The sequence below is a fragment of the Sulfurimonas denitrificans DSM 1251 genome (assembly GCF_000012965.1).
Classification (GTDB): Bacteria; Campylobacterota; Campylobacteria; order Campylobacterales; family Sulfurimonadaceae; genus Sulfurimonas; species Sulfurimonas denitrificans.
In genome coordinates this window covers 2,073,739-2,131,409 of the sequence record NC_007575.1, presented here as the reverse complement: position 1 = coordinate 2,131,409, position 57,671 = coordinate 2,073,739, and the positions used below count along the sequence as shown (strand labels likewise).

General features: G+C 35.3%; 55 protein-coding genes (2 of these 55 only partly in view). 32 read left to right on the top strand and 23 right to left on the bottom strand.

What is annotated here, in order from left to right:
* The 6 genes from prfA to SUDEN_RS10585 all read right to left on the bottom strand — a co-directional run.
* A protein-coding gene (prfA, locus tag SUDEN_RS10610) for a peptide chain release factor 1 (protein WP_011373659.1) crosses the window boundary here: on the bottom strand, positions 1 to 367 show its 5' end (the start). Its footprint begins 701 nt before the window's first position; 367 of the gene's 1,068 nt are visible here — the first part of the coding sequence; the start codon lies at positions 365 to 367; its stop codon lies beyond the left edge, outside the window.
* Between the two features lie 14 nt (positions 368 to 381).
* Positions 382 to 642 carry a 30S ribosomal protein S20 gene (gene rpsT / locus SUDEN_RS10605; RefSeq protein ID WP_011373658.1) on the bottom strand — a complete coding sequence of 87 codons (261 nt, stop codon included), beginning with the start codon at positions 640 to 642 and terminating at the stop codon, positions 382 to 384.
* 127 nt (positions 643 to 769) lie between these two features.
* Complete coding sequence (locus SUDEN_RS10600) at positions 770 to 1,981, bottom strand: ABC transporter permease (RefSeq protein ID WP_011373657.1); 1,212 nt, start codon at positions 1,979 to 1,981, stop codon at positions 770 to 772.
* Complete coding sequence (locus tag SUDEN_RS10595; RefSeq protein ID WP_011373656.1) at positions 1,981 to 2,691, bottom strand: ABC transporter ATP-binding protein; 711 nt, start codon at positions 2,689 to 2,691, stop codon at positions 1,981 to 1,983. Before SUDEN_RS10595 ends, SUDEN_RS10600 begins: the two co-directional genes overlap by 1 nt.
* Complete coding sequence (locus SUDEN_RS10590; protein ID WP_011373655.1) at positions 2,691 to 3,887, bottom strand: efflux RND transporter periplasmic adaptor subunit; 1,197 nt, start codon at positions 3,885 to 3,887, stop codon at positions 2,691 to 2,693. Before SUDEN_RS10590 ends, SUDEN_RS10595 begins: the two co-directional genes overlap by 1 nt.
* The gene (locus tag SUDEN_RS10585) at positions 3,884 to 5,119 is read right to left on the bottom strand and encodes a TolC family protein (protein WP_011373654.1); all 1,236 of its coding nucleotides are present in this window, start codon (positions 5,117 to 5,119) and stop codon (positions 3,884 to 3,886) included. The genes SUDEN_RS10590 and SUDEN_RS10585 overlap by 4 nt, the downstream gene beginning before the upstream one ends.
* 148 nt (positions 5,120 to 5,267) lie before the next feature.
* Here SUDEN_RS10585 and glmM point away from each other — a divergent pair, with 148 nt between their 5' ends.
* The 7 genes from glmM (at position 5,268) to SUDEN_RS10550 (ending at position 12,338) form a co-directional block, all read left to right on the top strand.
* Complete coding sequence (gene glmM / locus SUDEN_RS10580; protein ID WP_011373653.1) at positions 5,268 to 6,608, top strand: phosphoglucosamine mutase; 1,341 nt, start codon at positions 5,268 to 5,270, stop codon at positions 6,606 to 6,608.
* Positions 6,601 to 7,062: a signal peptidase II gene (gene lspA / locus SUDEN_RS10575; protein ID WP_011373652.1), complete on the top strand. Its 462-nt coding sequence runs from the start codon at positions 6,601 to 6,603 to the stop codon at positions 7,060 to 7,062. Before glmM ends, lspA begins: the two co-directional genes overlap by 8 nt.
* A gap of 171 nt (positions 7,063 to 7,233) precedes the next feature.
* Positions 7,234 to 8,535, top strand: coding sequence for a trigger factor (tig, locus tag SUDEN_RS10570; RefSeq protein ID WP_011373651.1), 1,302 nt, complete (start codon positions 7,234 to 7,236; stop codon positions 8,533 to 8,535).
* A gap of 4 nt (positions 8,536 to 8,539) precedes the next feature.
* The gene (gene clpP / locus SUDEN_RS10565) at positions 8,540 to 9,130 is read left to right on the top strand and encodes an ATP-dependent Clp endopeptidase proteolytic subunit ClpP (protein ID WP_011373650.1); all 591 of its coding nucleotides are present in this window, start codon (positions 8,540 to 8,542) and stop codon (positions 9,128 to 9,130) included.
* A gap of 19 nt (positions 9,131 to 9,149) precedes the next feature.
* Positions 9,150 to 10,199, top strand: a complete 1,050-nt coding sequence (locus SUDEN_RS10560; RefSeq protein ID WP_011373649.1) for a GGDEF domain-containing protein — start codon at positions 9,150 to 9,152, stop codon at positions 10,197 to 10,199.
* 15 nt (positions 10,200 to 10,214) lie between these two features.
* Positions 10,215 to 10,751: a peptide deformylase gene (gene def, locus SUDEN_RS10555; RefSeq protein ID WP_011373648.1), complete on the top strand. Its 537-nt coding sequence runs from the start codon at positions 10,215 to 10,217 to the stop codon at positions 10,749 to 10,751.
* A 75-nt stretch (positions 10,752 to 10,826) separates the two neighbouring features.
* Positions 10,827 to 12,338: a YifB family Mg chelatase-like AAA ATPase gene (locus tag SUDEN_RS10550; protein ID WP_011373647.1), complete on the top strand. Its 1,512-nt coding sequence runs from the start codon at positions 10,827 to 10,829 to the stop codon at positions 12,336 to 12,338.
* 41 nt (positions 12,339 to 12,379) lie between these two features.
* Here SUDEN_RS10550 and SUDEN_RS10545 read toward each other — a convergent pair whose 3' ends face one another.
* Together SUDEN_RS10545 and metH are read right to left on the bottom strand one after the other, a co-directional pair.
* On the bottom strand, positions 12,380 to 12,958 hold the full coding sequence (locus SUDEN_RS10545; protein WP_011373646.1) for a YceI family protein: 579 nt from the start codon (positions 12,956 to 12,958) through the stop codon (positions 12,380 to 12,382).
* A gap of 103 nt (positions 12,959 to 13,061) precedes the next feature.
* Positions 13,062 to 16,553, bottom strand: coding sequence for a methionine synthase (metH, locus tag SUDEN_RS10540; RefSeq protein WP_011373645.1), 3,492 nt, complete (start codon positions 16,551 to 16,553; stop codon positions 13,062 to 13,064).
* A 199-nt stretch (positions 16,554 to 16,752) separates the two neighbouring features.
* Between metH and ccoG the strand changes: the two genes are divergently transcribed.
* The 8 genes from ccoG (at position 16,753) to aroC (ending at position 26,621) form a co-directional block, all read left to right on the top strand.
* Complete coding sequence (ccoG, locus tag SUDEN_RS10535; protein WP_011373644.1) at positions 16,753 to 18,186, top strand: cytochrome c oxidase accessory protein CcoG; 1,434 nt, start codon at positions 16,753 to 16,755, stop codon at positions 18,184 to 18,186.
* A gap of 56 nt (positions 18,187 to 18,242) precedes the next feature.
* Positions 18,243 to 21,728 carry a DUF748 domain-containing protein gene (locus SUDEN_RS10530; RefSeq protein WP_011373643.1) on the top strand — a complete coding sequence of 1,162 codons (3,486 nt, stop codon included), beginning with the start codon at positions 18,243 to 18,245 and terminating at the stop codon, positions 21,726 to 21,728.
* Positions 21,729 to 21,831: 103 nt separating this feature from the next.
* The gene (locus SUDEN_RS10525; RefSeq protein ID WP_011373642.1) at positions 21,832 to 22,878 is read left to right on the top strand and encodes a YeiH family protein; all 1,047 of its coding nucleotides are present in this window, start codon (positions 21,832 to 21,834) and stop codon (positions 22,876 to 22,878) included.
* Between the two features lie 70 nt (positions 22,879 to 22,948).
* Positions 22,949 to 23,416 (top strand): hypothetical protein, encoded by a 468-nt coding sequence (locus tag SUDEN_RS10520; protein ID WP_011373641.1) that lies wholly within the window; start codon positions 22,949 to 22,951, stop codon positions 23,414 to 23,416.
* Positions 23,416 to 24,462, top strand: a complete 1,047-nt coding sequence (locus SUDEN_RS10515) for a tetratricopeptide repeat protein (RefSeq protein ID WP_011373640.1) — start codon at positions 23,416 to 23,418, stop codon at positions 24,460 to 24,462. The genes SUDEN_RS10520 and SUDEN_RS10515 overlap by 1 nt, the downstream gene beginning before the upstream one ends.
* Positions 24,437 to 24,868 carry a ribonuclease HI gene (gene rnhA, locus SUDEN_RS10510; RefSeq protein ID WP_011373639.1) on the top strand — a complete coding sequence of 144 codons (432 nt, stop codon included), beginning with the start codon at positions 24,437 to 24,439 and terminating at the stop codon, positions 24,866 to 24,868. Before SUDEN_RS10515 ends, rnhA begins: the two co-directional genes overlap by 26 nt.
* Positions 24,865 to 25,545 (top strand): ribonuclease III, encoded by a 681-nt coding sequence (gene rnc, locus SUDEN_RS10505; protein ID WP_011373638.1) that lies wholly within the window; start codon positions 24,865 to 24,867, stop codon positions 25,543 to 25,545. The genes rnhA and rnc overlap by 4 nt, the downstream gene beginning before the upstream one ends.
* A complete protein-coding gene (aroC, locus tag SUDEN_RS10500) occupies positions 25,545 to 26,621 on the top strand; it encodes a chorismate synthase (protein ID WP_011373637.1) in 1,077 nt (358 codons plus the stop codon). The genes rnc and aroC overlap by 1 nt, the downstream gene beginning before the upstream one ends.
* 54 nt (positions 26,622 to 26,675) lie before the next feature.
* Here aroC and SUDEN_RS10495 read toward each other — a convergent pair whose 3' ends face one another.
* The 6 genes from SUDEN_RS10495 to SUDEN_RS10470 all read right to left on the bottom strand — a co-directional run bounded on the left by SUDEN_RS10495 (position 26,676) and on the right by SUDEN_RS10470 (position 31,424).
* Positions 26,676 to 27,647, bottom strand: a complete 972-nt coding sequence (locus tag SUDEN_RS10495; protein WP_011373636.1) for a DUF6781 family protein — start codon at positions 27,645 to 27,647, stop codon at positions 26,676 to 26,678.
* A gap of 12 nt (positions 27,648 to 27,659) precedes the next feature.
* Positions 27,660 to 27,929 carry an HP0495 family protein gene (locus SUDEN_RS10490; protein WP_011373635.1) on the bottom strand — a complete coding sequence of 90 codons (270 nt, stop codon included), beginning with the start codon at positions 27,927 to 27,929 and terminating at the stop codon, positions 27,660 to 27,662.
* Positions 27,910 to 28,380, bottom strand: a complete 471-nt coding sequence (gene moaC / locus SUDEN_RS10485; RefSeq protein WP_011373634.1) for a cyclic pyranopterin monophosphate synthase MoaC — start codon at positions 28,378 to 28,380, stop codon at positions 27,910 to 27,912. Before moaC ends, SUDEN_RS10490 begins: the two co-directional genes overlap by 20 nt.
* A 71-nt stretch (positions 28,381 to 28,451) precedes the next feature.
* Positions 28,452 to 29,033, bottom strand: a complete 582-nt coding sequence (mobA, locus tag SUDEN_RS10480) for a molybdenum cofactor guanylyltransferase MobA (RefSeq protein ID WP_011373633.1) — start codon at positions 29,031 to 29,033, stop codon at positions 28,452 to 28,454.
* Complete coding sequence (locus SUDEN_RS10475) at positions 29,033 to 30,079, bottom strand: OmpA family protein (protein ID WP_011373632.1); 1,047 nt, start codon at positions 30,077 to 30,079, stop codon at positions 29,033 to 29,035. Before SUDEN_RS10475 ends, mobA begins: the two co-directional genes overlap by 1 nt.
* Positions 30,080 to 30,164: 85 nt before the next feature.
* Positions 30,165 to 31,424 (bottom strand): 3-isopropylmalate dehydratase large subunit, encoded by a 1,260-nt coding sequence (locus SUDEN_RS10470; RefSeq protein WP_011373631.1) that lies wholly within the window; start codon positions 31,422 to 31,424, stop codon positions 30,165 to 30,167.
* A 149-nt stretch (positions 31,425 to 31,573) separates the two neighbouring features.
* On the opposite strand from SUDEN_RS10470, the gene SUDEN_RS10465 reads away from it, so the two are divergent.
* From SUDEN_RS10465 to SUDEN_RS10435, 7 genes are all read left to right on the top strand, one after another.
* Positions 31,574 to 32,416, top strand: coding sequence for a helix-turn-helix domain-containing protein (locus tag SUDEN_RS10465; RefSeq protein WP_011373630.1), 843 nt, complete (start codon positions 31,574 to 31,576; stop codon positions 32,414 to 32,416).
* 18 nt (positions 32,417 to 32,434) lie between these two features.
* Positions 32,435 to 33,184, top strand: a complete 750-nt coding sequence (locus SUDEN_RS10460; protein WP_011373629.1) for a GGDEF domain-containing protein — start codon at positions 32,435 to 32,437, stop codon at positions 33,182 to 33,184.
* Between the two features lie 81 nt (positions 33,185 to 33,265).
* Complete coding sequence (locus SUDEN_RS10455) at positions 33,266 to 33,565, top strand: hypothetical protein (protein WP_011373628.1); 300 nt, start codon at positions 33,266 to 33,268, stop codon at positions 33,563 to 33,565.
* A gap of 39 nt (positions 33,566 to 33,604) precedes the next feature.
* The gene (locus SUDEN_RS10450) at positions 33,605 to 34,786 is read left to right on the top strand and encodes a TolC family protein (RefSeq protein ID WP_011373627.1); all 1,182 of its coding nucleotides are present in this window, start codon (positions 33,605 to 33,607) and stop codon (positions 34,784 to 34,786) included.
* On the top strand, positions 34,783 to 35,841 hold the full coding sequence (locus SUDEN_RS10445; RefSeq protein WP_011373626.1) for an efflux RND transporter periplasmic adaptor subunit: 1,059 nt from the start codon (positions 34,783 to 34,785) through the stop codon (positions 35,839 to 35,841). The genes SUDEN_RS10450 and SUDEN_RS10445 overlap by 4 nt, the downstream gene beginning before the upstream one ends.
* On the top strand, positions 35,834 to 38,899 hold the full coding sequence (locus tag SUDEN_RS10440) for an efflux RND transporter permease subunit (protein WP_011373625.1): 3,066 nt from the start codon (positions 35,834 to 35,836) through the stop codon (positions 38,897 to 38,899). Before SUDEN_RS10445 ends, SUDEN_RS10440 begins: the two co-directional genes overlap by 8 nt.
* 102 nt (positions 38,900 to 39,001) lie before the next feature.
* Positions 39,002 to 39,688: a pseudouridine synthase gene (locus tag SUDEN_RS10435; RefSeq protein ID WP_011373624.1), complete on the top strand. Its 687-nt coding sequence runs from the start codon at positions 39,002 to 39,004 to the stop codon at positions 39,686 to 39,688.
* Here the strand turns inward: SUDEN_RS10435 and SUDEN_RS10430 are convergent.
* Positions 39,685 to 40,188, bottom strand: coding sequence for a hypothetical protein (locus tag SUDEN_RS10430; RefSeq protein ID WP_011373623.1), 504 nt, complete (start codon positions 40,186 to 40,188; stop codon positions 39,685 to 39,687). The genes SUDEN_RS10435 and SUDEN_RS10430 overlap by 4 nt on opposite strands.
* A 161-nt stretch (positions 40,189 to 40,349) precedes the next feature.
* Between SUDEN_RS10430 and SUDEN_RS10425 the strand changes: the two genes are divergently transcribed.
* A complete protein-coding gene (locus tag SUDEN_RS10425; RefSeq protein WP_011373622.1) occupies positions 40,350 to 41,564 on the top strand; it encodes a NifS family cysteine desulfurase in 1,215 nt (404 codons plus the stop codon).
* A 146-nt stretch (positions 41,565 to 41,710) separates the two neighbouring features.
* On the top strand, positions 41,711 to 42,685 hold the full coding sequence (locus SUDEN_RS10420) for an iron-sulfur cluster assembly scaffold protein NifU (RefSeq protein WP_011373621.1): 975 nt from the start codon (positions 41,711 to 41,713) through the stop codon (positions 42,683 to 42,685).
* Positions 42,686 to 42,707: 22 nt separating this feature from the next.
* On the opposite strand, the gene SUDEN_RS10415 is transcribed toward SUDEN_RS10420, so the two are convergent.
* From SUDEN_RS10415 to SUDEN_RS11145, 4 genes are all read right to left on the bottom strand, one after another.
* Positions 42,708 to 43,520 carry a UDP-N-acetylmuramate dehydrogenase gene (locus SUDEN_RS10415; protein WP_011373620.1) on the bottom strand — a complete coding sequence of 271 codons (813 nt, stop codon included), beginning with the start codon at positions 43,518 to 43,520 and terminating at the stop codon, positions 42,708 to 42,710.
* Entirely contained in the window at positions 43,520 to 43,786 is a 267-nt protein-coding gene (fliQ, locus tag SUDEN_RS10410; RefSeq protein ID WP_011373619.1) for a flagellar biosynthesis protein FliQ, read from the bottom strand. Before fliQ ends, SUDEN_RS10415 begins: the two co-directional genes overlap by 1 nt.
* On the bottom strand, positions 43,786 to 44,649 hold the full coding sequence (locus tag SUDEN_RS10405) for a menaquinone biosynthesis family protein (protein WP_011373618.1): 864 nt from the start codon (positions 44,647 to 44,649) through the stop codon (positions 43,786 to 43,788). The genes fliQ and SUDEN_RS10405 overlap by 1 nt, the downstream gene beginning before the upstream one ends.
* A 65-nt stretch (positions 44,650 to 44,714) precedes the next feature.
* Positions 44,715 to 47,027: a bifunctional diguanylate cyclase/phosphodiesterase gene (locus SUDEN_RS11145; RefSeq protein ID WP_011373617.1), complete on the bottom strand. Its 2,313-nt coding sequence runs from the start codon at positions 47,025 to 47,027 to the stop codon at positions 44,715 to 44,717.
* Between the two features lie 201 nt (positions 47,028 to 47,228).
* Here SUDEN_RS11145 and recA point away from each other — a divergent pair, with 201 nt between their 5' ends.
* The 4 genes from recA to SUDEN_RS10380 are packed head-to-tail and all read left to right on the top strand — an operon-like array spanning position 47,229 to position 50,615.
* The gene (recA, locus tag SUDEN_RS10395; RefSeq protein ID WP_011373616.1) at positions 47,229 to 48,266 is read left to right on the top strand and encodes a recombinase RecA; all 1,038 of its coding nucleotides are present in this window, start codon (positions 47,229 to 47,231) and stop codon (positions 48,264 to 48,266) included.
* A gap of 57 nt (positions 48,267 to 48,323) precedes the next feature.
* Positions 48,324 to 49,589, top strand: a complete 1,266-nt coding sequence (eno, locus tag SUDEN_RS10390) for a phosphopyruvate hydratase (protein WP_011373615.1) — start codon at positions 48,324 to 48,326, stop codon at positions 49,587 to 49,589.
* Between the two features lie 8 nt (positions 49,590 to 49,597).
* The gene (locus tag SUDEN_RS10385; protein WP_011373614.1) at positions 49,598 to 49,876 is read left to right on the top strand and encodes a hypothetical protein; all 279 of its coding nucleotides are present in this window, start codon (positions 49,598 to 49,600) and stop codon (positions 49,874 to 49,876) included.
* Between the two features lie 43 nt (positions 49,877 to 49,919).
* On the top strand, positions 49,920 to 50,615 hold the full coding sequence (locus tag SUDEN_RS10380) for an AMIN domain-containing protein (protein ID WP_011373613.1): 696 nt from the start codon (positions 49,920 to 49,922) through the stop codon (positions 50,613 to 50,615).
* 6 nt (positions 50,616 to 50,621) lie between these two features.
* On the opposite strand, the gene SUDEN_RS10375 is transcribed toward SUDEN_RS10380, so the two are convergent.
* The 3 genes from SUDEN_RS10375 to SUDEN_RS10365 all read right to left on the bottom strand — a co-directional run bounded on the left by SUDEN_RS10375 (position 50,622) and on the right by SUDEN_RS10365 (position 53,608).
* Positions 50,622 to 52,415, bottom strand: coding sequence for an Lnb N-terminal periplasmic domain-containing protein (locus SUDEN_RS10375; protein ID WP_158301049.1), 1,794 nt, complete (start codon positions 52,413 to 52,415; stop codon positions 50,622 to 50,624).
* 94 nt (positions 52,416 to 52,509) lie between these two features.
* Positions 52,510 to 52,956: a DUF3015 family protein gene (locus SUDEN_RS10370; RefSeq protein WP_011373611.1), complete on the bottom strand. Its 447-nt coding sequence runs from the start codon at positions 52,954 to 52,956 to the stop codon at positions 52,510 to 52,512.
* 58 nt (positions 52,957 to 53,014) lie between these two features.
* Complete coding sequence (locus SUDEN_RS10365; protein ID WP_011373610.1) at positions 53,015 to 53,608, bottom strand: hypothetical protein; 594 nt, start codon at positions 53,606 to 53,608, stop codon at positions 53,015 to 53,017.
* Between the two features lie 97 nt (positions 53,609 to 53,705).
* Here SUDEN_RS10365 and SUDEN_RS10360 point away from each other — a divergent pair, with 97 nt between their 5' ends.
* The 4 genes from SUDEN_RS10360 to SUDEN_RS10345 all read left to right on the top strand — a co-directional run bounded on the left by SUDEN_RS10360 (position 53,706) and on the right by SUDEN_RS10345 (position 57,648).
* Entirely contained in the window at positions 53,706 to 54,176 is a 471-nt protein-coding gene (locus SUDEN_RS10360; RefSeq protein WP_148153561.1) for a hypothetical protein, read from the top strand.
* Between the two features lie 138 nt (positions 54,177 to 54,314).
* Positions 54,315 to 55,643 (top strand): magnesium transporter, encoded by a 1,329-nt coding sequence (gene mgtE / locus SUDEN_RS10355; RefSeq protein ID WP_011373608.1) that lies wholly within the window; start codon positions 54,315 to 54,317, stop codon positions 55,641 to 55,643.
* A 13-nt stretch (positions 55,644 to 55,656) separates the two neighbouring features.
* Entirely contained in the window at positions 55,657 to 56,874 is a 1,218-nt protein-coding gene (locus SUDEN_RS10350) for a dicarboxylate/amino acid:cation symporter (protein WP_011373607.1), read from the top strand.
* Positions 56,875 to 56,946: 72 nt separating this feature from the next.
* Positions 56,947 to 57,648: a tetratricopeptide repeat protein gene (locus SUDEN_RS10345; RefSeq protein WP_011373606.1), complete on the top strand. Its 702-nt coding sequence runs from the start codon at positions 56,947 to 56,949 to the stop codon at positions 57,646 to 57,648.
* Here the strand turns inward: SUDEN_RS10345 and SUDEN_RS10340 are convergent.
* A protein-coding gene (locus SUDEN_RS10340; protein WP_011373605.1) for a response regulator transcription factor crosses the window boundary here: on the bottom strand, positions 57,645 to 57,671 show its end. 663 nt of this gene lie beyond the right edge of the window; only the last 27 of its 690 coding nucleotides appear in the window; the start codon falls outside the window, past its right edge — the gene reads right to left on this strand; it ends in the stop codon at positions 57,645 to 57,647. The genes SUDEN_RS10345 and SUDEN_RS10340 overlap by 4 nt on opposite strands.

Here is a 57,671-nt window from a genome sequence, read left to right as displayed (position 1 = left end):
TAGCTGCTTCATCTCCACCAGCACCAGCACGAAGCTCAACGATGATATTTCTATCGTCATTTGGGTCTTTTGGAAGAAGAAGAAGTTTTATATCGTTTTCTAAAATAGGGATTTGTATCTCAAGCTCTTTGAGTTCCTCTTTTGCCATCTCTGCCATCTCTGCATCATAAAGCATCTCTTTTGTATCGTTAATCTGAGAAATTACAGATTTGTACTCTTGTGCTTTTTCAACGATTTTTTCAAGGGAGGATCTCTCTTTTGAGAGGGTGGTCATTCTTTTGATATCGGAAGTTATGTCGGGTGAACTTAGCATTTCGCCAAGTTCATTATAACGATTGATAAACGGAGTAAGTTTATCGGCTAACATTTATGCTGTTAACCTTATATAGCGTTTACAGCTCTGTGCAGACGGCTAATTTTTCTTGCAGCAGTCTCTTTTTTCAAGACACCCTTGCTTACAAATTTTTGAATTTGTTTGTTTGCTACGCCCATTGCTGAGGCTGCTTCTTCTTTGTTACCTGCGGTTATTGCAGAACGAACATCTTTTACAATGTTTTTAAGACGAGTTCTATAAAAACGATTACGTTCGCTACGAACGATAGTTTGGCGAATTCTCTTAATTGATGACTTGTGATTTGCCATGCATGAGTCCTTCTCATAAAAATTTAGTGCAGAATATTAGCTTAAAAATAATTAAAATTAAGTTAAAGCCAAGCTAAAATAAAACTATTTCTATATTTTTGTTTAAAAATCTGACTTTTTTATACTTTTATTCATGTCTGAGTGCATCAATTGGGTTTAATCGAGCTGCTTTTTGCGCAGGAAAGTAACCAAAAACAACTCCCACACATGTAGAGAACAAAAAGGCAATAATGATAATGTAGGTATTAACAATGAGAGGAAGATCAAAAAAGATTGTAGCTCCAACACCTACACTAATGCCCAAAACTATCCCAATAACTCCACCAAGTGAGGAGAGAACTACAGCCTCTACTAAAAACTGAAGTAAAACTTCTCTCTCAAGGGCACCGATGGCTAGTCGGATGCCTATTTCACGAGTTCGCTCTGTAACTGAGACAAGCATAATGTTCATAATTCCTATTCCTCCAACCAAGAGGCTAATAGCAGCGACAGCGCCGAGTAAAATAGTAAGCATTTTGGTTGTAGATGAGAGAGTTTGAACCATCTCTCGCATATCATGTACAAAAAAATCATTATCTTGGTTTAAACCGATGCGGCGACGCTCTTGCATAAGCATAATAGTTGAAGCTTTAACATCCTCGATATTTTCTGAGCTATTAGCTGAGAGCATGATTCTTGATATATCCTGATTTCCGCTGATGCGGCGTTGAAACATTCTAATTGGAGCAACAATTATATCATCTTGATCCATTCCAAACATCGCAGCCCCCTTGGACTCCAAAAGACCGATAACTTCACAAGAAAAATTCTCCAGCCGCATAGATGTTCCTATTGGGTCAAGGTCACCATAAAGCTCTTTTTTAACACTCTCTCCTATTACACAAACCGCTTTTCCGCTACGGAGTTCTGTTTCGTTGAAATTTCTGCCAGATGCAAAAACCCAATCTTTGACAATAAAATAGTCGTTATTGCTCCCCTCTATGGTTGTTGAATAGTTTTGATTCCCATAAACAGCGCGTATCATAGTTGAACCAACAGGTGCCGCACCTCTTAGATTTGCAATCTCTTTTTTTATAGCTTCTATATCACTATGGGTAAATTTTTTTGCCATAAGAGAACTGCTTGGTGGTCCTTTGCGCTCTTGCCCAGGGATAACCATAAGCATATTTGTGCCAAGTTTTGATATGTTTTGAGTTATAAATGCAGTTGTTGCATCTCCTAGCATAACCATAGCGATAACTGATGCTATCCCTATTACAATACCTAATGTTGTGAGAATAGATCTCATAGCACTTCTGCGAATCTCTCTAAATGCTAGAAAAAAAGCGTTTTGTATCATCAAGCTTTCTCTACATGTAGTGTATCATCAATCTTTCCATCACGAAAACGGATAATTCTAGAAGCGTAAGATGCCATCTCATTCTCATGCGTTACCATGACAATAGTTAATCCTTTTTCTTTGTTAAATGAGCTAAGCAGCTCCATAATCTCTCTGCTTTTTGCAGTGTCTAAATTCCCAGTAGGCTCATCTGCTAGTAAAATAAAAGGGTCTGTAACTATGGCTCTTGCAATAGCAACTCTTTGTTGTTGTCCGCCTGAGAGTTCTGCTGGTGTGTGATGTGCCACTTGCTCAAGACCAACGCTGCGAAGTGCATTCATTGCCATTTCTGATCTTTGGCGTGCTGGAAAACCTCGATATAAAAGAGGCAGTTCAACATTTTCAATAGCAGTTGTTTTGCCCAAGAGATTGAATCCTTGAAATATAAAACCGATGTAATTGCGGCGAAGGAGGGTTCTTTGGTCAAGAGAGAGCTTTTGGATATCTACACCACCAAATAGATAGTCGCCACTGCTTAGAGTATCTAAGCATCCTATGATATTCATAGCCGTAGATTTTCCTGAACCGCTAGGACCCATTATTGCAACAAATTCACCACGTTTAATCTCAAGATTTACACCACGAAGAGCGTAAGTTGTAGCTTCTGCGCTGCCATAAGATTTTACCACTTTATGAAGAGAGATAACGGCTTCTTTCTCATCTAGTGTCATTACTTTTTAATCCCAATAATTACACTATCACCAACTTTTAAATCTGATGATAAAACAACCGTTGATGAGCCATCACTTTTTCCAACTTTAAGCTCCACTTCATGAGGTTTATTATCTTTTAATATCCATACATGTAGTGTTTGTAAAGCCTCTTTAGCCTTTTTTTGGCTATCGCTTTGTTCAGGAGGCGTAAAACGAAGAGCTGCGTTTGGTACAGTTAAAACATCCTCTAAAATAGAAGTAGTTATCAAAGCAGATACTGTCATTCCAGGGCGAAGGAGTAGGTCTTGGTTGTTTACATCAACCACTGCATCATAAGTTACAACCCCGTTAATTATCTCTGAGTTTAGGCGAAGTTGTGTAATCGTACCTTTAAATTTTTTATCTGAATAAGCAGCAACGCTAAATTCAACACTTTGAGACTCTTTAACATCGCCAATATCAGCCTCATCAACACTTAAAATGATTCTCATTTTTGTCAAATCTTCTGCCATTTTAAATAAAATAGGTGTCTGCATTGTTGCTGCTACAGTTTGCCCTGGCTCAACTTTTCTCTCCAAAACAATGCCATCTATAGGTGAGAGAACAATTGCTTTGCGAAGATTATCCTCATTAGCAGCAAGTTCGGCAGAGGCTTGTTTGGTTTGGGCTATTGTGGCATCATAGGCAGCTTTTGCTCTGTCCATACTGGCTTTAGCCTCATCAACCTCTCTTGCGGATGGGTAATTTCCATTTGTTGCGCTATACATCTTATCTACTCTCTCAAACTCGCCTTGTGCATAGACTACAGTTGCTTTTGCCTCAGCTACATTTGCTCTGTATCTTGAGAGTGCTGCTTTTGAGCTCTCAACGGCAGAGTTTAGACGAGTTGTATCGAGTTTTGCCATAACTTGAGAGACTTTTACATGAGTGTTATAATCAACTAAAACCTCACGAATAGTTCCTGAGACTTCAATACCAACATCAACGCTGTTTGTAGGCTCTAAATTCCCAGTTGCTGAGACAGTTGTTGTTATGTCTTTTAGCTCTACTGGAACGCTTAAATAAGAGAGAGCACTCTTTGAGTTATAAAATTTATAGTAGGCAGCAGTGCCAAAAACAAGAACTAAAACAGTAGCTATCCACATATACTTTTTAGAAGATTTTTTAGCACCTTTTGCTACTGTTAGTTCAATAGCCTCTTTTGTTGGTATCATCTATGTTCCTTGTTTGTGCTAAAGTGAAGTTTTGCTAACTCAAGCTCTATATTTATCTCATTTATTTTTATATTGTATTGCTCTATCTCTTTAGAATTTTTTAGTGTTTGTAAATCATATCCTGTTTTGTAACCCATATCCACACCCGACGCAATAACGGCTATGAGCTCATCATACAGAGAGAGATTTTTTGATGTAATCTCAATATATCTTTTATAGCTCTTTATAAGTTCAATTGATTGTGCATAAGAGGCCCTAAGGGAACGCTCTTTATCTTGAAGCTCAGCTGAGGATTTTAAAAATATCGCTTTTGCCTCCTCTTTAGTTGCATTGGCATTGTATGAAATAGGTATATTCAAGGATAATCCAGCACTATAAAAACCACCATCATATCTCATAAAACTCTCTCTTGCGTCATAGCTCTGGTAGCCTGTGGAGCCACTAATTGTAAGCGAGGGAAGATAACTACTCTTTGTTATATTGTATAGTTCTTTGTAACTCTTGCTCTGTGCGTTGGTAAATTGAAGGTCAAAATTATCTCTAAGATAGTTATCCTCTTGGATTAATTCAAAAGAGTATAGCTGATAACTCTGCGGGTCTATATCGCTTATTTTTGAGACCTCTAACCTATATTTAGCTCTGTTTGCCTCAAGAAGAGCATAGTTTTTTTGCTCAGCACTTTTGTTCATAAGAGCATTATTTAATTCGGTAATATCAACTTTTCCTGCAGTGTAGAGTTGGCGTTTTATAAAGATTTCAATATCATAATTTGCAAGTTTTTTTGTGCTTTGCTCTAGCTCATAGTTGCTTTTTTTATAACCCAAAAGAGATAGAAAAAAATCTTCATTAAGAGAGGATATCTCTTTATATAGACCAAGCTCATCAGCTCTTTTTTTTGCATCTGCATAATTTATAGCGTAAGTTATTCCGCCCGAGCGGAAAATATCCTGAGAGATAGATGCCTGAATCTTCTTTGAATCTGAGTACATGTCACTGGCACTTTTGTCGTATCCATAAGAGGCATTAAGATTTAGTGGTGCAATCCAGTTATATTTTAGCTTCTCATGCTCTGATTCATAACGCTTCTGCTCTTGAAGCAGAAGCTCTTGTTTCTCTTTGGATAGAAGTTCAACGCTCTTACTATAAAGAGCCGTATTGGAGAGTAAAATTAGAATCAAATAAAAGTTGCCTACTCTTTTCATAATTGCAATATAACCTTTTTTAAATTTCACTATTATTACCTAACTTTATATACTTTTAGGAAATATGCACAAAGGGGTAGTTATTTCTTGTCTATTTTTATATTATACATGTAGCTTTAGGGAGTACAACATCAGCTAAATGTGTTAAAATACAACAATTTAAATTTTGGAAAATGTCATGAAATTATTTGGAACAGATGGAGTTAGGGGTGAAGCTGGTACATTTTTAACCGCAGAACTTGCTATGAGAGTAGCTATGGCTGCTGGGATATACTTTAAAGCGCACTCTATAACAAATAAGATTTTGGTTGGCAAAGATACACGAAGAAGTGGATATATGATAGAAAATGCTATTGTTAGCGGATTGACTGCTATAGGATATGATGTTATTCAAATCGGACCGATGCCTACTCCAGCCATTGCATTTATAACTGAAAATATGCGTTGTGATGCGGGAATTATGATAAGTGCATCTCATAACTCTTTTGAAGATAATGGGATTAAATTTTTTGATGGACGTGGAGATAAACTTCCTCATAGCGTTGAAGAGGAGATAGAGAAGATATTTTTTGATAAAGATACTATTTTGGAAGCTCAAACTCAAGGCAAATACATAGGCAAAGCGAAAAGAATTGATGACGTAATAGGGCGCTATATAGTTCAGTTAAAAAATTCATTTCCTAGAGATCTATCTCTTAAGGATATGCGAATAGTTTTAGATGCAGCGAACGGTGCAGGATATATGGTTGGACCAACAGTTTTAGAAGAGCTCGGCGCTGAGGTTATTGTTTTGCACAACAAACCCGATGGTTTCAATATAAATGATAGTTGTGGTGCACTTCATACAAAAGATGTTTGCGAGAGTGTCGTAAAGTACAGAGCGGATTTGGGAATTGCACTTGATGGAGATGCCGATAGAGTAGTTATTGTAGATGAAAATGGTGTGGTTGTAGATGGAGATCAACTTCTTGGCGCTCTTGGCGCTTTTATGAGTGATAGAGGCACGCTAAAGGGTGGCGGAATTGTCTCAACTGTAATGAGCAACAGAGGTTTGGATGATTTTATGTCTGATAAAGGGCTAAAACTATTTCGCTCAGATGTAGGAGATAAAAATGTTTTAGAGGTGATGAAAAAAGAGGGAATAAATTTTGGAGGTGAGCAGAGTGGACATGTAATAATTAGCGATTTTGCAAAAACTGGAGATGGTTTAGTTTCTGCTCTTCAAGTTTTAGCGCTTCTGTTAAAAACGTCCCAAAAGGCTTCAAAAGCTCTCCGCCCATTTGCTCTATATCCTCAAAAACTTGTAAATATAAAAGTCAAGACAAAAAAAGTGCTAAGTGAGATAGATGGACTTGATGAAAAATTAAAAGAGCTTGATGAAAACGGAGTTCATCATCTTGTTCGTTACTCAGGGACTGAAAATAAGTTAAGAGTTCTACTTGAGTGCAAAGATGCTAAAAAAATGAATCTCTATATGGATGAAATGGTAGAGTTTTTTCAAAAAGCCCTAAATGCATAATAAAACAGTTCGCCATTTAACAATACTGATACTTACAATAGCAGGTATTTTTATAATTGATCAAAATATAAAGTCACTTTTTGTGGATGGTTACAGATATTACAGTGATTGTATAGATTTGATTTTGGTATATAACAAAGGGGTGGCATTTTCAATGTTTGCCTTTTTGGATGAGTCGCTAAAATATATTCAACTTGTTCTGGTTTTTGGTGTTTTTGGTTATATGCTCTACCTAAATCAGCTCTGTTATGCAATCCCAGCTGGATTGATGCTTGGTGGAGCATTTTCAAATATATATGATAGATTTATTCATGGCGGGGTTGTAGATATGGTTTATTGGCACTGTGGATTTGATTTTGCGGTGTTTAATTTTGCAGATGTAATGATAGACGTTGCAGTGGTATGGATACTTCTGCTTAACTTTAAACCTAAGTTTTGTAAAAATCACTCCTAAAGATAGATAAAAGCAGATTTAAGGTAATATTGCCAAAATTGTAATGAAATAAGATTGAATTTTAATGTTATTAAACTTCAAATTTTTAAGTGGCATACGGGTTAGTTACACTAAAGAAAGAGATTTTTTTAGTGCTAAGTTGAGATAATAAAATTAAATAAAAGGAAATTGATGAAAATCAAAACAAATAAAATAAATAGTGCAAATGCTCAAATTGAAGCAGAAATCCCAAGAACGACAATAGATGCAAATATAGAAAAAATTGCTAAAAATTTAACAAAAACTGCTTCAGTTCAAGGTTTTCGCAAAGGTAAAGTTCCTGTAACAGTTATCAAAAAACAGTATGGTGAGCGTTTAATTCAAGATGCAGAAGCAGAAGCACTTCGTGAAGTTTTAAATAAGGGACTCGATGAGTTAAAAGTGGCGATGAGTGCATTAATTGGCGAGCCAAATATCTCTAAGTTTGACAAAAGTGATGATAAAATTGAAGTAACTGTTAAAATCGCTATGAGACCTGAAATAAATCTTGAAAACTACGCTGACATGGTTGCACCTTTTAAAAAGCCTGTGATAAGTGATAAAGAAGTTGAAGATAGACTTGAGAAGTTAGCTGATTCACAAGGCAAATTTGTCGATTTAAAGAAAAAAAGAGCAGCCAAAGATGGTGACAGTGCGATAATAGACTTTGAAGGTTCAATTGATGGAGAACTATTTGAAGGTGGTGCAGCACAAGAGTTTGCACTTGTTCTTGGCTCTAATCAATTTATCTCAGGTTTTGAAGAGCAAGTTGTTGGTATGAAAATTGGTGAAGAGAAAGTTATAAAAGTAACATTCCCAGAGAGTTATGGTTCTGAGAAGTTAGCTGGAAAAGATGCTGAATTTAAAGTAACACTTCACAATATTCAAGAAAAAGTAAAAGTAGAAATTGATGAAGCTTTCGCTGCAAAAATGTTAGCAGGTCAAGATGACAAAAGTTTAGAGAATTTAAGAGCTCAGATAAAACTTCAATTAGAGAATGAGGCACTTGCTAAACTTTATAATGAAGAGTTAAAATCTGCACTCTTAGAGACATATGTTGAAAAAATCAATTTTGATTTACCAGAATTTGTAGTTGAGCAAGAGATTGATGTTTCACTTAATAGAAAAGCTAGCACAATGAGTGAAGATGAGATTAAAGAGCTGCGTGAAAATGCCGATAAACTTCAAGAACTTCGTGAAACATTCCGTCTTGATGCTCAAAAAAGTGTAAAAGCTACATTTATCATAGATGCATTAGCAACTAAGGAAAAAGTTAGAGTAGATGAGAATGAAGTTATGCAAACAATTTATTATGAGGCTATGCAGATGGGACAAGATCCAAGATTAGCTTACGATAAGTATAAAAATGCTGGTTATTTACCTGCAATTCAGATGTCAATGGTTGAGGATAAGGTGCTTACACAGATTCTTAACTCAAAGATAAAAGAGGCTTAATTAGATGAGTTATATCCCTTATGTAGTTGAAAAAACTGCTCGTGGAGAGCGTTCTTATGATATCTACTCTCGTCTTTTAAAAGATAGAATTATTATGCTAAGCGGAGAGGTAAACGACGCTGTTGCTTCATCAATAGTGGCGCAAATGCTTTTTTTAGAGGCTGAAGACCCAGAAAAGGATATCTACTTCTACATAAACTCTCCTGGCGGTGTAGTTACTGCTGGAATGGCTATCTATGATACTATGAACTATATCCGTCCGGATGTTGCTACTATATGTGTTGGTCAAGCTGCATCAATGGGAGCATTTTTACTCTCAAGTGGAGCTAAAGGAAAGAGGTATGCTCTTCCACATGCAAGAATTATGATTCATCAACCTCTTGGCGGTGCTCAAGGACAAGCTACAGATATTGCGATACAAGCAAAAGAGATTCTTCGTATGAAAGAGGAGTTAAATGCTATTTTGGCAAAAAACTGTTCTCAGAGCATTAAAAAAGTAGAAAAAGATACAGATAGAGATAACTTTATGAGTGCCGAGGAGTCAAAAGAGTACGGCATGATAGATGAAGTTTTACTAAAAAAGAGCAAAGAGTAACTAAAAAAAAGGAGTTGGTATGGCTGGACCTTTAAGGAGCAGAATAAATCGTAACAATACAACCGCAAAGCCGTTGGCAGCAGTTACAGACAAGAGTGTAGCTGTTGAACCAGAAGGCGAGCTTGAACTCTACTCAAAAGAGGTTTTAAACGCTCTTATTAAAGATGGATTGCCACCAACACCAAATAATTTTGCACTCTATTTTGATAGACTCCTAGAGGATAAGAGCCAAAGTGCACGTGCTCATATCGCTTCTATGCTAGAGCTTGAAGAGAGCAATGATGCAGAGAACTCTATTATGATTGAACAAAGCTTAAAACAGGGCTTCTCGTATATAAAAAATATTCTTAGCATTACTGCAAATTTATATAAAAATATGGCACTTATGACTAAAATTCTTGAAAAAAGAAAAGAAGACTTAGAAGCAAGCGGTGATATAAAAGAGGCTAAAAATATAGCAACATCACTTGGTTTTGACATAATAAAACTAAATGAGATAATTAAAAAACAGAGCAGCAGCATCAAATGTATGTACGATGATACTGCAAAAATTATAAAAAATGTTGAAAATGAGACCATCTTTGATAATCAGTATGGTGTTTATAATAAGCGCTATTTGATGAGTAAAATTGAGCAAGAGATAAGCTTGATAATGAAGTTTAAACATAAGAGTTCGCTTATTATGATTGAGCTGTCTCGTGATTTAAAAGCTAGTGTTGCAAATGAAAAAGCGGTTATGCTTATGACAAAAACTATAGCAAGACTTCTGCTTAAGACTTCAAGAAGAAGCGATATAGTCACACACTATGGAAATGGCGTTTTTGTTATGCTTTTAAAGCATACCGATATAGAGAGTGCTAAAAAAGCAAGTGAGAGACTTTGTGAACTTGTCTCAAATAGCAACTTTTTTTTAGCAGACCGTGAAATCCAGCTTAAAATTTCGGTAGGTATTACTGATATAACAGAAGATAGTTCAGTAGAAGAGATTATTGTGAGTTCTATGGATGGGATAGAAAAAGCATATGAAAATCCTAAATTAGATTATGCGGTTTTATTAAGAAAAACTTAAGAGCAATAGAAGAAGATGAAGCTGACAATAGTAGAATATCCAGATAAAAGACTTAAAGAGAAATCAAAAATTGTTGAGAAATTTGATGAAGAGTTGCATAAACTCCTTGAAGCAATGTATGCATCTATGATAGAATCAAATGGCATAGGCTTAGCTGCTATTCAAGTTGGATATGCAAAACAGGTGCTACTTTTAAATATTCCAGACGACAATGATGAACAGTCAAGAGATTCGCTTATAGAGATGATAAATCCTATAATTACACAAAGTGAGGGAGAGACTATTTATCAAGAGGGCTGTTTAAGTGTACCTAGTTTTTATGAAGACGTTAGCAGATTTGAGAGAGTTTGTGTTAATTATCAAGATAGAGAAGGAAACACAAAGACAATTGAAGCAACTGGGTTGCTTAGTGTTGCAATACAACATGAGATAGACCATCTACATGGAGTACTGTTTATAGACAAACTCTCATACTCTCGCAGAAAAAAGTTTGAAAAAGAGTATAAAAAAGTCCAAAAAGAGAAAAAACTCTCAAAGAACCAATTCGCTTAATGACATTTTGTCATATTTTATCACATCTAAAAATTTAAATAGTATAATTATATCAACTTAATAGAGGTTGATATAATGAAAATGGTTGCATGTGCCACTTATGAAGGTATAGAAGCAAAAGTTGTTTATGTCGAATCCACTCTTACAAAGGGACTGCCCTCTTTTAGTGTTGTTGGAATGGCAAGCGCATCTATAAATGAGGCGAAAGAGCGTGTAAAATCTGCGCTTCTTTGCAATGAGTTTACATTTCCACCAAAACGAATTACAATCAACCTTGCTCCAAGTGACGTCAAAAAAGAGGGTAGTCAATTTGATCTGAGCATTGCTCTTTTAATTGCACTTGATTATCTTGAAGATGATTTAAGTCAATGGTTTGTTTTTGGAGAATTGGGTCTTGATGGCGTTGTTAAAGAGAATCTTCAGCTGTATCCGCTTCTGTTATCTCTTGCTAAGCAAAAGATAATTAAAAAATCAATAGTTCCATACGAGAGTTTGGATAAACTCTCAAATATACCAGATATAGATTTTTATGGTGTAAAAAATTTAAATGAGGCGATAGCACTTTTAAAAAATAGCGCAAATGCTATGCCTAATATAGTGCATAAAAAAATTGAGTATCCAAACATAAGTGTAAGAGATCAATTTTACTACTATGATGAAGAGTATGTTGAAGATTTTTTAGATGTCAAAGGGCAAGAGGTGGCAAAGAGGGCGGCACTTATAAGTGCCGCTGGATTTCACAATATTTTATTAGAGGGAAGCCCTGGATGCGGAAAAAGCATGATAGCGCAGCGCCTTAGATATATACTTCCTCCTCTTAGCAGTGATGAAATTTTAGATATTGCAAAGCTTGATGCTCTTGATGGTAAAGAGCCGCAATTTAGACCGCTTAGAACTTTTCGCTCTCCTCATCACTCATCTACAACTGCTAGTGTATTTGGTGGTGGAAGTCATACGGCAAAAATTGGAGAGGTTGGGTTGGCTCATCGTGGAATTTTATTTTTTGATGAACTTCCACACTTCTCTAAGAGTGTTTTAGAGGCTCTTCGTGAGCCACTTCAAGATAATAAAATACGAATTTCAAGAGTAAACTCTAAGATAGAATACCCGAGTGATTTTCTATTTGTAAGTGCAATGAACCCATGTCCATGCGGTAACTTACTGCATAAAGAGAAAGAGTGTAGATGTAGAGAGCTTGATATTCAAAGGTATAAAAACAGACTATCAGAACCATTTTTGGATAGGATTGATTTATCTGTTGTGATGCAACCTGTATCTTTGCACGACAGAGCAACTATTAGCTCTAAAGAGATGCATGAAAAAGTTATTGAGGTACATAAAATAGTAAAGCAAAGGGAGCAGCGCACTTTTACGGCAAAACTAAGTGATGCAGAGGTTGATAAATATTGCATACTTGATAAAGAAGCAAATGATATTTTACAAAGAGCTACAATGCAGTTTGCGCTATCATTTAGAGCTATAAAAAAAGTTCAAAAGATATCCCGTACTATTGCAGATTTGGAATCGAGTGTTATTATTGAGAAAAGACACATTTTAGAAGCTTTGAGTTATAGAAGAAGAGGCTAGAAGAGAGTTTCCTAGCCAAGAGTGTTTACATATAATATGAGTTAAAACTCATCATCACCTTTTAAAATGCCTTGTATCTCAACATTAAGTTTTACAATTTCGCTTACAACAACGCCACCAGCTTCAAGAGCTTGGTTCCATGTAATGTTGTAATCTCTTCTATCAACTTTACCACTTAGACTAAGCCCAGCTCTCTGTTTTCCCCATGGGTCTGTAACAGTACCACCAAACTCATAATCAAGAACAACATCCTTTGTAGTGCCTTTGATAGTTAATTTTCCATAAGCTTTATTACCTTTTATTTTATCAAGGACAAAAGTGACTTTTGGAAACTGTTTTGCATCAAATATCTCATCAGACTTTAAATGTGCATCTCTTTTTGCAATATTTGTATTTATAGATTCAACTTCCATCTCACCACTTAAAGCGATAAGTTTGTTTTTCTTATCTAGCTCAAAAGTTCCATCAAATTTTTGAAACTCTCCGTTTACTGTGCTTATCATCATGTGCTTAACTGAAAAAGTAACATTCGTGTGAGAAGGATCCACCTTATATACACCACCAAAGAGTGAACTTACACCTAGAGCTAACGCAATAGCAAGAAATTGCAATTTTTTCATTTTTTTATCCTTTATATTGTTTGAAACATTATAGTATTAAGTAGTGATGAAAGAGTCTTAACTTTGTCAGTTAGTGACAAAGTTTAAGCGGTACTACAAAAAGCTATACGTTGTAATAGGTTGCATTTGGATGATAAACCACAAGTGCGGAGGTTGATTGCTCTGGATGAATTTGGAATGTTTCACTTAACTCAATCCCAAACTCTTCTGGCTTTAGAAGGTTAAAGAGTGGGCGATTAAGCTCTAAATCTGGACATGCGGCATAACCAAACGAGTATCTTGAGCCTTGATATCTGTTCATCTGAACATCGCTAAGTTTGCTCCCCTCTCCATCAGAGATATTTAAGTCAAGCCTTATCTGTTTATGTACTATCTCTGCCAAGGCCTCTGCAAGTTCAACTCCAAGACCGTGAAATTGATAGTACTCTGTGTATTCGCCTCTATCATAAATCCCTCTCTCTACATCGCTTAGTTTTGATCCAGCACTAACACATGTAAAAGCAACCACATCATCTCTATCACTATGGAAGAAATCACTCAAGGCTCTGTGAGGTTGTCGTGATTGGCGTGGAAAAGTAAACTTCTCTATCGCTTGGTTTCTTACCTTATCAAGATCTTCGCGATTAATCTCTTCTTGGCTATTGTAGCCTCTGCTTTCATCAAAAATAAGCAGAGAATCATCATCACTTCTGCACGGCCAATATCCATATATAATGGTAGGTTCAAAGAGTTTCTCTTCAATAAAACGCTTTTTTAACTTCTCATAAGCTGGCCAGACTATATCGTTTAGCTGTTTTTCGTAAGCTTCTTCACTCAAGCCTTTTGAACTGTATCCCCAACGTGATTTAAAAAGCAGTTTATGGTTTATCCAATCAAAAGCCATCTCAATTTGTTGAGGTGTAAGTTTAAGTTCGCGTCTTCCCCAAAAAGGAGGTGTTGGTACAGTAACATCACGCGATGGCATTTTGAGTTCGCTAAATGGAGGAATAATTACCTCTTCTTTTATCTTTACTATTTTTTCTTGAGAATCTTTTGGGTGAAGATTTGTATCAAAATTTCCAGCTTCAATACGGCTCATAGCGGTTACGCCATCAAATGCATCTTTGCAGTAAAATATAGGACCATCATATAATGGACGGCAAAAATCATCTATAAAGGAGCGGGTAAGTGCGGCACCACCTAGTAAGACTGGTATTTTTATCCCCTCTTTTTGGAGTGTTTCAAGATTTTCTTTCATAACTTGTGTTGATTTAACAAGTAAACCGCTCATCCCAAGAGCTGTGGCATTTGACTCTTTTATGCTCTGTATAAATTCACCAATATCTACTTTTATACCAAGATTTTTAACTTTAAAACCGTTGTTTGAGAGGATAATATCTACAAGATTTTTACCAACGTCATGCACATCGCCCTTTACTGTTCCAAGCGCTAAAGTTGTATCTACACTTTTATCAATTTTCGGCAAGTATGGGTTTAGATAATCGACTGTTTTTTTCATAGTTTCCGCACTTTGCAGAACAAAAGGGAGCTGCATCTGCCCAGAGCCAAAGAGTTCGCCTACAACTTTCATAGCATCAATTAGTATCTCATTTACGATTTTCTCAGGAGCTACCTTATGACGTGCCTCTTCAACAAGTGGAATCATTCTATCTTTGTCGCCGTCCATTAGCAGTTTTGCGATTTTTTCTTCATCACTCATGGCTAAATATGCTTCATCCACTGCGTTGTTATCAACTGCTTCTTTTGTGCTAAAGTGGTCTATAAACTCAAAGAGTGCTGCCGCATTTGGTTTGCGGTTGAAGATGAGGTTATCGCAAATCTCTTGATCTTCTTTGCTTATCTTGTTTATAGGAATAATATGGGCTACGTTTATGATAACACTTGTTAACCCAGCTTCATTGCAGTGGTGTAAAAACATGGAGTTTAGATATGGTCTTGCATCTTTATCAAGCCCAAAAGAGATGTTTGAGAGTCCTAGTGTAGCGCCTACTTCTGGGTGTCTGCGTCTTAATTCTCTTATGGCTTCAATAGTGTTTATACCAGCATCAAGATACTCTTCATCGCCACTTCCAAGCGTAAATGTAAGAAGGTCAAAGACTAGATTTTCAGCTCTTATGCCATGTTTGTTTACTGCCAAATCATAGATGCGCTCCGCAACTTCAAGCTTTCTCTCAACGCTCTTTGCCATGCCTATCTCATCAATAGTTAGACAAACAAGAGCAGCACCAAATTTTTTAGCAAGAGAGCAGACGGCATCAAATTTCTCTATTCCATCTTCAAGATTTACTGAGTTGATTATAGGTTTTGCACCGATTAGTTTTAATGCCTCTTCAAGGGCTGCTGTTTGTGTTGAGTCTGGCATAAGAGGGAGTGCTATTTTTTGGGCATAAAGACTCATTACTCTGTTCATATCTTTTGTCTCATCACGTCCAGCAAAGCCAACGCTGACATCTAGCACGTGCGCTCCTGCTCTTACTTGTTGTTGTGCTACACTTAGAGTTCCCTCATAATCTTCAGCTAAGAGAAGCTCACGAAATGCTTTTGAACCTGTTGCGTTTGAACGCTCTCCTATAAGCAGAGCCGAAGACTCTTGCATAAGCGGAACTGTAGAAAAAAGAGATGCTAAGGAGTTCTCATGTTTTCCACTTGGTGCTTTTGGAGCTATATCACTAACAAGGTTTACCAACGCTCTTATGTGTTGTGGAGTTGTCCCGCAACATCCACCCAAAAAGCTAACACCATCAAACTCCAAAAAGCTCTGCTGTTTTGCTGCAAATTCATCTGGTCCCATTGGATAGTATGTGTATCCTCCACGATTTTGAGGAAGCCCAGCGTTTGCGTGAACGCTGATTGGTTTATGCCAAATTTCGCTCAAAGTTTTTACATGTTTTAGTACTTGTTCAGGACCTGTTCCGCAGTTAAATCCTAGACTCAATATATCAAATGGCTCAAGGATGGTTGCTATCGTTTGCGCATCTGTTCCGATGAGCATAGTTCCACTAAGCTCAATTGTAACGGAGACCATGATAGGAATCTCTACGCCTCTTTGCTTTGAAGCTTCATTGCACGCATGAAGGGCTGCTTTTATCTGGAGCGGGTCTTGAGCGGTCTCTAGTAAAAAAACATCAACACCACCATCTATAAGTGCTAAACAAAACTCAGTATAACCCTTGTACATCTCATCATAAGTTATATGTCCAAGAGATGGAAGCTTTGTACCTGGTCCGATTGAGCCAAGACAGAAGCGTGGATGAGTTGGAGTTGAGAATTTTTTGCACTCATCTTTTGCAAGTTTTGCTCCAGCATATGTTAGCTCATAAGCACGATGCCCGATTTGGTACTCATCTAAAACCCAAGAGAATGAGCCAAAGGTGTTAGTTGTAACAAAGTCTGCACCAGATGTAAGATAAGCGTGAAAAATCTCGCTGAGTATCTCTGGAGCGGTAACATTTAAGAGTTCATTACAACCCTCGTTGCCCTCCCAAGCCTCTTTTGAGATTTTGTCATCTCGCTGTTGGAGCTGTGTTCCCATAGCTCCATCTATAATGAGCGGTCTGTTTTTGATAGTTTTTAAGATATACTCTTTAGTTGTCATGTAAAATCTTTTCGGTAAAATAGTAGTTCTCTATTTTATCAGAACAGAGCATAAAAGAGACTTTTATAAAAAATATATTTAAATTTATAATTATTATTACAATAGATAATGAGAATTTATATAATTTTTGTTATAATTTTGGCAAGATTATGTCAAAAAGTATATTTTAGAGTGTAACAATAGAAAATTAGGAGTATTTATGAGTGAAGAGATAAAAGGTTTTAAAATACCTACCGCTTGGAGAATAAAAAGATATTATTTCTTTATTCTTTTGACAATTATGGCTTTGGTTTTACCTTGGATTGAGGTAAATGGGAGTCACTTTTTTCTACTTAGTTTTGATAAATTAAAGCTTCATCTTGGATTTGTTCAGTTTGATATGCAGGAGTTATATCTTTTACCATTTTTATTAATGATGCTGTTTTTGGGAATTTTTGGTATGACGGTTATGGGTGGAAGAGTGTTTTGTGGCTGGATTTGTCCGCAAACTATTTTTCGGGTAATCTACCGTGATGTGATTGAGACAAAACTGCTAAAACTTAGAAAGCGTATAAAAAACAAACAACTAGAACCAGATATGAGTATTGCTCAAAACAAGATAAAAAGAGCTGTTGCTATTTTGCTTTGGGTTGTGCTCTCTTTTGTCGCTAGTGCAAATCTTATCTGGTTTTTTGTGCCGCCTGAAGATTTTTTTGCTTACATGTCAGATCCTTTTGAACATATGATTTTGCTTGGTACTTTAGTATCATCTGCACTTTTTCTCATTTATGATATTGTATTTTTACAAGAGGATTACTGTATTTATGTATGTCCATATTCAAGGATACAGTCTGTTTTATATGATGAAAATACTGTTATGGCGCTTTATAATACAAACAGAGGCGGACATATCTACAATAGTGACAAAGAAAAAGTATTTACAAAACAAAAAGATCTCCAAGCAGTTGAAGCTCACGCAGAGTGTACTGCATGTGAGAGTTGTGTAACAGTTTGTCCGACACATATCGACATACGCAAAGGGTTACAGCTTGAGTGTATTAACTGTTTAGAGTGTGTTGATGCATGTACTGTTGTTATGGGAAAACTAGGCAAACCATCTCTTGTTACTTGGTCGAGTGAATATGAGATTATAGATAAAAAAGGCAAGACAAAATACTTCCGTCCAAAGATTATTGCGTACATTGTGCTTCTTATTGGAATCGCTGTTGCGATGATTATTATGGGTAGTAAAAAAGAGAATATGCTTCTAAATATAAACAAAGAAAATCGCTTATACTCTGTTCATAAAGAGAGCGATGGAAGAGTTGTAGTAGAGAACGCTTATGAGTTTTTACTACAAAATACGCAGAATAAAACTCTAAACTTCTACTTTGAAGTTATATTGCCTCAAGGTCTAAAGGGAACTTTAGAGATTGAAAAACCAAAAGACTCTTTTGATGTAACACCTGATGTGAAAAAGAAAAAAATTGTAGTGCTTAGAACATATGATAAGTTAGCAGATGATTCAAGACATGATACGATTATTCCCATAACCATACGTGCTTATGCAGTAGGACATGAGGGAGAGATAGAAGTTCTTAGAGAGTCAACTTTTACCTATCCACGAGAAGATATCTTAAGAGAGGCTAAATAATCTCTGTTTAAAATACAATACGATAGACTTTAGCTATTAAGCTTCAAGGTCTATCAATGTTTAAGAAAATTTTACTCTCACTTATAGCCTTTTATACAGTAGTTGGTTTTTTGGTAGTTCCACTTCTCTTGGAATCGCAAATACCAAAGAGTGTTGCAAAGAGCACAAACTCAAACATAACTATCAAAGATATATCGCTTAATCCATATCTCCTTGAGTTGAAAATTTCTGGTGTAGAGTTAAGAGATGAGGAGAATAACCACCTCGCCTCTTTTGACTCTTTATACATCGATGTAAAATTGCTCCCACTTTTAAAAGGGGTGCTACATGTAAAAGAGATAAATTTTAAAAATCCACAAATTTCTCTTCTATATGACAAAGATAGAACATTTAATTTTGCAAATTTAGTAAAAGAGAGCGCAGATGATAACAGCACAGCAAAAAGCAAAAATAGCCTAAGAGTTATAGTTGATAGCCTCTCTCTCTCAAATGGTATCATTGCGTATAAAGATTTTTCAAAACCTCAAAAATTTGAGTTTATAGCGGATGCAATAAGCTTTAAACTTACAGATATTGATACAAAAGATTTCAGCTCAAGTGGCGCAAAATTTAGATTTAACTCAAATTTGCAAGATGGCGGAGAGATTGATTTGAGGGCAAATATTTTAGCTCTAAACCCTTTTGCAGTAGATGGAAGAGTTGATATCAAAGACGCTAAATTGTACTCAATTTGGAAATATATTCAAGATGTCTTGAGGGTCGAAGTAGCCGATGGGGTGTTTAGTTTTGGTGCAACATATAACTTTAATATAGATGATATAAATGCAACACATGTAGATAATATACACCTCACTCTTAATGATTTGAGAGTTAAACCAAAAGATGCCAATAACGATATTTTAACCCTAAAGAGTTTGAATATTAGTGATGCAAGTATGAAACCGATGGATTACAAGGTATCGGTAAAGAGTGTTGTTTTGGACTCAATGAAGGTTAAGGTTGAGCGTGATGAAAAAGCAGAGATAGATTGGGTTGGCTATTTTAAAAGTGATAGCTCTTCAAATAAAGAGCTAAAAAAGGATGATAATGCGACAAAATGGAGTGTGGCCATAGAGAGTGTGGGGCTTAAAAAAATAGCTGCCATATTTCATGACAAAACTATAAAACCATCACTCAAAACAGAGCTTAACTCTCTTGATGCAGAGATAAAAAATATTACACTCTTGGGCGAAGAGCCAATAAAATATGCCCTTGATTTGGTTTTAAACACAAGCGCTACATGTAGATTTGATGGCTCTTTGATACATAAAAATCTACTGCTTGATAGTTATATAAAATGCGCCAATTTTGACATTACACATTACAATCCATACATAGATAAAATTGCCCAAGATAAGCTCAAAAAGTACAATATTGCTCTTAAGAGTGCTACTTTAGGCTTTGATGCAAACCTCTTGCTAAGAGATGAAAATCTACATGTAGCTGGTGCAAATTTTGATATAAAGAGCCTCTCTTTAAGCAGAAGAGACAACAAAGAGCAACTAGCAGAATTTAAAAATTTCTCTCTAAAAAATGCTGCTTTGGATACAAAAACAAAAGAGTTACATGTAGAAAATATCTCTTTAGATGAGTTGGCTCTAAATATAAGCAGAGCGAAAGATGGCACTCTAAATCTTGATGGCTTAGTAGAGGCTAAAGAGGAGATAAAAAACGAAAAGAGTGTAAAAACAGCAGAAGTTCCATATAATGTAAAGCTTGACTCATTTGATATGAATGGCGCAAAACTCCTATTTGATGATAAAAGCATACAAGATAACTCAAAAACCATAATTGATAATATAAATATAAGTGCAAAAAATATAGATTCAAAAGAGAAGAGTTGGTTTGATTATGCACTTGGTTTGAGGGTTAATTCTAATGGTTCTATTAGCTCAAATGGCTCTATTAAACACACTCCGCTTGAACAAAAAGGGGAATTTGAGTTTAAAAATATCTCTTTAAAAGAGATTACTCCATACTTAAGAGAGAGCACATTCCTAAGGATAAGTGATGGATATTTTAGCCTAAAGAGCAAGAGCAGTTATAAACAAAAAGCAGATAAGTACAAAGTAACGCTAGAGGGAAGCTTGAGCGTTGAGAACTTCTTTTTACATGATACTAGAGATGATAGTACAGTAGCCTCTTTTATAAAAGCAAATCTTAACTCATTTAAGTTTGATACACTCTCAAATGAGCTAAATATGGATGAAATACTGCTTGAGTCTTTCTACATTGATGCGCAGATAGATAAAAATAAAACTATGAATCTAGCAAAACTTCTTAGAGAAAAAAAGTCACATGTAGAGGAAAAGCCATCAAACAAACCCCCTCTAAGCTATAAACTCCTTAATCTAAAAGTAACAAATGGAAGTGCCAATTTCGCAGATTACTCACTTCCACTCGATTTTAAAACGGCAATACACGGTTTAAATGGAAATGTATATGCAATTTCAAGCGCGAAAGAAGAGGTTAGTTATGTTGAGATTGATGGTGGAGTTGATGAGTATGGCTCCGCAAAACTAAAAGGGAGCGTTGAGGCTTCAAACATAAAGTCATATATGGATTTACTCTTTAGTTTTAGAAATCTAAGTCTCAATAATTTTAGTGGTTATAGCGCACAGTTTGCTGGGTATAAGATAGATCAAGGAAAGTTTTTTCTTGATTTAGAGTACAAAATTTTTGATTCACAGCTTCTTGGCAAAAATTCTCTGATTATCAAAAACATAAAATTGGGTGATGAGATAGAAGATGAAAATATTACAAAACTCCCACTAAAATTTGCTGTTGCTCTTCTTGAAAACTCTGAGGGTGTTATAGATATTAACATGCCCGTTGAGGGAGATATAAGTAAGCCAGATTTTAAATATGGTGCAATGATTTTAAAAACTTTTGTAAATCTTATTGTAAAAGCTGTTGCCTCTCCTTTTAAATTTTTAGCTTCTGCTATGGGCATAAGTGGAGATAATATGGATTTTGTAGAGTTCGAAGCTTCTGAGGCGGTATTGCTTGCCTCTGAGAGAGAGAAGTTAGATAACATAGCTAAGATGCTCCAAGAAAAGCCTAAATTATCTCTAATAGTTGCTAGCGGATTTGATGCAAAAGTGGATAAAGAAGCAATGCAAGCAAAGAAACTAACACAACTCATACTAAACGAAAATGCAAATGGTGTAGGTGTTAGCGTAAACACAGTTGAGTCAATATGCTCTAAATTTTTAGGAAATCAAAATATAACTCTCTTAAAGAGTGAGATTGAGAAGAAATATCAAAAAGAACTATTTAAATTAGAGTATCAAAAGGCTCTTTTTGAGAAGTGTACGCAGATGCAAAATGTGAACGATGAAGAGCTAATAGCCTTAGCAAAGACAAGAGCAGAAACTCTAACAAACTACCTCATTCAAACAAAAAACATAGAGAAATCAAGAGTGATAAAAGAGGAGACAAAAGCAAGAAGTGACTCAAAAGAGCAGTGGGTTAAATCAACTCTTAAGATAGAGATAAGATAGAGATAAAATAGAGATTAAAATAAATTATATACTAAAAGTAGATAGGGTTTTTATAATTTTTTTTGTTACAATTGCGTCTTTTTTTTTAAGATAAGGAGCCAAAATGGCATTTTCACCAACGAATAGAAAGGGCACGATAAACGGGGTAATCTTTGTTGCAATTTTTGCAGCTGCGGCTACTATGATTGCTGATATTTCGTTTGTTAAATCTCTTGGAATCTCACCTCTTGTTATCGGTATAGTTATCGGTATATTTTATGCAAATACTCTGCATAACAACACTCCAAAAGCGTGGGGCAGCGGTATCACATTTAGTGGTAAGAAGATACTTAGATTTGCTATAGTTTTTTATGGTTTTCGTATTACTTTCCAGCAGATTGCTGAGGTCGGAGTTGAGGGGTTCATGGTCTCTTTAATTATGCTCTCAACAACTTTTGTACTCGGAACATGGGCAGGGCAAAGGCTCTTTAAAATGGATAGAGACACTTCAATGTTAAGTGCTGCAGGAGCTTCAGTATGTGGGGCTGCAGCGGTTTTAGCAACAGAGCCTGTACTAAAAGCAGAAGAGCATAAAACAGCAGTTGCGGTTTCTATGGTTGTTCTTTTTGGAACAATAGCTATGTTTTTATATCCAGCACTCTATAATGTAGGCTTTTTCGATATGGATGCTAAAGAGTTTGGTATTTATGTTGGAGGAACAATACATGAGGTAGCTCAAGTTGTTGCGGTTCCAGCTTCAATATTAAATGCAAGTGCAGAGATGGCAAACTCGGCAGTTATCGTTAAGATGACAAGAGTTATTATGATAGCTCCAATGCTTATCATCTTAGGAATTTACCTCTCTTTTAGTGCTAAGAGAAGCGGAGGAGAGGCTAGCACAGTTAAACTTGTTATCCCTTGGTTTGCGGTTTACTTTATAGGTATGGCGGGATTTAACTCACTTGGAGTTGTTCCTCAAAATATTGTAGATATTATCAACGAAATAGATACCTTTTTACTTACAATGGCAATGACCGCACTTGGAATGGGAACTATTTTTGCAAAATTCAAAGGGCTTGGTTTAGCTCCTATCTACACAGCGGGCTTAATGTTTGCTTGGCTTATGGTTGGCGGATACTTTATAACAAAGTGGGTTGTTGCAGTATTTTAATGACTACTCTTTTTAACTAAAAAAGTATATAATAAATTAAAATTATAATCTCTAATAAAGGAGCCTAAGAGTGTCACATCTGCCAAGCAAACTCAACTCTTACTGGCTCTGGAGAGAAGTCTCTTCAAAGTTAGGGCTCTCAAATCCTACTTACAGATATTGGAAAAATACTCCAAATCTAAAACTAAACAATAAATACCTTTTTATCCAAAAAAGAACTCTTCCGCAAAAGTATGAACATATTGAAAATATATTGACAGATTTGTCTGGGCATCTTCCAATTAAGTACGCTTCAGATCAGTTACATGTAAGTGAACATCTCTTCTCATACGAGAAGATGAGACTACACAAAGAGTTTGAATATAAATTTGTAGAAGATGTAAAGTTTGTAAATATTAAAAAATTCTTCACAGAGTTTGGCATAAAAGTAAATAAAGATTCAATAATTCAACTTGCAAAGATAAAAGATCTTGACATCGGTCCTGAGTGTACATTTTACAATCTAAAAAATGATTATGGCATAGTGGTTTACAACTGATGGATGCTTTTTTTATAGAGTCAAAAGACCCGCTTTTTGGGATAATAATCTTTTTTGTTCTGGTTTTTGTTGTAACTTTTTTCTCTTACTGGTTTAATAAGTATAAGAAAAAAGAGGATTATAAGCACTTAGACAATTTTTTAAAACAGTTTCACTCTCTGCCCTCTCAAAATGAGCTAAAAGTGCTTATAACAAAAGGTGAACTCTCTGAGAAATCTTGGTTTTTACTAGCAAATTCTTATGCAAAAAGTGGCAATTATGAAAAGTGTATAGAAATATACGCAGAACTTCTAAAAGTAGGTGATAAAGCAAACTATAGAGAGACACTTTTTCTTCTTGGTAAAACTTACTTCAAAGCTGGATTTTTAGAGCGTGCAAGAGTTATATTTCTGGAAATTCTAAAGACAAATCCACGAACTCCTCAAGCGTTAAATTATCTGATTTTAGTATATGAACAGATGAGAAACTACAAAGAGGCGATAGAAGTTTTAGAGCCTCTTGAAGAGCTTAAAAAAGATGTTTTATTAGAGAGTACATATCTTAATATTCTTCTTATTTTAAACTCTTTAAAGCTAGGAACTGATGAAAAAGTAGATGCGCTGCTTAAGATATATAAGAGTTCGAATCTTCTCGCATATCTTATATTTGAGTATCTATTTAGGGTAAATCCTAAAGTTGCGTGGAAAAATTTTGATGCTTCAAAGAGTGAGTTGCTTATTGATATTTTATGGAGTGTAGAGAAAAAAGATTTGGATTTTAATATCATTATGCAAAATGGGTTTTTAAAAGAGCTATATAGTGCAAAAGGGTACATAAAAGAGGCAACTTCAAGTTCTGTTTTTGAGCTTAATATTTTGATAAATCTTGAGCAAAGAGCAGATGCAACTCTTGGATTTGAATATATCTGCAACAGCTGTAAGATTGTTTTTCCTTTTGCATTTCATCGTTGCAGCAACTGTCATACAATAGGCACCTCAAGAGCAGAACTATCTCTAGTTAAAGATTATCATAAGGATTTTAGTGAAGAAAATAACTCTTTTCAGTGATGGAAGCGCACTTGGAAACCCTGGTCCTGGAGGGTATGGTGTAATTTTACGCTTTGGAGACAAAGAGAGAGAAATCTCTGGAGCAGAGGAGCATACAACAAACAATAGAATGGAGCTATTGGGAGTTATTGAGGGTTTAAGGGCGCTAAGAGAGCCATGTGCTGTTGATATAGTATCAGACTCCTCTTATGTTGTAAAGGGTATAAATGAGTGGCTTGGAAGTTGGATAAAAAAAGATTTTAAAAATATAAAAAATCCAGATTTGTGGAGAGAGTATATAGCAGTATCAAAAGGTCATAAGATAAATGCGATATGGGTTAGAGGGCATGATGGGCATGTTGAAAATGAGAGATGCGATATTTTGGCAAAAAATGAAGCTCTAAAAATTAAAGAGGCAAAAAAATGAGTAAAAACATAGAGGCATTAGAAGAGATTTTGGGATATAAGTTTAAAAACCAGAAGCTCATTATCGAAGCGCTGACACATAAGAGTCACAAACAGCCCTACGATAATGAGCGACTAGAATTTTTAGGTGACGCTGTTTTGGATTTGATAGTAGGAGAGTATCTTTTTTTTAAATTTGCATCTTCTGATGAGGGAACACTCTCGAAGATAAGAGCTGCTCTTGTAAATGAAGATGGCTTTGAGAGACTGGCTAGATCTATTAATTTAGGTGAGTATATCTACCTCTCAAACGCAGAAGAGAATAATGGCGGAAGAGAGAAAGCATCACTTTTATCAAACGCTTTTGAGGCTATGATTGGAGCCATATATCTTGAATCAGGACTTGATATTGTAAAACCTATAGCCATAGGGATAATTGAGAGGAACTATCAGGAGATTTCACTAGACTCTCTCTTTAGAGATTATAAAACAACTCTTCAAGAGCTAACACAAGCTAGATTTGGTGAGACTCCAGAATATATAGTAGTTGCAAGCCGTGGACCTGATCATAAAAAAGAGTTTGAAGTTGCGGTAATTATTGAGGGCAAAGAGTACGCAAGAGCCATTGGTAAGAGCAAAAAAATAGCTCAACAAGAAGCCGCAGAGATGGCGGTGAAGATACTAAAGGGAGATGTGTAGTGAATAGTTTTGGAATAAAATTTAAAATTAGTACTTTTGGAGAGTCTCATGGAGTAGCTATTGGATGCCTCTTAGATGGTGTTCCAGCAGGTCTTTTAATAGATGAAGAGTTTATTCAAGCTGAGCTAGATAGAAGAAAACCTGGCAAGAGTGAGTTTGAAACAGCAAGAAAAGAGGATGACAAAGTTGAGATATTAAGCGGTGTTTTTGAGGGCAAAAGTACTGGAACACCAATAGCAATGATAATTTATAACACAAACCAAAAATCTAAAGACTACTCAAATATAAAAGATATATTTCGTCCTGGACATGCTGATTTTACCTATTTTCACAAATATGGTTTGCGAGATTATCGAGGAGGAGGGCGAAGTTCTGCTAGAGAGACAGCTGCAAGGGTTGCTGGTGGGGCTGTTGCAAAACTTATGCTCAAAGAGTTAGGCATTGAAGTGCAAAGCGGGATTTGTGAAGTTGATGGGATAAAGTCACTAGAGTTTGACTATGAATCAGCAAAAAAAAGCATAATCTATGCACTTGACTCTACCAAAGAAGAGGCACAAAAAGAGGCGATTTTAAGGGCTAAAAATGAACATGATTCAGTTGGGGGAGTTTCAAGGGTTCTCATTAAAGGTGTTCCAGTTGGGCTTGGGCAACCGCTATACTATAAAATGGATGCTGTCTTGGCAGATGCTATGATGGGTATAAATGCGGTAAAAGCTGTTGAGATTGGAGATGGCATACTAAGCGCTTCCCTTAAAGGTTCTATAAACAATGACGCTATAAGAGCAGATGGCTTTGTAACAAACCACTCAGGCGGGATACTTGGCGGAATTAGCAATGGCGAAGATATTGTTATGAATGTTTACTTTAAACCAACGCCATCAATTTTCAAAGAGCAACAAACTATTACATGTAGAGATGAAGAGGTTGATTTTTCGCTAAAAGGTCGTCATGATCCATGTGTTGCAATTCGTGGAACGATAGTATGTGAAGCTATGGCGGCATTAGTTATTGCTGATATGCTTCTTTTAAATATGGGCTCTGAGATGAGTGGAGTTTTAACTTATTATAAGAAGTAACATAATCACCTTAGATAATTCAAATAGTAAGTTATAAAGAGCAAATAGAGTAGATTACTCTTTAGGCTCTATCTTGCTTTTAGCTGTTTTGATGGCACTGCTAAGAGCTGTTTTTGCAACTCCCCAAGCTTGGATTCCCATTCTTTTTGCCTCTTTTGCCGTTTCTGATTTTAGGGCAGAATCAGCTCTTTTAACAGCTTTTTTTGCAAGTTGGGAAAATCTCTCTTTCATAACTTGTGCGGTCTCTTTTGAGATATAGATTAGCTCTTCAAGATCATAATGCATTTTTTTGTTAAGCTCAAGTAGAATTTTTCTAATAGCCAAACTGCTCTCATTTGCTTGTGTCTGAACAACTTGTAAAAAGAGCGTATCGGTCTGATTTAAATCCTCCATAATAGTATCATAGTCTTCTATTAGTATATGTTTTGCTTCAAGTGGCATAAAGGCAAGTCTCTTCTTAAATCTATCTATAGACTCAAAGAGTCCAGCTCTCATGCCTCTTAGAGTTGCATCCAAGATATCTTCGGAGAGATTTGGAGAAGCCTCTGCTATATCTATGCTTGAGTGAAGTATGGTTGAGAGGATTTTTCTTACTCTTATAGTGTTTAGTGTTCCCTCTTTAATAGTTTGAAATGTAAGCTCTCTGATAATCTCTTCAATCATATTTTTTGCTTCAGAATCTTTTGACTCCTCTAGTGCTGTAATAATTGCGCCCTCGACAGTTTCACTTAAAATATCAAAAAGGTCAATTGATTGAAGTTTGGCTTGATGAAGTTTAGATAGAGTTTGCACATCATTTTTGTCTATCATCGACTCTACCTCATTAAAAATAGCATATTTTGCCTCTTGTAGTTCACTATGTTTCTTTTGAATACTCTTCTCAAGAAGCTCTTTTTGCAAAAGAAGCTCTGCGAGAGCGTCATGCAGATTTTTCGTTTTTGTATCTATTACATGTTGTATTGTTTCTTTAACTTCATGCAGATTTAATTTGTTAAACTCTATATTTTTCAATTCACTCAAACCCATTTTAGACTCCTTTTAAAGTACCATTTTTATATTTTGATGTGCCTTTAAGGCTTCATAGATGAAATTTCTGTCATCTTCATTGTGAACAAGCATATCTAAATTCATGCTTACATATTTACCGCCTTTAGAGTTTTTTGAGTGAGAGAGCTTATGTTCTCTCTCATCAATAACATCTCTAATGGCTTGTTTTAGAGCTTCTACTTCACTAGCAATTAGTTTATATGACCAGTCGCATGGATACTCAAGAGAGAGTTTTTCATCTCTAGCGTTTAAAATCTCCACTTTTTCCTCCTGCTTTTTCCTCTAGTTGAATATTACGTATAACCATCCCTTTGTCTATCGCTTTTACCATGTCATAAATTGTTAAAAGTCCTATGCTTGTCCCCGTTAACGCTTCCATTTCTACTCCAGTTTGACCTGTTAATTTTGCAGTTACACTAAGTTTAAATCCTGGAAGTTCTGGCAACTCTTCTACATCACAATTAATGCCGCTTAAATTTATAGGATGACACATAGGAATCAACTCACTTGTCTTTTTACTCCCCATTATCGCCGCAATTACCGCTGTTTGAAGAACTGGACCCTTTTTCGTTTTTTGAGTTACAATAGCATCATAAGCATCTTGGCTCATCTCAATAATGCCACTAGCAACTGCGACTCTAGTAGTTTGTTCTTTGTCTGAGACATCAACCATTTTTGGTCTATCTTTCTCATCTAAGTGTGTTAATTTCATATTTTCTCATTTTTTTATAATTTGCTTAAGTAAATATTATATCAAATAGTTGATAAATAACTCTTTGAGATTTAAGAGTTTAAAAGAGCAAGCGCTTCTTGGTATTCGTGAGGATGATTTAGATTAAAAAAAGATTTTTCATCTTCAAATTCTACATAAAAAGTATTTGAATTTTTTAGTAAATAGCCCAGTTTATGACTGTTATTTTGGAGCATTTGAGAGAATTTTTCACTCAAAGAGCGGTGGTAAACTCCACACATTGGTTGTATTAATCCATTCACTTTAGCAATTGTGGCATCGTGTGTATTTTTATCTACATGTAATAACTTTTCTATAATAGAGCGAGTGATAAAAGGAGTGTCAACACTTATGGCAAAAAAATTATCTGATTTTAAATGGTTATAAACAGATATAAATCCAGCAGTAGGAGCATAAAGAGGTAGAGTTTTAATATCTTCTATAAAGGCAGCTTCAAAGTTAAATTTTGATTTTTCTTTACATGAGATATATACAGTTTTGAATATTTTACTAAGATGATAAAGTTGAAATTCCACTAGAGTGTCATATGAGCCAAAAGGAAGAAGAGCTTTGTCTTCTCCCATTCGGCTCGATTTGCCACCTGCAAAAATAATGCAAGGGGTGTCAAAGAGCATTATTTTTTAATTAACTCTGCTTCTATTCTTCTGTTTTGAGCTTTGCCCTCTTTAGTATCATTTGTAGCGATAGGAGATTTTTCTCCTTTGCCCTCAGTTGTAATTCTTTTAGTATCAATACCCTCTTTTACGATAAGAGTCTTAACTGAATTTGCTCTATTTTCTGATAATTTTTGGTTGTCTTTATCGCTTCCAACGCTATCAGTATGACCAACAATTTTTGCATTATAATTTGGCATATCTTTTAAGAACTCCGCAAACTCTTTTACTTTTGGCATTGAAGCATTATCAACTTTATAAGAAGCTGTGTCAAAGTTAATATGAAGGTCAACAAGAACTGAACAGCCATCTTTGTCAACTTTATGTCCAATAGGTGTTTTTGGGCACTTGTCTATTGAGTTAAGTACACCATCTTTATCATCATCGCCATCAACAGGTTTTGGAGCAGGTGCTGGAACTACAGCTGGCGCAGGTACTGGTTTAGGAGCAGGTGCTGCAACTGGCTCTGGAGCTACAACTGGTTGAGCTTTTGGTCCAAATGCAAAATTTACACCAGCAAGAAGTGCTAAATTGTTATCCCATCTAGCATTGTTGTTTTTTAACATATAAACAGCTTCAAGTTTTAAAGCTATATTTTCTGCCAATGCAACTTTTGCACCAACACCAGCATCAAAAAATACGCTATCTCTATTGCCTGCAAAGTTATTTTCAAGTGCCTCATATCCAACACCAACTTTTGCTAATGGAGTAAAGAGAGAGTTTGATTTGTACTCATAAACACCATTTAGAGCTATACGGTAAATATCTGTAGTGATATTAGAGTTTTTATAATCAGCATTGTTTGTGAAAAGGAAACTTAGTTCAGGCTTGATTAAAGCATCAAAACCATTATATTGAAGTTCTACACCAGTTAAAAATTGGTTGTCTAACTTTAAATTTCCCTCAGGAATCATTGTTCCAATTACAGGTGTAATCTCATAATTGTACTCTTGTGCAACAACAGCAGTGCCTAATAGAAGGGCTGGGATAAGTAGTAATTTTCTCATTTTTTTGCTTCCTTTACGTTTTTGGAATTGTAACAGAGGTACCCTTAAAGCAATGGAGTGGTACCAAATTATATAACCTATTTAATTATCTTGGGTCTGTAATGTAACCTTTTATCGCAGAGATTGCTGCAACAGCTGAATTTGCCAGATATACTTTTGAACTTCTTGAGCCCATTCTGCCTACAAAATTACGATTTGTTGTTGAGATAGCAACTTCATTATCTCCTAAAATCCCCATATACCCACCAAGACAAGCTCCACATGTAGGGTTACTCACAACACCACCAGCATCTACAATTATGTCAATGTAGCCGAGTTTGTTTGCTTCTCTTAATATCATCTGCGTTCCAGGAGTTACTATAAGACGAACATCGGGATGTACTCTTTTGCCTTTTAAAATTTCTGCAGCAACTTTAAGATCACTTAGTCTTCCGTTTGTGCAGCTTCCAATGAAGGCTTGATCTATTTTAATATTGTCTTTTTGAGCTTGAACAACGCTGTGCCCATTTGATGGCAAGAATGGATAAGCGATAACTGGGTCAAGCGAAGCAACATCTATATTTAATATTTGAACATAAGAAGCATCAGCATCTGAGTAGTGGATACGAGGTTCTCTTGCTAAGTTTTTATCAGCTAAAAATGCTTTAGTTGTCTCATCATAAGCAACTATTCCGCTCTTTGCGCCAGCTTCAATCGCCATGTTGCACATTGAAAATCTATCATCAATACTAAGATGCTCAATTGTGCTTCCAGTGAACTCCAATGTTTTATAAAGGGCGCCATCAACACCGATTAAGCGGATAATCTCTAGAATAATATCTTTGCCAGTTGTATATTTTGATGGCTTTCCGCTTAGGTTTACTTTGATAGACTCTGGAACTTTAAACCAGTTTCCCCCAGTAATCATGGCAAATGCTAGGTCAGTTGACCCCATACCAGTGGAGAATGCCCCGAGTGCACCATGAGTACACGTATGGCTGTCTGCACCGATGATGACATCTCCAGGGACAACGAGACCTTTTTCTGGAAGAAGTGCGTGTTCAATCCCCATATCTTTTTCATCAAAAAAGTTTTTAAGAGAGTATTTTTTTGCAAAATCACGGCTGATTCTCGCCTGATTTGCGCTTGCTATATCTTTTGCTGGAATAAAGTGATCAAGGACGATAGAAAAACCATCAGGATTTGCAAGTTTTGTAGCACCGCTATCTTCAAAAGCTTTTATAGAGATTGGAGTTGTAATATCATTCCCGATTACCATGTCTATATTGCAGCGGATAATCTCCCCTGCAAAAACTGCTCTTCCAACATGCTGTGAAAATATTTTTTCAGTTATAGTTTGCGCCATAATATACCTTTGTACCAATAATTAATTTTTGCGATTATAACATTTAAGAATTAAAATTGGCGCTAAATAAGTACTTTTGACGATTTAATACAAGGGAAAGATTCAACAATAGGGATATTATTAACCATAAATTAAACAATGGTAGTAATATGATATATGATGTTTTTCCTTCAGCAATAGAGCTGAAAGATGTAGTTAGACAGTATGTTGTAGTGACTTCTTTAGAGGGCATAGAAAAGTTACTGTTTTTACCAAATGGGTGTAACTTTATAATATTTAATAGAGGGTTTGATGGATATATCAAAATTTATAATGAGGATAAAAGATTTCATATTCCAAAAAACTACTCCATCAGCATTAAAAATAACAAGATAAAAAAATTTAAACTCTACGATAAGAGCTTAGCCTCAAGTGTAAAACTTCCACTAATAATGGCAGAACTTACGCCAATTGGATTTTACAAACTCTTTAATAGAGATGCAACTATTTTAAATAAGTGCTTTTTAGAAATCCAAGAGAATATAATTGATGAGTATTTTAGTCAGTTATATACTCATGAGTGCGTGGAAGCTGAACTTAAATATCTCAATGATGCTCTAGATAGGCTCCAAAAGTCATGTAACAATACTCGCATGTGCATACAAGATGTTATGGATAAGATTATAAATATATACCGTTTTGAAGTAAGTGTAAAACATCTTCTTGAAGAGTTTAGTTGCAGCAGAAGCAAACTTGAGAGAGAATTTAAAAGAAACATCGGATTTACACCTAAAAATTTTATCTATATCTCAAAGTTTTGCAAGACAGTACTCGCTTACATAGAAGATGATTGCGGATTTAACGAGATGGAGTATCTATATAGTGATTATTCACATATGAACTCTGTTTTTAAAAAATTTTTTGGTGCAAGTCCAAGTGTGGTTTTTGAAGATGTTACAAATAATAAAATTTTGTTATACCAGATGCAAAGAGCTCAAAAGCACTCAATCTAAAAAAGAGACAATAAAGTCATGATGAACAATAAAGAGAAAAAAAGTTTGATTTTAAGAACAGCTGTTACTGTTTTGGTAGCATTAGTAGTGCTCTCAATTATAAGAACTTTGATTATTAACCAAGATTTACTCAGAAGTGACTTCTCCTATATGCTTTTTATTCAAGAGGCTGTTTTTTCTATAATATCTGCCCTTATAATTACTTTATTATTGTTTTTAAGCTTAAGAGAGGATTTAAAAAAAATAAATATAAAAGCTCATAATTACGCTTTTACAGATGGATTAACAGGGCTTTATAATCGCCATTATTTAAACGATTTTTTAGAGAAATTTAATATTTTGCAAAAAGAAAATAGTATGTTTGCAGTCATATTTATAGATATAGATAAGTTTAAAGAGATAAACGACACGATAGGACATTTGGCTGGGGATTGTATTTTAAAATCTCTGGCTCTTAGACTAAAATATCTAACGCAAGATGCAGATATTTTGTGTCGTTATGGTGGAGAAGAGTTCGTAATTATCTGCAGTGATATCTCAGAAGAAAATATAGTACAAAAAGCTCAGAAGATAAGAGAAGAGATTCAAAATAGTATTTTTGAGTGTGAACATGTAAATATTACCATATCAATAGGGCTTAGTTTTGGTAAAAAAGGTTGTGACATAAACAGTGTTCTTAATGAGGCAGATGAAGCTCTGTATATGGCAAAAAAAAGTGGAAGAAATTGCGTGAGTGTGTTTGATAATAAAAAAGGACTATCTATTTAAAAAACGTTAAAACAGAAATCTTTTATTTAGCTTTAAATCTTAACACTCTTATAATAGATTTTTGTGTAAAATTGTCCCATTATGAAGATGATTAAAAACAGGGTTGTAGCTTTACTACTTATTACTTTTGCTTTTTTTATAGTGCATGACTATGTTGTGCAGGATATCCATCAAGATACAAGATGCGAAGTTAGTTATAAAGTCTGCGACAAAGCAGAGATGCAAATCAAGATTCATGACACCATCCACAACATCTTTAACGTTAACCTCCAAGAGACTCTTTTTATAGAGACAAAACTCCTAGACACCCCACCTTCAAACATGATTATTAGCCTAAGCTCAAATATAAATCCTGTTTTGCAAAGACCCCCTCTCTCATAACTTTTTTTATAAACTAAAAATTTTAAAAAAGGTAAAACTATGAAAGTAAAAATATTTTTACTCATTTTTGTCTCTATAAATTTATTTGCGCAAAATCTAAGCGAGATAACAGAAGCATTTAAAAAGAGCAAAAGAGTAACTTCAATGAAAGAGCAGACTAAATCAGATATTGCTCACGCAGAGCTAATAAATAGTTATGATGCACCATATTTAGGGTTAAATATATCTCACGCTGATGAGAGTGGCAATAAAGGTTCAGAGTACGCCATTGGCGTCTCTCAAGAAATAGCACACCCTTTTGCAAACAGCAACAAATATGCGGCGGTAGAAGCAAAGAGTAGAGCAATAGAGCAAGGTGCAGTTTATGCTATTGATGTTTTGACTCTTGATATAGAAAAAATATATCATCAAGCATGTGCATCAAAAGAGATGAGTCAATCTTTGCAAAGAGTTTATGATGAGCAGAGTGAGAGTTTTTCTAAACTACGCAAAGCTTATGAATTTGGAGAGATTTCAAAAAAAGAGCTACTTTTTAATAAGTTAGACTTAGCAAAAACAAAGCAGAGAGTAGAGACTTATAAAAGAGAGTATATATCAGAACTCTCAAATCTTCAAGAGGCAGTTGAGAGCCTTGAAATACGAGATTTAGAGTGTAATGATTTGATGAAAATTACAAAAGAGATAGAGTTAGGGAGAGTTGATGAACATTCTCTCATAAAAGAGCTCTCTTATGAGCAAAAAGAGGCTAAATCTTTTTATGATTTACACAATTCAGCACTAAGCGCTATTAGTTATGAGCTACTTTATGAAAAAGAGCTAAGTGCTAATCGTTATACATTTGGACTCAATATTCCACTTGATTTTCTAAGTTCAAAAGCCCAGACACAAAGAGCTGAATATCTACATAAAAGTGCTTCACTCCTTGCCAAAAAAGATGCGCTCACAATCGAGATACAAAACTCTCTTATGGCATCGAAGAAAAAATTAAGAACTCTTTATGAGGAGTTTGTTTTGCTTGATGAGGAGATTTTGCCCATGAGTTTGGAGTTAAAAGATTTGGCTAAAAAATCTCTACATGAGGGGCATAGTAGTGTTTTAGAGTTTCTTGATGCTACAAGGTCATATTCAAATACAACGATAGAGCTTCAAGAGATAAAAAAAGATTATTATAATGAGCTTTTTGAATTTTATAAAAAAGCTGATATGAGAGGAAAATTATGAAAATATTATTACTATTAAGTGTTGCTTGTTTGAGCCTTTTTGCAACTATTGAGATGAGCCAAAAACAGCAAGATGATTTAGGTATCAAAACTACAAAGGTTAAAAAAGCAACAAGTATAGAGTTTGGGGCATACAATGCAAAAGTTACTTTAGATGCAAAAGATATCATATCTATCGGGCTGGCAGTTGACTCGGTTGTTACAGATATATTTGTTACAAAGTTACTACATGTAAAGAGAGGAGATAAGCTTCTCTCAATAAGAAGCAGTGAGCTTTTAAACCTTCAAAAAGATTATATCAACGCTCTCTTAGAGAGTGAAAACTCGCTTAAAAATTATCAAAGAGATGAAAAACTCTATCATGAGGGCATCATCTCACAAAAAAATCTATTTGCATCACAAAAGGAGAGACTAAACTCTGAGATAAGGGTAAAGTTAAGTGAGGGTGAACTTCTTATAAGTGGCTTTGATACTTCAATGCTAAAGAGAGTAAGAGAAACGCATAAACTTATAGAGTCAATAACTATCTTAGCACCAAGAGACGCTCTAGTAGATTCAATAGATGTTAATGTCGGAGAGAAGGTGGACTCAAGCAAAACTATGATGAAAATTTTTGCTGATTCTAAGAGATATTTGGAGTTACATGTACCTATTGATATTGCAAAAAATATAGCTCTTGGAGATAGATGCTACTTTGAAGACAAAAGCGCTAAAATCGTAGCCATCTCAAATATAGCAGATGAAGAGACACAATCCATTGGCGTTAGAGCAATCATAGAAGATGCAAAAGATGTAATGATAAATAGAGTCTATTTTGCAAAGATAAAAAAGAGCGTAGAGGGTGCATTTGAAATTGCTAAGAGCGCTTTAGTTTACGAGCAAAACAGGGCATTAATCTTTAAAAAAGTCTCAAATGGATATGAGCCGCTCAGCGTTTTGATACTCAAAGAGAGCCCTCAGAGCTATGTTATACAAGCGCACTTAAGTGAGAGTGATGAAGTTGTTTCAAGTTCAACTTCCGCACTCCTTAGTGCTTTGGAGCATTTAGATGAGTGAGAAACTAATAAATTTTGTACTCTCTCAAAGATTTTTAACTCTTTTGGTGGCTATGGCAGTTTTTATTTTTGGGGCATCTTCTATGTTAAAGTTACCAGTAGATGCTTATCCAGATGTGGCACCAACACAAGTAAAAATCATACTAAAATCTTCAGGAATGACACCCGCTGAGATGGAGTCTCGCGTAATGATTCCAGTTGAGCAGAATCTTCAAAGTATTCCAAAACAACTTATAGTGCGCTCGCTTGCAAAGTACGGAATTTGCGATATCACTATTGATTTTGAAGATGGGGTTGATATCTACTGGGCAAGACAGCAAGTAGCACAAAGACTTAGTGAAGTCAAAGATACTCTACCAGAGAATGTTTCAGGCGGGCTTGCTCCCATCACTACACCTCTTGGTGAAGTTTTGATGTTTACGATAGAGTCCGATACGCTTGATTTGATGCAAAAGAGGACACTTCTTGATTGGGTTATAAACAAAAGAATCCGCTCTATTGATGGAGTTGCAGATACAAACGCTTTGGGTGGATATGTAAAAACCTATGAGGTGACTCCTGACTTTGCAAAGATGAAGTTATATAAAATCACAGTGGATATGCTTCAAAGTGCTCTTAGTAAAAATAACAAAAATGAGGGTGTCGGAAGACTCTCTATAGGTGAGCAGAGCCTTTTCATAAGAACTGAGGGAAGACTTAAAAATCTCGAAGATATCTCAACCCTTATTATAAAAAATGAAGATGCAAGAGATGTCAGAATTAGCGATATTGCCGAGGTAAATATAGGTTCACTCACAAGAGGTGGGTTTGTAACAAAAGATGGCAAAGAAGAGGCGGTTGAGGGCTTAATTCTCTCACGAAAGGGAGTTGATACTTCAGGAGTTTTAAAAAGAGTAAAAGCTGAACTCAAAAGCATAGAAAAAGAGCTGCCAAAAGGTACAACAATAAATATCTTTTATGACCGCTCAGATTTAGTTTCAAAAGCTATAAATACAGTTACAAAGGCACTCCTGGAGGCTATGGCACTTATTATTATAGTTTTGTATCTGTTTTTGGGGAGTTTCGCATCAGCTTTTAGTGTAGCGATAATTTTACCATTTGCCGCTATGATGACTTTTATTGCTATGAGTTATTTTGGTATCAGTGCAAATCTTATGAGTCTTGGAGGACTCGCAATTGCTATTGGAATGTTAGTGGATGCTGGGGTTGTTATGGTTGAGAACATTGCAGAGCATTTACATGATGAAAAGTATAAAGATGATTCAAAACTAAGTGTGGTTATGAGCTCGGCAAAAGAGGTTGCAACTCCAGTTTTTACTGGGATTTTAATCATCATCATAGTTTTTCTACCACTGCTAACGTTAGAGGGTTTAGAGGGAAAACTCTTTGTTCCAGTTGCTCTGAGCATAGTATTTGCACTTACTTCGTCGTTAATACTTGCTCTTACTTTTATACCTGTTGTGAGTTTTTATGTACTAAAAAAAGCTCCACAAAAACCAGTTGCTTTGATGGTTTTTTTAGAGAAGCGATATGAGAAGATTTTGAGATTTTCACTCTCTCATCAAAATAGCCTCTTTGTGGCGGTCGGGATTTTATGGATAGCGGCAGTTGTAGCTTACGTGGGGGTTGGAAAGACTTTCATGCCATCTCTTGATGAGGGAAATGTCATCATCGGTATAGAGAAAAACCCCTCTATCTCACTTGAGGCGAGTCGTGATATTGACTTGAAAATACAACAAGCCATTATGAGAGAAGTCCCAGAGGTTCTCTCCATAGTAGCTCGTGGCGGAAGTGATGAGATAGGACTAGATCCCATGGGCTTAAATGATACAGATACTTTTTTAGTCTTAAAACCAAAAGATGAGTGGAGAGTGCCATCAAATGAGTGGCTTCTTGATGAGTTTAGAAGGATTTTAGACGAGTTTGTAGGTATTGAGTACAGCTTCACTCAGCCTATAGCTATGAGAGTGTCTGAAATGCTTAGTGGCTCAAGAGGAGATATAGTTGTAAATATCTATGGTGGTGACACAGGAAAATTAGAAGAGATAGCAAAAGAAGTAGTCAAAATAACAGAATCTATCAAAGGCAGTAGCGATGTCTATAAAAAAGCTAATGAAGGAGTTGCCTACTGGGAAATTGAGTTTAAAGATGAAGCAATGGCAAGACTTGGAGTAAACAAAGATGAACTCTCAAACTACCTAAAAGCCAGCGTTGATGGAATAGAAGTTGGAATCATCCAAGAAGATTTAAGACGCATTCCTTTGATGATAAAAGGAGATAAAATTCTTCAAACAAGCATGAGTGAGAACATGAATTTACAATATGTGCTGGGTAGTGGGCAGAGTGTAGAGATTAATGAGCTTGTAGAGTTTAAAATGACACAAGGTCCAGTGCAGATTGACCATGAAAACACCATGAGAAAGAGTCTTGTTCAGACAAATGTAGTAGGGCGAGATTTGGTAGGATTTGTAAATGAGCTTAGCTCTTTGATAGATACAAAACTTCAACTTCCTCAAGGCTATTTTGTAGAGTACGCAGGTGAGTATCAAAACCAACAAAGAGCATCAAAGCGCCTCTCTGTCGTAATCCCGCTGAGTATCGTTCTTGTTTTTATTTTACTTTTTGTAACATTTAACTCCTCCTTGCAAGCTTTTTTAGTCTTATTAAATATACCATTTGCTCTTATTGGTGGAATTTATGGGCTTTACTATACTGGGGAGTATATGAGCGTGCCAGCGAGTGTTGGGTTTATTGCACTTATGGGTATTGCAGTTTTAAATGGAGTCGTGATGTTAGAGTACTTTAACAAACTACAAGGGAGCGTAGAAGATTCAAAGGAGCTAGTAATTCAAGGTTCACTAAGAAGACTTAGACCTGTTTTAATGACAGCTTTTATTGCAGCTCTTGGACTTATTCCGATGCTCTTTGCAACAGGACCAGGCTCAGAGATACAGAAGCCTCTAGCTATAGTTGTTATAAACGGGTTAGTCTCATCAACTTTTTTGACTCTAGTCCTTTTACCAATTTTGTATCATAAATTTGTAGCAAAAAAATTATAAAAAATATGAGTGGCTATTAACATGTAGTTTCTAGCCACGTTAAAGCCCTTTTTAATATACTTTTCATAGCATAGAAGATACAATTTTCAAAAAAAGATATACATGCAAAATAGCCTAAAAAGAGTCGATGCACATCTCTCAAGTCTTGGATACTGCACAAGAAGTGAAGCAAAGAGATTTTTAACAACAAATAATGTTTCTGTTTATAATGAGAGAATTTTTGATGTAACCAAAAAAGTTCACCACTCAGAGATAAGAGTAAATGGCGAGCTCTTAGATGCAGAGCGGTTAGTTATTCTTATGAACAAACCTCATGGTGTTGTCTGCTCACATAGCGATTCTGGCGTGCTTATATACTCACTTCTTCCACCAAGATGGCAAAGAAGAAATCCAAAAGTATCAACAATTGGCAGACTCGACATAGATACAACAGGTGCAATTTTACTTAGTGATGATGGTGCTTTAAATCATAAGCTAACAAGCCCTAAGAGTGAAGTTACAAAAATATATGAGGTAACGCTCGCACAAGCTTTAAGAGGAGATGAGGCAGAGATTTTTGCAAGCGGAGAGCTTCTCTTAAATGGCGAGAAAAAACCTCTACTACCAGCCAAAATGGAGGTGATTGGACCCATACATGTAAGAGTGGAAATTTGTGAGGGGAGATATCATCAAGTAAAGAGAATGTTTGCTTCTGTTGGAAATAGAGTTACAGCACTACATAGAGCTAGTTTTGGAGATTTTAGTGTAGAGGATTTAAAACCCTCAGAGTTTAGAGAAATCTCTCTTTAAATTTCATATTTAAGGGCTTTTTTAAAGTACTCAGTTGAGCAAAAAAAGAGTGCTGAGAAGATAGGATTTATAGTTACAGAATCTTCATTTAACGTTTCAAATATTTTAAAATCAAATCCTTCTTCACTAAGAGCACCCTTTGTGATAACTTTAAACTCAAGAGGTGCAAGCGTTTTAACCATATTTAAAATTTTCTTTCTCTTTTTTTGACTCTCATTATCAAGTATATTAAAATTTTTACTCTCTGAGCTTTTGTGTGAACGCAAAGCATCTTCTAAAACGTCAAATTTATCTTTGAAAACTATTTTATTCCAACTGATTTTAAGCTCTTTTGAGTCAACTTTACATGCACTATCTATCAAAGCGTTAGGCTTTTTCTCCTTTATCGCTTCTACTAAACCTAAAAGAAAGTTTGCTCCACCGACACTTTGAGCACATTTTGTTATAAGCAGATGTATAAATGCTTTTGTTTCATCATTTTGTTGGTTAAAATTGCACATGAACTGTTCCTAGTTTTTTTATTAACTATAATTATAGCTTAAATGATGTATAAGTATAATTCTATTTAAGCATATCGTAATAACAAACCTATTATGATAACAAATACAAAGAAGACAAAATTTGTCTTAATTAAAAAAAACTAAATAAAGTAAGGTAAAATATGAAAGTTTACTTAGATAATAATGCAACAACGATGGTAGATCCATTAGTTGTTGAAGAGATGATGCCATTTTTCAGCGATATATATGGAAATCCAAATTCGCTTCACAAGTTTGGTACAGCATCTCATCCTGCAATCGCCAAAGCGATAGATCGGGTTTATAAAGCAGTAAATGCAAGAGATAGCGATGATATAGTTTTTACGTCATGCGCAACAGAGTCAAACAACTGGGTTTTAAAATCAATATATAGAGACTATATCGTAAATGGCGATAAAAACCACATTATTACTACAGAGGTTGAGCACCCGTCTGTTTATTCTGCATGTAAAGCTTTAGAAGAAGATGGTGTAAAAGTTACATATTTGCCAGTTAACTCTCAGGGCATAGTAGAAGCACATGTAGTTAAGAGTTTTATAACTGACAAAACTGCTCTAGTCTCAATAATGTGGGCTTCAAACGAGACAGGAATGATAAATCCTATAAAAGAAATTGGCGAGATTTGCAAAGAGAGAGGTGTTCTGTTTCACTCTGACGCTGTTCAAGCAGTTGGTAAAATTCCAGTTGATTTGCAAGATATTCATGTAGATTTTCTCTCAATGAGCGCACATAAGTTCCATGGTCCAAAAGGGATTGGAGCTTTGTACATCAAAAACTCACAACCGTTGTCTCCGCTTTTAAACGGTGGTGAACATATGGGCGGTCGCCGTTCAGGAACGCTAAATGTTCCATATATTGTAGCTATGGGCAAGGCGATAGAGCTAGCTACCGAAAATATAGAGGAGAAAATGGCATCAATTAGAGCAAAAAGAGATCGTCTTGAGGATGCTCTTTTAGAACTTAGTGATACTTTCGTAATCGGAGATCGTGAGCATAGAACGCCAAATACAATTTTAATATCTATAAAAGGTGTTGAGGGCGAGGGGATGCTTTGGGATTTAAATAATGGGCAGATTGGCGCTTCAACAGGAAGTGCATGTGCTAGTGAAGATCTTCAAGCAAATACTGTAATGCTAGCAATTGGAGCGGACAATGAACTTGCCCACACAGGCATAAGATTAAGTCTTAGTCGCTTTACAACAGATAGTGAGATTGATTACGCAATAACTCACTTCAAAAAATCAGTTGAACGCTTACGAGCGATATCTAGCTCATTTGCAAAAGTAGGACCAACTCCTGGCGGAGAGTCAAAAGAGTGTGAATTACATTTCCATTAATCACATTAGTTAAAAACAATCTGACACTTTCGTGTCAAGCTTCAGTGACGTAGCGGCTAGCGGAGCAAAAGGGACTAGTTCCTTTTGCGTACAAATCAGGGAAAAAAGTCTCCTTGAATTTATGAAATATATTAAAGGATTATATTATGGCAAAAAATGATTTATTGGGCGCTTCTTTATGGGATGCTTACTCAAATAAAGTAACAACTCTTATGAACAACCCAAATCATCAAGGTGAGATAACTGAAGCTGAAGCTCTTTCTCATGGCAACAAACTTATTGTTGCTGATTTTGGTGCTGAGAGTTGTGGGGATGCTGTACGTCTTTACTGGGAAGTTGATCCAAAGACAGATATTATTGTTAACTCTAAATTTAAGAGTTTTGGATGTGGAACAGCGATAGCTAGCTCTGACATCATGACTGAACTCTGTATTGGAAAAAAGGTTCAAGAGGCTGTAAAAATTACAAATATTGATGTTGAATTTGCTCTTAGAGATAGCCCTGAGATTCCGGCTGTTCCACCACAAAAAATGCACTGTTCTGTTATGGCTTATGATGTTATAAAAAAAGCAGCATCTCTTTATCTTGGAGTTGATTCTGAGAGTTTTGAGGAGGAGATTATAGTTTGCGAGTGTGCTCGTGTTAGCTTAAAAACTCTCCAAGAGGTAATCAGATTAAATGATTTAACAACAATCGAGCAGATAACAGACTACACAAAAGCAGGCGGCTTTTGTAAGAGTTGTATAAGACCTGGTGGACATGAAAAAAGGGAGTACTATTTAGTGGATATTTTAGCCGATACTCGTCGTGAGATGGATGAAGAGAAGATGAAAGCTGCAGCAGATGCAGGAGGTAGCGGAAGCTTTGAAGCAATGACTTTAGTGCAAAAAATCAAAGCAATAGATGCTGTTGTAGATGAGAATGTTCGTCAGTTTTTAATTATGGATGGCGGAAATATGGAAGTTATCGATGTAAAAACAAGCGATGAGTATATAGATGTTTATATCAGATATTTAGGTGCATGTAATGGTTGTGCAAGTTCTGCAACAGGAACTCTCTATGCTATAGAAGCAACACTAAAAGAGAAACTATCTAAAAAAATCAGAGTTCTTCCTATATAATTTTTTTAAAACATCAAACACTCTAGTTTGGTGTTTTAAATTCCATCATATATCTAATATCTAAAATCACTATTTCGCACTCAAGCCAAATTCCAAACTCATTTAAAACTCTTCTTTGTGCCTCTTGTATAAGGTAGATTGCATCATCAAATGTAGCATCTCCATGATTTACTAAAAAGTTTGCATGCTCTTTGCTAAACTCCATAGCACCAACGCTTAAACCCTTTAATCCAACTGCTTCAATTAGTCTGCCAGCATAATCGCCTTTTGGATTTTTAAAGCAACTTCCAGCACTTGGAGTTGATGGTTGATTTTGGCGCATTTTTTTAAATAGTTCTACCCTCTCTTTTAAAAATCCACTCTCTAACTCAAATGTAGCTTCTAAAATAGGGCTTTTTATATTTGTAAATCTATAGCCATACTCTATTTCATCTTTTAAAAAATCGCCCTTACATGTAGTGATAGAGATAAGGTTGTTAAAAATTTCGTACTCTTTTAGCCCAGCGTTCATAAAGACCAGTCCGCCGAGTGTTCCAGGAAGATGCGAGAGAAACTCAAAGTTTGCTATATTGTTTTTTTTACAAAAGGAGGCAATTTTACCAGATGGAGTTGCAGCCCCAATTTTAAGAGTGTTATTTTCAATCTTAATAAAATCATATTTTTTAGAGAGTTTAAGAAGAGGAGGGGGATTTGTGCCTACTAAAATATTGTTACATGAGCCAATTAAGTAGCTATCTTCATAGGGGGTGGAACAATCTTCTAAAATAGAGACATCAAAAGAGCCACCAATTTTTATTGAAGAAAATTTAGAGAAGTTAATACTCTGTTTTTTCATTATTCTACAAAGGTTGGCATCATATTAAACACTTCTGTTGTGAAGTCTATCATTACATTTAACATCCAAGGCATAGTTAAAATAATTACAATAGCTACACCGACAATTTTTGGGATAAAACTAAGAGTCATCTCATTGATTTGAGTTGTAGCTTGAAATATACTAACTGCCAAACCGATAAACATACCGACTAAAAGCCCTGGAAGAGCTAGCATAAGAGCTACTTTAAAAGTGTCAATGCCAAGAGTAATTAGCTTTGCCTCCATTATGAGTTTCTCAAGTTTTTATATTCACTAGGTATCATAAAATCTTCAACACTTATAGGTGTATTATAGAAACCGCTTTTATATCCAATCTCAAAGAGTTTGTTTATTGCTTTGTACTGCATAGCATTTAACGCAATAGAGTCATCATTGGCATATAGCTCAAGATACTTATCTAATGTTGGTGCATCTATTCGCACCAAAGATCTCTCTAGGAGCATTTGGGAGAGCTTATGTTTGTGCTCTCTTGCTATATGTACAGCTTTTGTTAGAGTCTCTTCATACGCAATAGATTTATTTAATGGTATAGAGCGGCTAATCGCCATTCCGCCAAGAGGAAGTGGCAGACCTCCACCTGAGAGTTCTTGCCAGATATCCCACATTTCACGCTCAACTTCAAGCTCGCTGTTGTAAGTTAAAATACTCTCATGAATAAGTACTCCAGCGTCAACTTTGCCCTCTATTACAGCTTGTTCTATATCTAAAAAGTTCATATAAGTTATTCGTGCATCTGGATAGGCTATACGAAAGAGCATAGCATTTGTTGTGTGTTCTCCACTAAGAGCAACTTTGAAATTACGCTTTAGGGTCACACCCTTTCTTTTTATAACCTTTGGTCCGTATCCATCCCCAAAACTAACAGCAGTTTTAAGCAAGGCATAATCGTCTCTTATGTGAGGATACAGAGCAAAACTGATAGCTACTATCTCATAAACTCCATCAAGAGCTTTTTCATTAAGTGTTTGAATGTCCTCAGCTATATTATCAAATATAACGCCCTCCATATCAACCCAGCCAAACTTTATAGCGTAGTACATAAAGATATCATCAGCATCTGGTGAGTGAGCAATAAGCGTCTTTTTCAAAGTATCTATACCATCCTCTAAGAGATTAAAACGTAAACTTGATTTTAACTAAATAAGCATAAATTCTACATGTAATTGAGTAAAAACTCCCTACATTCATTCACTTTTAAGGGTTTAGAGTAGAAGTAACCTTGAATATTATGGCAACCCTCACTTAGAAGAAAATCTCTCTGCTCTTTAGTCTCTACACCCTCAGCAATTAGCTCTAAGGAGAGATTATTCGCTAGAGCAATAATTGTTTTAACAATTGCAATATCATCTTTATCATGTGGTAAATCTTTTACAAAACTGCGATCAATTTTTAATTTATCTATCGGAAGACGTTTTAGGTACGACAGCGATGAGTAACCCGTTCCAAAATCATCAACAGAGATAGATATCCCAAGCTCTCGAATAGCATTGAGTGTAGATGTTACATGTAGGCTGTGTTTCATAATTAGCCCCTCTGTTATCTCTATCTCTAAATCTTTAGGGTCAATTCCTATGTCGTTTATTTTTTGACTTAAAAACTCTACATAATTATCGTCTTCTAACTGTTTTGCTGATACGTTTATAGAGAGCTTTCCGCACACAATATTCTCTTTTTTCCATAAGAGAACTTGTGCAGCAGCCTCTCTCATCATCCATCTATCTATCTCTATAATAAGTCCAATATTTTCTGCAAAAGGGATAAATTTCACTGGTGGAATAAGTCCGAGCTCTGGATGATTCCAACGAATTAGTGCTTCAAGACCTATAACTTTATCAACTCTAGCGTCTATCTTTGGCTGAAAATAGACCTCAAACTCTTCGTTTTGAATTGCTTTTCTTAGGTTGCTCTCAAGAGTAGTTCTCTCAAAAGCCAGCTCTGTCATTTTTTTGTCATAAAATTGGTATCTATTTTTACCGTTACTCTTCGCCTCGTACATGGCGGTATCAGCATTTCTAATTAAGATATCTCTACTATTTCCATCATCAGGAAAAATACTTATACCAATGCTAAAAGTTGTATGAAGTTTAACCTTATTTACGTTAAAAGGTTCACTCATAGCACTCATGATATTTGTCACAACTTCAACTGTTTGTGTCTCGTTTGAATTATTTAGTATGATAATAAACTCATCGCCGCCAAATCTTCCGATAGTGTCTTCTTCTTTTATTAATTTTTTTAATCTTCTAGAGATATCTTGTAGAAGTTTATCGCCTACTTCATGATTATAAGTATCATTTATCTCTTTAAATCTATCAAGGTCCAAAAATAGAATTGATACTTTTTGTCCATTTTTGCTTGCTACGTTTATGCTATGCTCTAGCCTATCTATAAGTAACGTTTTATTTGGAAGATTTGTTAGATGGTCATGACGAGATAGATGTTCAAGCTCATTAGCCGCTGTTTGAACTTTTTTTTGTAAATTTATATTTCTTTGTTGTATCTCTCTTCTCTCATTTGTAAAATAGATGTAGAAGGAGAGTAAAATCAAGAAAACAAAAAACGAGAATAAAAAGAAAATCAAACTATCCCTTACTCTGGAGATAGAGCTAAAATCAATAGCGTCTAAATCTTGAAATATAATAAAATAAGCAATCTCTTTATCATCAACTCCCATAAGATGATAAGTACTTATAAGCTTATTTTTCTCCTCATTTACATGAAAGGGCATCTCATTTAGAAAATGAGTTATACCTTTAGTTTTTACAATCTCAAAGTGCTCTTTATTATAGTTTGAATTTGCTACATAGTAATCTGAGATAAATGTCTTTTTTGATGGTTCAATCAAGAGCTTTTTGTACTTCTTATCTGCTAAAAAGATGATTTCATACCCAGCATCTCTCATTTTTAGATCTATTGAATCAAAGTTAGAAATAGCTTCAATTGAGCCAATAAAATTATCGTTTTTATAAATTGGCACCATAGATTTGAAAGTTATATCAAAGATGCCAGCACTGATTGAAGATATTACATGTGGATTTCTTATCATCTCTGCTACATCATCTCGTATAAGGGAGAGGTCATCATCTCTCTTGTCTATCCAGCTTCTATAAAAACTTTTACCATCTGAGGATATAAGTTGAAACCAAGTTCCTTTTAAAGATGTGTTTTTACTTAGATTGTCTGAAAATTTGAGTAGATTTAATCTCTGTATATTTCTTTTTGCCAGAGCCTCTTTGATTAGTATATCGTTTGCCAAAGGGAGCGTTACAAACAAAAGAGCCTCTTTTTTCTCATTAATAAGTGTTTTTAGTTTGTCATGCGCTTCTGTAGTTAAATTTTGATATTTTTCACTCTTTAGAGTTTCTACTTTAGAGGTTATAAAAATGAAACCGACAACTAACCAAATAATTGATATTAAAATTAGAGGTTTGGGTGAAAAAAAGTTAAGCTCTTTTTTTGATATCAATTTATAACCTTATTACGAAGAGATATTAATCTGTTATTGTACACAATAAACAATGTTTTAACAAAAAAAAGGTAAAATCACATTAAGTTATGCAAGTTTTTTCTACATAAAAAAAATTAATATGACAATTTGCAATATTTTTTAGTAAAAGAGTTCAATTGTCATATAATAAGTCTAAATTTACTATAAAGTGAGCCTAAAATGGACGCAAATAAACAAAAATCACTAGACTTGGCGATGAAACAGATTGATAAGGCATTTGGCAAAGGCGCTCTTATGAGACTTGGCGATAAAGAGATAATGCCAATAGAGTCAATTAGTACAGGTTCTCTTGGACTTGATTTAGCTCTTGGAATAGGTGGAATACCACAAGGTAGAGTTGTTGAGATATATGGACCTGAGAGTTCTGGTAAAACAACTTTAGCTCTTCAAATAACAGCAGAGTGCCAAAAAGCTGGCGGAGTTTGTGCTTTTATAGACGCAGAACATGCACTTGATGTTGGGTATGCTAAAAATCTAGGTGTTGATGTTGATAATCTTCTTGTATCACAACCAGATTATGGCGAGCAAGCACTAGATATTGTTGAGACTATTGCAAGAAGTGGCGCAATAGACCTCATAGTAATTGACTCTGTTGCAGCTCTTACTCCAAAATCTGAAATAGAGGGCGAAATGTCCGACCAAAACGTTGGTGTTCAAGCAAGACTAATGTCAAAAGCACTTCGTAAATTAACAGGCATACTTCATAAGATGAACTGTACAGTTATCTTCATAAACCAGATTCGTATGAAAATAGGAATGATGGGATATGGCTCTCCTGAGACTACAACAGGCGGAAATGCTCTAAAGTTTTACGCTTCTGTTCGTATTGATGTCAGACGTATTGCATCGCTTAAGCAGGGTGAGAGTCAGATTGGTAATCGTGTAAAAGCAAAGGTTATAAAAAATAAAGTTGCTCCTCCGTTTCGTCAAGCAGAGTTTGATATAATGTTTGGAGAGGGAATCTCAAAAGAGGGTGAACTTGTTGACTATGGCGTAAAACTTGATATCATTGACAAAAGTGGCGCTTGGTTCTCTTATGGAGAGACAAAGCTAGGTCAAGGTCGCGAAAATGTTAAAGCTAAGTTTATGGAAGACAAAGTGTTGGCACATGAAATTGAAGAGAAGATTAAAGCAGCTATGGGCTTAGGTGATCTTATGACAATGGACAGCTTAGATATAGAAGATGTCGATTTATAAATTCACTATAAAAAAATGATAAAATAATATACTTAATACAAAAGAGGTGGTTAGAAGATGTTTATTGATAATGTAAGTGCGATTGAAGTAATGGATTCTCGCGGAAACCCAACAGTAAAAACGACGGTAGAATTAAGCGATGGAACAAAAGAGAGCGCAATCGTACCATCAGGTGCAAGCACTGGAAAACGTGAAGCACTTGAACTACGTGATGGCGGAAGCAGATATATGGGCAAAGGTGTTTTAAAAGCTGTAGAAAATGTAAACGCTCAAATTTCTGATGCCCTAATAGGACTCTCACCGTTTAATCAAGCTGTAATTGATGCAACCATGAAAGAGTTAGATGGAACTGACAACTACGGAAACTTGGGAGCAAACGCTGTTCTTGGCGTCTCTATGGCAGTTGCACGTGCTGCTGCAAAAAGTCTAGGAATCCCTCTTTATCGTTATTTAGGTGGTGCTAATGCTATGGTTATACCAACACCTATGTTAAACATTATCAATGGCGGAAGTCATGCCGACAACTCAGTAGATTTTCAAGAGTATATGATTATGCCAGTAGGATTTGAAGATTTTGCAACTTCACTTCAAGCAAGCGCTGAGGTTTATCATAATTTAAAAGCAATTTTAAAATCTAAAAAACACAATACGGCACTTGGTGATGAGGGTGGTTTTGCACCAGATTTATCTTCAAATGAAGAACCAATTCAGATAATAATGCAAGCAATTGAAAAAGCTGGATATAAAGCGGGTGAACAGATGGCAATCGCACTTGATGTTGCCGCTTCTGAACTTGTATCTGATGGTGGTTATAGACTTGATAGCGAAAACAGAACAGTTACCTCTGCTGAGCTTGTTGATTATTATGTAGATTTATGCAACAAGTATCCAATTGTCTCTATTGAGGATGGCTTGAGCGAAGATGACTGGGATGGCTGGAAACTACTTACCGAAAAATTAGGCGATAGAGTTCAGCTTGTAGGAGATGACCTTTTTGTAACAAATGCTACTATCTTAAATGAAGGCATTAAAAAAGGCATTGCAAACTCAATTCTTATCAAGCCAAACCAAATCGGATCAGTGAGTGAGACTATGCAGACAGTTCGTCTCGCTCAAAGAAATGGTTATAAATGTGTTATGAGCCATCGTTCAGGGGAGAGTGAAGATGCCTTTATCGCTGATTTTGCAGTTGCACTTAATTGTGGCGAAATAAAGACAGGCTCAACAGCAAGAGGAGAGAGAACAGCTAAATATAATCGCCTATTAGAGATTGAGAACGAAGTGGTTTATGGTGAATATTTAGGTTCAGAGCTTTTTAACTAAGAGCTATTATGAGTAAAGAGGAACTTTTTGAGCAATATGAAGATAAACAGAGTATCATACAGAGATACCTTGGTCTATCATTTTCAAAGTTCTCTCTGCTTCTTATTTTAGTTTTGAGTATTGGTGTTTATATTGGATTACTTCTTTATGGAGAGAATTCATTACAAGTTTATATGGGTTTGAGTGATTATCAAAACCATCTCCAAACAGAGATAGAGAGGCTTAAGGCTGAAAATGCAGAACTTCAAAGAGAGTATTTTGAGCTAAAAGAGATTTCTGCAAAATAGTAACTACTTGCTATAATACATGTAAATATATTTAGGGGTTGTTTTGATTAAAGTTTTATTGATTTTTACTTTACTATTTTTAACACTAAATGCTCGTGAAAACCCATTCTTCCCTTCTGAGGGTGAGAAAGATATTGTCCTAACAACAAATGAAGATAGTTCAAAACCACCACTCAATAAGGCCTCAATCTCTATTCCTAATCAAGCTAGAATACTGCAAAAAGTTACGATAGAGTATAAAAATCTTGATGGCTCTATTGAGAGAAAAAGCATTAATTTAGATAACTCTATAGATTGGCATTTTCCTATTTTAATATCTCAAAACAGTTCACAACCTCAAGTTGAAACCAAGAGTGAAGAAAAAAAGAGCATTGTTGAAGTAAAAAAAGATGTAAAACCAGAGATAAAAGTCTCGCAAGACAGAAAAACAAAGGCACTTTGCACTGACAATGTAGCACTTGAATATCTATCAATATTAGTATCTGGAAAAACTCTAAAGCTTACAACAAAACATGAATCGATAAGAAATTTTTTACTAGCAAATCCACACAGAATAGTTATAGATTTTAAAAGTGATGCAGAGGTAAAAAACTACATTAGAAAAAATATTGATTCTATTTTCACAGAGATAAGAGTTGGAAACCACGATAAATTTTATAGAGTTGTAGTTGAACTTGATGGACATTACAAATATAGTTTCAAAAAAATATCTGATGGCTACCTTGTAGAGCTAAAGTAATAGATTCTAAAAATAGTAATTAAAGTAACACTTTAAGCTTCTTTCTTGTCTCTCTTTTGCCCTGTCATCCCTTTGCTTAAAATCATAATCAACCCTAAGTTGCATATTTTTAGAGAGTCTAAAGCTTTGTGCTACTCCAAAGAGATTTTGCGCTTCTCCAACATCATAGTATCTTCTTGTCAGCTCCATTTTTGTGCTCATAAAACTGTATTTATCAATAACAAATCCAATAGAGCCTCCAATGGCTGATTTAAAGCCATCATCGACATAAAATAGCGGGTCCGCCATTATGTAGCTGTAACCTAACTCATTTCCCCAGCTAAAACCAACACCAACAGTGCCCATAAAGTTTGCATTAGAGTCTAGTGAATCTCTATCCCATCCAAATTTAGTTCTCCATGATAAGTTCTCAAAAAAATATGAGCGCTGTGCAAGTGAGACAATAGATAAAATAGTTGCATCTTCGAGATCTATTTTATCTTGAGAGTAGGAGAGTTCAATATTTAAAAATTCAATTTGAGTGCCTCTTAAAAATCCGTAATTACTGTCTTCTAAGCTATGATAAGCGCTTCGCAGACCTAAATAACCAACTGTTTTACCCTCTTTTACCCCAGCACCAATCATTGCTCTTATGGCTTGATGGCTTTGAAGAGGATTTGCAGGAGTTTTAATCTCTATCTTCTCTCCCAAACCAAGAGATGCCCTCGCAATAGAGAGTGAATGAAAAAGTTGTAGATATGCTTCTTTAGTTATCTTGCTTTTACTGAAGTTATACTCTAAGAGCTCTATGGATGATTCAAGTATATATTTTTTTTGCTGAGACTCAATCTTTGCATCTTCAACGATAGAAATTGGAGTTATTTTTGAATCTATCAACAAGAAAGGGAGTGAAATATATCTTTTATCAAGCAGCTCCTCATATTTTAGAAGCAGAGTTCTTTTTGAGGGTCTATATGAACTCTTTGTGATGATATTTTCACTATTTGCAGCATGAACACTCTCAAGTGGTATAACTTGGTATGTAAAGTATTTTCTCAAATCAATAGAAGGTCTGGCAGCTTCTAAAAACCAGAGCATATTGTAAGAGCAGTTTTCTGTAAAAAAGTAGTAGTAAGATTGTGTATCATTGAGCTCCCAAATATGGCGAACCATCTTAAGAGTCTCTTCCTCAGTCAAATTTAAATCATACTCCCAAATATCTCTTTGTTCACTATCTCTATACTCTTTTAATTTATCGTAATAAGGGAGCAGAGAGTATTTGCCAAAATATCCTCCAAAGAGTCCTTTTATAGCAAAAATAACTCCGTTTTCTTTATTTGGATTAGCATCTGCTGCATAGTTTACGGCATAAGAGAGCAATTTAGAGTCGTACTCAGAATTTATGCGCAAAAAAGTGTGTCCAAACATAGAAGCTGGAGAGTTTATATGAGCGGAAGGAAAAACAAGTGTGACTGATTTTGGGTCTAATCTTGAGATAATTTTGTCATATTCGTTACATGTAACTTCAGGCAGTTTTATCTCCCTCAACTCCTCCTGTAACCAAGCAGCTCTTGCTGGAAATCTACATGCAGTTGCATTATCATCAAAAACTTTCTCATTTAAGAGAGCATCTATTGTGGCATATAGCTCACTTTTAGCATCTACTTTACCACTTTTAGAGAGAAAAAATCTCTCATCATCAATCTGGCTGACGCCATTTTCTACATGTAGAAGGATTTTCCAATACTTTGAGTCAGCTAAATTTAACTCATCTGCTTTTTGTTTATATAGTTGTGAAGAAGCTTCTAAAAAAAGAGACAAAAAAATCATTAAGAGGGAGAGACGATTTAAAATTGGATATTCCTAAGAGTGAGTTTAATCAAAACGGATGAAAATCCATCCGTTTGATTGTTTACTAAAGAGAAGTTGTAGAGATATTGTCTAAAACATCAGCCATTTTTGCATTTTGAGTTGCATAGATGTTATTATAGTTTGTTTGAAGTGAAGCTGAAAAAGTTGCCTTATCAGATACTTCTAAAAGTTCTGCTAAAGTGTCAACACTCTCGCCATGACCTTGAGCAATCTCTTTTGCAAGTTGATCCATATTTGAAGCAACAAACTCTTCTGCTCTCTCATTCATAACGAATTGAGTTTTTTTACAACCAAGAGTTCCTGAAGTGATACCAAATGTTTGGTTTCCTGAAGTACCGTTTGTAGTAGCTTGAAGTGCCAATAATACAGCACTTGAATCATCTTTGATTATTACAGAACCTAAGCCACAACCAGTTTGAGAATTAACACCTGCCATTACAGCTGAACTTAAAGCTACAACAGCAGCAATACTAACTAAAATTTTTTTCATAAAATATCCTTTGAAATTAAGATAAAGCAATTGTAGGATTAGTTTGCTTAACTAAATATTAGTATTTGTTAAGCTCTTTATCTTTCCAATATTTCGTACCTTGTACTGTTGCTTGAAGTGCTAGACCATTTTGTGTAAGTTTATAGAGTCTTATCCCAAAAGCAACCGTTTCAGCGGCATTTATAGAGACGCCATTATCTTTATATTTTGCAGTTACATCAACTTGAGCATTGGCTTCCCATCCATGATTGACAAAATTATCATAGACTCTTTTATTTTCAAATAGAAAAACAGCTCTAAAATCTTTAATGCCAAGCCCAAATCCAAGACCTCCAGAACCCATGTTCATGTAGGTATTTACTCCTGTTTTATTGTTATGAGCCATACCTTTTCCACCTTCTGCTGAGAGTAGAGTAAGGTTTACTCCAAGATTGCTAAATATTGCATACCCATAAGAGCGAAGAACCATACTTCTAGCTTCAGGGGCATATTTATAAAGAAGTTCTAGTGTATCATTGCTTGTTTTTATGCGCTCAACCCTCTCTTTGGTATTGTCTTCTTTAATCTCTTTTTCACTTTTTCCAGACCAAAAACCTGAAAAAAATACAAGAACAAGAGATAAGATAACTACCAAGCTAAAGTGTTTTACCATAAGTATCCTTGAGTGCGAGATGGTAGTATTATAATTTGTTAAGATGGATAATCTGCTTAACAGAGAGAAGTTTTAATCTAAAATGTTATCATTGTACATGAATAATTTTTTATCACTCTTAATCATTACTGCAACACTCTTTGGCTCAGAGATTGCTGCTGTAAACTTGTCACTTAAAGAGTTGGAGGGTGTTGTATATGAGACTCCAAGTGCAGAGGAGATAAAAATACCAAAAAATATAAAACTCATAATAATAGCTTTTGAAAAAGACATAAGCGCAGTTATCAATGAGTATTTAGATACTAAAGATTCACTCTATCTCTTAAGCTACAACGCTGTTTTTATTGCGGATGTTCATAAGATGCCAAAGATTATAGCAAAGATAGTAGCACTTCCAAGACTTCAAAAATATAAACATCCCATATATCTCTATTATGGTGATAAGCTTGAAGCTATTATTCCAACTCGAGAAGCAAAAGCAACACTGCTTTATATAGAAGATGAAAAAGTAAAAGAGATAAGATTTGTCTCTACAAAAGAGGAGTTAAAAATGGCGATAGAGGGGTAATTAAATAAATCTTAGTTTGATTTTAACTATTTAAAAAACTCTTATATTGATGTTACAATACGCTAGATAAATAAAAAAAAGATTTAAAATGAAAAAAATAGTTTTTATGTTGATTTTTACCTCTTTAAATAGACAATTATGAATAAATTAGAAGAGTATTTAAACGCTCACGAATTAAGTGAGATGCATCCATCTGATATAGCAAAAATATTAAAACAGCTTGATGATAGTCATTTTGCTGCTGCGCTAAAACTTATTCCAAAAGATTTAATTGGTGATGTAGCGTTAGCCCTTCCTGATAGATATTTTGATGATGTTGTTGAAAATTTAAGTATTGATGAACTAGGACATGCGGTAGGAGAGCTTGAGTCAGATGACCAAGTGGATTTTTTACAAGGTCTTGAAGATATTGATGAAAATATCGCTTCGCAAGTTTTTGACACTCTACATGAAGATGATAAAAAAGAGATTATAAAGCTTCAGACCTATAACGATAATGAAGCTGGCGCATATATGCAGCTTGAAATTTTTACTGCTGATAGAAATGAGGTAGTACATGATGTAATAAAGAGATTTGCAGAACTTAGGCGTGCAAAACATATAGAAAATATTCAAAATCTTTTTATTACAAGCAGCGATAGAAAACTTCTATATACTATTGGTTTAGATGATTTGCTGATTTTTGATTTTAAAAAAACTTTGATTGAAAATATAGATGATAGCGAAGATAGTTTTGAGCCAAAGAAAGCTCAAGATAGAGAAAATATCCGTGATGTTGTTCGCTACTTTGAAGAGTACGATCTCTCAGTTATGCCTATTGTAAATGCTTATGGGGTTTTACTTGGTCGTATAACATCAGATGATATTTACGATATTATAAACGAACATGCAACCGAGCAGATGTATAACCTTGCTGGAGTTGACGATGATGCAGAAGAGTATGATGAGGTTTACAAGGCAGGTAAAAAAAGAGCTTCATGGCTTGGGATAAATCTTCTAACTGCTATTTTTGCTTCACTAGTTATTGGTCTGTTCTCAGAAACATTGCAGAGCATGGTTGCTCTTGCTGTTTTAATGCCAATTGTTGCTTCTATGGGCGGGAATGCAGGTACACAAACACTAACGGTAGTGGTAAGGCAGTTGGCTCTTGGTGATATTTCTCAAGGTGATGCGATGAGAATTATAAAAAAAGAGGTTCTTATTGCACTTATGAATGGGCTTGTCTTTGCAATAGTTATGGGCGTAATAGCATCTATATGGTTTGGCATAAAGATGTTAGGCTTAGTAATAGCGCTTAGTATGATAATTAACCTTTTTATCGCAGGTTTTTTTGGTGCAGCAATACCGCTATTTTTAAAAAAAATGGAGATAGACCCAGCAATTGGAAGCGCTGTTATACTTACAACAGTAACTGATGTCGTAGGCTTTTTCAGCTTTTTAGGATTAGCAACATATATGTTGTTGTAGCTAAAGCAAAAGAATGGTAAAAAAAATAAAAAAATATTCTACTACAAATACTCTGGTTCTCTTGGGTATAGTCTTAGGAGTTCTTTTTGGAGTATTTGCACCACAACTTGCACTAGGGCAACAAATTATAGGAGAGATTTTTATAAGTTTTTTAAAAATGCTCGTTGTTCCTCTCGTTTTTTCTAGTATATATGTATCAATTGTTGGGTTAGGCGATTTAAAAAGCCTTAGAGATATTGGGGCAAGAGTTATTGCTCTTTATATTTTAACAACAGCGCTTGCTGTATTTGCTGCGGTAATGGCTATGAATTTAGTGCCTCTTGGCGAGGTTGTCGCAGTTGAAGGTTTAGAGTATGCAAAAGCTTCAGAGCTAGCATCTTTCTCATTTAAGAGCATGATTTTGAGCTTTATTCCCACAAACATATTTCACTCTCTCTCAGAGGGATCAATGATGCCTATTATTGTTTTTGCATCCCTTTTTGGAGTAGCTTCTTTACATGTAGCTAAACAAAAAGAGCTTGAAATGGTTAATTTTTTTACTGGCGTAATGGATGCAATGCTTATAATAGCACAGTGGGTTATAAAACTAACTCCCATTGGAGTATTTAGCCTTATCTCTTATGTGGTTGCTAATCAAGGAGTAGATGTAATAATTGGTCTTTGGAAGTATCTTTTAATGGTTTTAGCTGTTCTGTTTTTTCATGCAGTTGTTACGCTGCCTGCTCTTCTGTTTTTCTTTTCTCGTATAAATCCGTTTAAATATTTAAGTGCGATACGTGAAGCTCCTATTATGGCATTTTCTACAGCTTCTAGTATGGCTACTCTTCCTGTTTCCATGCGTGTTGTTGAAGAAGTTGGCGGAGTTGATAAAAAAAATGCCTCTTTTGTTCTTCCTCTTGGTGCGACAATTTCTATGGATGGCACAGCTGCATATTTGACAATAGCAACTCTCTATATCTCGCACTTATCTGGAGTTGATTTAACGCTTTTTGAACAGTTACTATTAGGTGTGAGTGTTGTGGCTCTTAGTGTAGGAGTTGCAGCCCTGCCTAGTGCCTCTTTGGTAATGCTCATTGTTATTCTCAAACAGTTTGGTTTGCCTTTGGAATATATAGCGTTAATTATTGCAGTAGATAGAATTTTAGATATGGCAAGAACAGCATTGAATGTCACTTCTGATTTGGTTGTTGCAAAAATTGTTGATGAGTGCTTAAAGCGTAAAAATATATAACAAAAGATAAATCTGGGTGTCTGTTTTACCTCTTTATGTATAATAGCCATACTAATTTTTATAAGGACAAAGATGTTTAAGTTTATAGTAGCAGTAATTTTTTCGTTATTCACACTAGAGGCAAATAGTGATGAAGCGCTAAGAGCATTTAAAAAGCAAGATTATACAGAAGCGTTTAAGCTCTATGAAAAAAGCGCAAAAGAGGGCGATTCTAAAGCTCAAAGCGCATTAAGTTATCTTTATGCAATGGGCTTAGGAGTGCAAAAAGATTTAAAGAAATCTCTTGAGTGGCTTGAGAAATCAGCTCAAAGCGGAGATGCAAATGCACAGTATGATTTGGGAATGTTTTATCTAAAAGGAAATAATGTAGAGCAAAACAGTAAAAAAGCTTTTGAGTTATTGAGTAAATCCTCAGCACAAAACAATATAAATGCACAATACAATTTAGCGCTTATGTACTATAAAGGTGATGGAGTTGATTTGAGTGTTCCAAAGGCAGTAGAACTTCTTGATAAAGCAGCAACCAGTGGTCATGTTGGCGCCGCTCAAAATGTAGGACATATCTACATGCAACTTCTAAAATTTGATGAAGCATCAAAGTGGTTTGAAAAAAGTGCAGCAGCTGGCGATGAGAGTTCATACTACGTTCTTGCACAGATATATTGTGAATTAGAAGAGTTTAAAAAAGCTAAAGAGTGGGCAAATAGAGCAATAAACAGTGGCAATAAAGAGGCAAAAATTCTCTATAAAAAGTATGAACTAGATAAGTACTAAATAGGAATTATCTTATATCCTGA

Coding starts and splice junctions, on each gene's coding strand:
- SUDEN_RS10350 (WP_011373607.1), top strand. CDS start 55,657: ATGGTAAAAAAAATAAAAAAATATTCTACTACAAATACTCTGGTTCTC.
- lspA (WP_011373652.1), top strand. CDS start 6,601: ATGCATAATAAAACAGTTCGCCATTTAACAATACTGATACTTACAATA.
- SUDEN_RS10560 (WP_011373649.1), top strand. CDS start 9,150: ATGGCTGGACCTTTAAGGAGCAGAATAAATCGTAACAATACAACCGCA.
- SUDEN_RS10515 (WP_011373640.1), top strand. CDS start 23,416: ATGGATGCTTTTTTTATAGAGTCAAAAGACCCGCTTTTTGGGATAATA.
- SUDEN_RS10415 (WP_011373620.1), bottom strand. CDS start 43,520: ATGAAAAAACAGAGTATTAACTTCTCTAAATTTTCTTCAATAAAAATT.
- SUDEN_RS10550 (WP_011373647.1), top strand. CDS start 10,827: ATGAAAATGGTTGCATGTGCCACTTATGAAGGTATAGAAGCAAAAGTT.
- def (WP_011373648.1), top strand. CDS start 10,215: ATGAAGCTGACAATAGTAGAATATCCAGATAAAAGACTTAAAGAGAAA.
- eno (WP_011373615.1), top strand. CDS start 48,324: ATGTTTATTGATAATGTAAGTGCGATTGAAGTAATGGATTCTCGCGGA.
- SUDEN_RS10530 (WP_011373643.1), top strand. CDS start 18,243: ATGTTTAAGAAAATTTTACTCTCACTTATAGCCTTTTATACAGTAGTT.
- glmM (WP_011373653.1), top strand. CDS start 5,268: ATGAAATTATTTGGAACAGATGGAGTTAGGGGTGAAGCTGGTACATTT.
- SUDEN_RS10450 (WP_011373627.1), top strand. CDS start 33,605: ATGAAAGTAAAAATATTTTTACTCATTTTTGTCTCTATAAATTTATTT.
- SUDEN_RS10600 (WP_011373657.1), bottom strand. CDS start 1,981: ATGATACAAAACGCTTTTTTTCTAGCATTTAGAGAGATTCGCAGAAGT.
- SUDEN_RS10590 (WP_011373655.1), bottom strand. CDS start 3,887: ATGATACCAACAAAAGAGGCTATTGAACTAACAGTAGCAAAAGGTGCT.
- SUDEN_RS10360 (WP_148153561.1), top strand. CDS start 53,706: ATGAATAATTTTTTATCACTCTTAATCATTACTGCAACACTCTTTGGC.
- SUDEN_RS10470 (WP_011373631.1), bottom strand. CDS start 31,424: ATGGCGCAAACTATAACTGAAAAAATATTTTCACAGCATGTTGGAAGA.
- clpP (WP_011373650.1), top strand. CDS start 8,540: ATGAGTTATATCCCTTATGTAGTTGAAAAAACTGCTCGTGGAGAGCGT.
- recA (WP_011373616.1), top strand. CDS start 47,229: ATGGACGCAAATAAACAAAAATCACTAGACTTGGCGATGAAACAGATT.
- SUDEN_RS10440 (WP_011373625.1), top strand. CDS start 35,834: ATGAGTGAGAAACTAATAAATTTTGTACTCTCTCAAAGATTTTTAACT.
- mgtE (WP_011373608.1), top strand. CDS start 54,315: ATGAATAAATTAGAAGAGTATTTAAACGCTCACGAATTAAGTGAGATG.
- tig (WP_011373651.1), top strand. CDS start 7,234: ATGAAAATCAAAACAAATAAAATAAATAGTGCAAATGCTCAAATTGAA.
- SUDEN_RS10545 (WP_011373646.1), bottom strand. CDS start 12,958: ATGAAAAAATTGCAATTTCTTGCTATTGCGTTAGCTCTAGGTGTAAGT.
- SUDEN_RS10435 (WP_011373624.1), top strand. CDS start 39,002: ATGCAAAATAGCCTAAAAAGAGTCGATGCACATCTCTCAAGTCTTGGA.
- SUDEN_RS10495 (WP_011373636.1), bottom strand. CDS start 27,647: ATGGGTTTGAGTGAATTGAAAAATATAGAGTTTAACAAATTAAATCTG.
- SUDEN_RS10525 (WP_011373642.1), top strand. CDS start 21,832: ATGGCATTTTCACCAACGAATAGAAAGGGCACGATAAACGGGGTAATC.
- ccoG (WP_011373644.1), top strand. CDS start 16,753: ATGAGTGAAGAGATAAAAGGTTTTAAAATACCTACCGCTTGGAGAATA.
- metH (WP_011373645.1), bottom strand. CDS start 16,553: ATGACAACTAAAGAGTATATCTTAAAAACTATCAAAAACAGACCGCTC.
- SUDEN_RS10445 (WP_011373626.1), top strand. CDS start 34,783: ATGAAAATATTATTACTATTAAGTGTTGCTTGTTTGAGCCTTTTTGCA.
- rnc (WP_011373638.1), top strand. CDS start 24,865: ATGAGTAAAAACATAGAGGCATTAGAAGAGATTTTGGGATATAAGTTT.
- fliQ (WP_011373619.1), bottom strand. CDS start 43,786: ATGGAGGCAAAGCTAATTACTCTTGGCATTGACACTTTTAAAGTAGCT.
- SUDEN_RS10385 (WP_011373614.1), top strand. CDS start 49,598: ATGAGTAAAGAGGAACTTTTTGAGCAATATGAAGATAAACAGAGTATC.
- SUDEN_RS10595 (WP_011373656.1), bottom strand. CDS start 2,691: ATGACACTAGATGAGAAAGAAGCCGTTATCTCTCTTCATAAAGTGGTA.
- SUDEN_RS10465 (WP_011373630.1), top strand. CDS start 31,574: ATGATATATGATGTTTTTCCTTCAGCAATAGAGCTGAAAGATGTAGTT.
- SUDEN_RS10345 (WP_011373606.1), top strand. CDS start 56,947: ATGTTTAAGTTTATAGTAGCAGTAATTTTTTCGTTATTCACACTAGAG.
- SUDEN_RS10460 (WP_011373629.1), top strand. CDS start 32,435: ATGATGAACAATAAAGAGAAAAAAAGTTTGATTTTAAGAACAGCTGTT.
- SUDEN_RS10365 (WP_011373610.1), bottom strand. CDS start 53,608: ATGGTAAAACACTTTAGCTTGGTAGTTATCTTATCTCTTGTTCTTGTA.
- SUDEN_RS10475 (WP_011373632.1), bottom strand. CDS start 30,079: ATGAGAAAATTACTACTTATCCCAGCCCTTCTATTAGGCACTGCTGTT.
- SUDEN_RS10455 (WP_011373628.1), top strand. CDS start 33,266: ATGAAGATGATTAAAAACAGGGTTGTAGCTTTACTACTTATTACTTTT.
- SUDEN_RS10420 (WP_011373621.1), top strand. CDS start 41,711: ATGGCAAAAAATGATTTATTGGGCGCTTCTTTATGGGATGCTTACTCA.
- mobA (WP_011373633.1), bottom strand. CDS start 29,033: ATGCTCTTTGACACCCCTTGCATTATTTTTGCAGGTGGCAAATCGAGC.
- moaC (WP_011373634.1), bottom strand. CDS start 28,380: ATGAAATTAACACACTTAGATGAGAAAGATAGACCAAAAATGGTTGAT.
- SUDEN_RS10370 (WP_011373611.1), bottom strand. CDS start 52,956: ATGAAAAAAATTTTAGTTAGTATTGCTGCTGTTGTAGCTTTAAGTTCA.
- SUDEN_RS10430 (WP_011373623.1), bottom strand. CDS start 40,188: ATGTGCAATTTTAACCAACAAAATGATGAAACAAAAGCATTTATACAT.
- SUDEN_RS10425 (WP_011373622.1), top strand. CDS start 40,350: ATGAAAGTTTACTTAGATAATAATGCAACAACGATGGTAGATCCATTA.
- rpsT (WP_011373658.1), bottom strand. CDS start 642: ATGGCAAATCACAAGTCATCAATTAAGAGAATTCGCCAAACTATCGTT.